Source organism: Alkalihalobacillus sp. NPDC127517 (genome assembly GCF_050276055.1).
GTDB lineage: Bacteria > Bacillota > Bacilli > Bacillales > Bacillaceae_D > Alkalicoccobacillus.
The window spans coordinates 173,015-216,359 of sequence record NZ_JBNNQX010000009.1; the positions used below are offsets into that span (position 1 = coordinate 173,015).

51 protein-coding genes, 1 pseudogene and 1 riboswitch (1 of these 53 only partly in view) are annotated in these 43,345 nt (G+C 39.9%); of the genes and pseudogenes, 28 read left to right on the plus strand and 24 right to left on the minus strand.

All coding sequences use genetic code 11. The annotated features are described in order from the left end of the window. A protein-coding gene (gene ligD / locus ACQKKO_RS14050) for a DNA ligase D (protein WP_498648205.1) crosses the window boundary here: on the minus strand, nt 1–680 show its 5' end (the start). It extends 1,114 nt beyond the left edge of the window; 680 of the gene's 1,794 nt are visible here — the first part of the coding sequence; it begins with the start codon at nt 678–680; its stop codon lies off the left edge, out of view. Nucleotides 681–783: 103 nt separating this feature from the next. Here ligD and ku point away from each other — a divergent pair, with 103 nt between their 5' ends. The 3 genes from ku to ACQKKO_RS14065 all read left to right on the plus strand — a co-directional run bounded on the left by ku (nt 784) and on the right by ACQKKO_RS14065 (nt 2,713). Then, on the plus strand, nt 784–1,611 hold the full coding sequence (ku, locus tag ACQKKO_RS14055) for a non-homologous end joining protein Ku (RefSeq protein WP_498648207.1): 828 nt from the start codon (nt 784–786) through the stop codon (nt 1,609–1,611). Nucleotides 1,612–1,686: 75 nt separating this feature from the next. Beyond that, on the plus strand, nt 1,687–2,385 hold the full coding sequence (mtnN, locus tag ACQKKO_RS14060; RefSeq protein ID WP_498648210.1) for a 5'-methylthioadenosine/S-adenosylhomocysteine nucleosidase: 699 nt from the start codon (nt 1,687–1,689) through the stop codon (nt 2,383–2,385). Between the two features lie 91 nt (nt 2,386–2,476). Beyond that, nucleotides 2,477–2,713, plus strand: a complete 237-nt coding sequence (locus tag ACQKKO_RS14065) for a YrhC family protein (RefSeq protein ID WP_498648211.1) — start codon at nt 2,477–2,479, stop codon at nt 2,711–2,713. 35 nt (nt 2,714–2,748) lie between these two features. On the opposite strand, the gene ACQKKO_RS14070 is transcribed toward ACQKKO_RS14065, so the two are convergent. After that, a complete protein-coding gene (locus ACQKKO_RS14070; RefSeq protein WP_498648212.1) occupies nt 2,749–3,378 on the minus strand; it encodes an NUDIX hydrolase in 630 nt (209 codons plus the stop codon). Between the two features lie 185 nt (nt 3,379–3,563). Next, on the minus strand, nt 3,564–4,556 hold the full coding sequence (gene lplA / locus ACQKKO_RS14075) for a lipoate--protein ligase (RefSeq protein WP_498648213.1): 993 nt from the start codon (nt 4,554–4,556) through the stop codon (nt 3,564–3,566). A gap of 163 nt (nt 4,557–4,719) precedes the next feature. Here lplA and ACQKKO_RS14080 point away from each other — a divergent pair, with 163 nt between their 5' ends. After that, entirely contained in the window at nt 4,720–5,700 is a 981-nt protein-coding gene (locus ACQKKO_RS14080) for a phosphotransferase enzyme family protein (RefSeq protein ID WP_498648215.1), read from the plus strand. A gap of 50 nt (nt 5,701–5,750) precedes the next feature. Here the strand turns inward: ACQKKO_RS14080 and ACQKKO_RS14085 are convergent, their stop codons facing one another. Beyond that, nucleotides 5,751–7,160 carry a YfcC family protein gene (locus tag ACQKKO_RS14085; protein WP_498648217.1) on the minus strand — a complete coding sequence of 470 codons (1,410 nt, stop codon included), beginning with the start codon at nt 7,158–7,160 and terminating at the stop codon, nt 5,751–5,753. Between the two features lie 117 nt (nt 7,161–7,277). On the opposite strand from ACQKKO_RS14085, the gene ACQKKO_RS14090 reads away from it, so the two are divergent. Then, nucleotides 7,278–8,450 carry a M20 family metallopeptidase gene (locus tag ACQKKO_RS14090; protein WP_498648219.1) on the plus strand — a complete coding sequence of 391 codons (1,173 nt, stop codon included), beginning with the start codon at nt 7,278–7,280 and terminating at the stop codon, nt 8,448–8,450. A gap of 42 nt (nt 8,451–8,492) precedes the next feature. Here ACQKKO_RS14090 and ACQKKO_RS14095 read toward each other — a convergent pair whose 3' ends face one another. Further along, a complete protein-coding gene (locus ACQKKO_RS14095) occupies nt 8,493–9,155 on the minus strand; it encodes an amino acid ABC transporter permease (RefSeq protein ID WP_498648221.1) in 663 nt (220 codons plus the stop codon). 17 nt (nt 9,156–9,172) lie between these two features. Next, entirely contained in the window at nt 9,173–10,024 is an 852-nt protein-coding gene (locus ACQKKO_RS14100; protein WP_498648223.1) for a transporter substrate-binding domain-containing protein, read from the minus strand. A 251-nt stretch (nt 10,025–10,275) separates the two neighbouring features. Here ACQKKO_RS14100 and ACQKKO_RS14105 point away from each other — a divergent pair, with 251 nt between their 5' ends. The 6 genes from ACQKKO_RS14105 (at nt 10,276) to sigK (ending at nt 16,566) form a co-directional block, all read left to right on the plus strand. Continuing rightward, on the plus strand, nt 10,276–11,673 hold the full coding sequence (locus ACQKKO_RS14105) for an L-cystine transporter (RefSeq protein ID WP_498648302.1): 1,398 nt from the start codon (nt 10,276–10,278) through the stop codon (nt 11,671–11,673). Nucleotides 11,674–11,798: 125 nt separating this feature from the next. Continuing rightward, nucleotides 11,799–12,320, plus strand: coding sequence for a ribonuclease H-like YkuK family protein (locus ACQKKO_RS14110; RefSeq protein ID WP_498648227.1), 522 nt, complete (start codon nt 11,799–11,801; stop codon nt 12,318–12,320). 94 nt (nt 12,321–12,414) lie between these two features. Beyond that, nucleotides 12,415–13,614: a Bcr/CflA family multidrug efflux MFS transporter gene (locus ACQKKO_RS14115; protein WP_498648229.1), complete on the plus strand. Its 1,200-nt coding sequence runs from the start codon at nt 12,415–12,417 to the stop codon at nt 13,612–13,614. Between the two features lie 65 nt (nt 13,615–13,679). Next, complete coding sequence (locus tag ACQKKO_RS14120; RefSeq protein WP_498648231.1) at nt 13,680–14,378, plus strand: histidine phosphatase family protein; 699 nt, start codon at nt 13,680–13,682, stop codon at nt 14,376–14,378. A gap of 135 nt (nt 14,379–14,513) precedes the next feature. Beyond that, nucleotides 14,514–15,701 (plus strand): aminotransferase class I/II-fold pyridoxal phosphate-dependent enzyme, encoded by a 1,188-nt coding sequence (locus tag ACQKKO_RS14125; RefSeq protein ID WP_498648233.1) that lies wholly within the window; start codon nt 14,514–14,516, stop codon nt 15,699–15,701. 160 nt (nt 15,702–15,861) lie between these two features. Next, nucleotides 15,862–16,566 carry an RNA polymerase sporulation sigma factor SigK gene (gene sigK, locus ACQKKO_RS14130; RefSeq protein ID WP_498648234.1) on the plus strand — a complete coding sequence of 235 codons (705 nt, stop codon included), beginning with the start codon at nt 15,862–15,864 and terminating at the stop codon, nt 16,564–16,566. Between the two features lie 81 nt (nt 16,567–16,647). On the opposite strand, the gene ACQKKO_RS14135 is transcribed toward sigK, so the two are convergent. Then, complete coding sequence (locus ACQKKO_RS14135; RefSeq protein WP_498648235.1) at nt 16,648–16,845, minus strand: hypothetical protein; 198 nt, start codon at nt 16,843–16,845, stop codon at nt 16,648–16,650. Nucleotides 16,846–16,860: 15 nt separating this feature from the next. On the opposite strand from ACQKKO_RS14135, the pseudogene ACQKKO_RS14140 reads away from it, so the two are divergent. Beyond that, nucleotides 16,861–17,076: pseudogene (locus ACQKKO_RS14140) on the plus strand (RNA polymerase subunit sigma-70); the annotation flags it as partial. Between the two features lie 150 nt (nt 17,077–17,226). Here the strand turns inward: ACQKKO_RS14140 and ACQKKO_RS14145 are convergent. Further along, nucleotides 17,227–17,568 (minus strand): PH domain-containing protein, encoded by a 342-nt coding sequence (locus ACQKKO_RS14145; protein ID WP_498648237.1) that lies wholly within the window; start codon nt 17,566–17,568, stop codon nt 17,227–17,229. A gap of 381 nt (nt 17,569–17,949) precedes the next feature. On the opposite strand from ACQKKO_RS14145, the gene ACQKKO_RS14150 reads away from it, so the two are divergent. Continuing rightward, on the plus strand, nt 17,950–18,210 hold the full coding sequence (locus ACQKKO_RS14150) for a hypothetical protein (RefSeq protein ID WP_498648239.1): 261 nt from the start codon (nt 17,950–17,952) through the stop codon (nt 18,208–18,210). A gap of 113 nt (nt 18,211–18,323) precedes the next feature. Here ACQKKO_RS14150 and ACQKKO_RS14155 read toward each other — a convergent pair whose 3' ends face one another. Continuing rightward, nucleotides 18,324–19,334 (minus strand): NADP-dependent oxidoreductase, encoded by a 1,011-nt coding sequence (locus tag ACQKKO_RS14155; protein WP_498648241.1) that lies wholly within the window; start codon nt 19,332–19,334, stop codon nt 18,324–18,326. 101 nt (nt 19,335–19,435) lie between these two features. Here ACQKKO_RS14155 and ACQKKO_RS14160 point away from each other — a divergent pair, with 101 nt between their 5' ends. Beyond that, on the plus strand, nt 19,436–20,230 hold the full coding sequence (locus tag ACQKKO_RS14160) for an SGNH/GDSL hydrolase family protein (RefSeq protein WP_498648243.1): 795 nt from the start codon (nt 19,436–19,438) through the stop codon (nt 20,228–20,230). A gap of 55 nt (nt 20,231–20,285) precedes the next feature. On the opposite strand, the gene ACQKKO_RS14165 is transcribed toward ACQKKO_RS14160, so the two are convergent. From ACQKKO_RS14165 to pssA, 6 genes are all read right to left on the minus strand, one after another. Next, nucleotides 20,286–21,809: an FAD-dependent monooxygenase gene (locus ACQKKO_RS14165; RefSeq protein ID WP_498648245.1), complete on the minus strand. Its 1,524-nt coding sequence runs from the start codon at nt 21,807–21,809 to the stop codon at nt 20,286–20,288. Between the two features lie 106 nt (nt 21,810–21,915). After that, nucleotides 21,916–22,026 carry a YjcZ family sporulation protein gene (locus tag ACQKKO_RS14170; protein ID WP_210340737.1) on the minus strand — a complete coding sequence of 37 codons (111 nt, stop codon included), beginning with the start codon at nt 22,024–22,026 and terminating at the stop codon, nt 21,916–21,918. An 88-nt stretch (nt 22,027–22,114) separates the two neighbouring features. Next, nucleotides 22,115–22,780, minus strand: coding sequence for a thiaminase II (tenA, locus tag ACQKKO_RS14175; protein ID WP_498648247.1), 666 nt, complete (start codon nt 22,778–22,780; stop codon nt 22,115–22,117). Between the two features lie 23 nt (nt 22,781–22,803). Further along, nucleotides 22,804–23,610 carry a bifunctional hydroxymethylpyrimidine kinase/phosphomethylpyrimidine kinase gene (gene thiD / locus ACQKKO_RS14180; protein ID WP_498648249.1) on the minus strand — a complete coding sequence of 269 codons (807 nt, stop codon included), beginning with the start codon at nt 23,608–23,610 and terminating at the stop codon, nt 22,804–22,806. Nucleotides 23,611–23,758: 148 nt separating this feature from the next. Beyond that, nucleotides 23,759–23,857, minus strand: a riboswitch (TPP riboswitch). Between the two features lie 14 nt (nt 23,858–23,871). Continuing rightward, nucleotides 23,872–24,144: a non-specific DNA-binding protein Hbs gene (locus ACQKKO_RS14185; RefSeq protein WP_203086399.1), complete on the minus strand. Its 273-nt coding sequence runs from the start codon at nt 24,142–24,144 to the stop codon at nt 23,872–23,874. Nucleotides 24,145–24,397: 253 nt separating this feature from the next. Further along, nucleotides 24,398–24,937: a CDP-diacylglycerol--serine O-phosphatidyltransferase gene (gene pssA / locus ACQKKO_RS14190; protein WP_498648252.1), complete on the minus strand. Its 540-nt coding sequence runs from the start codon at nt 24,935–24,937 to the stop codon at nt 24,398–24,400. A 133-nt stretch (nt 24,938–25,070) separates the two neighbouring features. Here pssA and ACQKKO_RS14195 point away from each other — a divergent pair, with 133 nt between their 5' ends. Next, a complete protein-coding gene (locus tag ACQKKO_RS14195) occupies nt 25,071–25,853 on the plus strand; it encodes a phosphatidylserine decarboxylase (protein ID WP_498648255.1) in 783 nt (260 codons plus the stop codon). 61 nt (nt 25,854–25,914) lie between these two features. Here the strand turns inward: ACQKKO_RS14195 and mnhG are convergent, their stop codons facing one another. The 7 genes from mnhG to ACQKKO_RS14230 are packed head-to-tail and all read right to left on the minus strand — an operon-like array spanning nt 25,915 to nt 31,661. Then, nucleotides 25,915–26,271 (minus strand): monovalent cation/H(+) antiporter subunit G, encoded by a 357-nt coding sequence (gene mnhG, locus ACQKKO_RS14200; protein ID WP_498648257.1) that lies wholly within the window; start codon nt 26,269–26,271, stop codon nt 25,915–25,917. Beyond that, entirely contained in the window at nt 26,258–26,533 is a 276-nt protein-coding gene (locus ACQKKO_RS14205) for a Na(+)/H(+) antiporter subunit F1 (protein ID WP_498648259.1), read from the minus strand. Before ACQKKO_RS14205 ends, mnhG begins: the two co-directional genes overlap by 14 nt. Continuing rightward, nucleotides 26,533–27,009, minus strand: coding sequence for a Na+/H+ antiporter subunit E (locus ACQKKO_RS14210; protein WP_498648261.1), 477 nt, complete (start codon nt 27,007–27,009; stop codon nt 26,533–26,535). Before ACQKKO_RS14210 ends, ACQKKO_RS14205 begins: the two co-directional genes overlap by 1 nt. A 3-nt stretch (nt 27,010–27,012) precedes the next feature. Continuing rightward, nucleotides 27,013–28,494 carry a Na+/H+ antiporter subunit D gene (locus ACQKKO_RS14215; protein ID WP_498648264.1) on the minus strand — a complete coding sequence of 494 codons (1,482 nt, stop codon included), beginning with the start codon at nt 28,492–28,494 and terminating at the stop codon, nt 27,013–27,015. After that, nucleotides 28,487–28,825: a Na(+)/H(+) antiporter subunit C gene (locus ACQKKO_RS14220; RefSeq protein ID WP_498648266.1), complete on the minus strand. Its 339-nt coding sequence runs from the start codon at nt 28,823–28,825 to the stop codon at nt 28,487–28,489. The genes ACQKKO_RS14215 and ACQKKO_RS14220 overlap by 8 nt, the downstream gene beginning before the upstream one ends. Next, nucleotides 28,825–29,256: a Na(+)/H(+) antiporter subunit B gene (locus tag ACQKKO_RS14225; protein WP_498648267.1), complete on the minus strand. Its 432-nt coding sequence runs from the start codon at nt 29,254–29,256 to the stop codon at nt 28,825–28,827. The genes ACQKKO_RS14220 and ACQKKO_RS14225 overlap by 1 nt, the downstream gene beginning before the upstream one ends. Then, nucleotides 29,253–31,661 carry a Na+/H+ antiporter subunit A gene (locus ACQKKO_RS14230; RefSeq protein WP_498648268.1) on the minus strand — a complete coding sequence of 803 codons (2,409 nt, stop codon included), beginning with the start codon at nt 31,659–31,661 and terminating at the stop codon, nt 29,253–29,255. The genes ACQKKO_RS14225 and ACQKKO_RS14230 overlap by 4 nt, the downstream gene beginning before the upstream one ends. 231 nt (nt 31,662–31,892) lie before the next feature. Here ACQKKO_RS14230 and ACQKKO_RS14235 point away from each other — a divergent pair, with 231 nt between their 5' ends. Further along, complete coding sequence (locus tag ACQKKO_RS14235; RefSeq protein ID WP_498648270.1) at nt 31,893–32,108, plus strand: hypothetical protein; 216 nt, start codon at nt 31,893–31,895, stop codon at nt 32,106–32,108. A 28-nt stretch (nt 32,109–32,136) separates the two neighbouring features. Here ACQKKO_RS14235 and ACQKKO_RS14240 read toward each other — a convergent pair whose 3' ends face one another. Further along, complete coding sequence (locus ACQKKO_RS14240) at nt 32,137–32,277, minus strand: sporulation histidine kinase inhibitor Sda (protein ID WP_203086410.1); 141 nt, start codon at nt 32,275–32,277, stop codon at nt 32,137–32,139. Between the two features lie 414 nt (nt 32,278–32,691). Here ACQKKO_RS14240 and ACQKKO_RS14245 point away from each other — a divergent pair, with 414 nt between their 5' ends. From ACQKKO_RS14245 to ACQKKO_RS14285, 9 genes are read left to right on the plus strand one after another with little or no spacing between them, the layout of a single operon-like run. Continuing rightward, nucleotides 32,692–33,213 (plus strand): YqeG family HAD IIIA-type phosphatase, encoded by a 522-nt coding sequence (locus ACQKKO_RS14245; RefSeq protein ID WP_498648272.1) that lies wholly within the window; start codon nt 32,692–32,694, stop codon nt 33,211–33,213. Next, entirely contained in the window at nt 33,195–34,316 is a 1,122-nt protein-coding gene (gene yqeH / locus ACQKKO_RS14250) for a ribosome biogenesis GTPase YqeH (protein WP_498648273.1), read from the plus strand. Before ACQKKO_RS14245 ends, yqeH begins: the two co-directional genes overlap by 19 nt. Nucleotides 34,317–34,327: 11 nt before the next feature. Further along, nucleotides 34,328–35,167 (plus strand): shikimate dehydrogenase, encoded by an 840-nt coding sequence (aroE, locus tag ACQKKO_RS14255; RefSeq protein ID WP_498648276.1) that lies wholly within the window; start codon nt 34,328–34,330, stop codon nt 35,165–35,167. Between the two features lie 18 nt (nt 35,168–35,185). Next, nucleotides 35,186–35,479, plus strand: a complete 294-nt coding sequence (yhbY, locus tag ACQKKO_RS14260) for a ribosome assembly RNA-binding protein YhbY (RefSeq protein ID WP_498648278.1) — start codon at nt 35,186–35,188, stop codon at nt 35,477–35,479. A gap of 17 nt (nt 35,480–35,496) precedes the next feature. Next, nucleotides 35,497–36,099: a nicotinate-nucleotide adenylyltransferase gene (nadD, locus tag ACQKKO_RS14265; protein ID WP_498648280.1), complete on the plus strand. Its 603-nt coding sequence runs from the start codon at nt 35,497–35,499 to the stop codon at nt 36,097–36,099. Next, on the plus strand, nt 36,068–36,646 hold the full coding sequence (gene yqeK / locus ACQKKO_RS14270) for a bis(5'-nucleosyl)-tetraphosphatase (symmetrical) YqeK (protein WP_498648282.1): 579 nt from the start codon (nt 36,068–36,070) through the stop codon (nt 36,644–36,646). Before nadD ends, yqeK begins: the two co-directional genes overlap by 32 nt. Beyond that, nucleotides 36,646–36,999, plus strand: a complete 354-nt coding sequence (gene rsfS, locus ACQKKO_RS14275) for a ribosome silencing factor (RefSeq protein WP_498648284.1) — start codon at nt 36,646–36,648, stop codon at nt 36,997–36,999. Before yqeK ends, rsfS begins: the two co-directional genes overlap by 1 nt. Beyond that, complete coding sequence (locus ACQKKO_RS14280; protein ID WP_498648285.1) at nt 36,999–37,859, plus strand: CvfB family protein; 861 nt, start codon at nt 36,999–37,001, stop codon at nt 37,857–37,859. The genes rsfS and ACQKKO_RS14280 overlap by 1 nt, the downstream gene beginning before the upstream one ends. Then, the gene (locus ACQKKO_RS14285) at nt 37,856–38,599 is read left to right on the plus strand and encodes a class I SAM-dependent DNA methyltransferase (protein ID WP_498648286.1); all 744 of its coding nucleotides are present in this window, start codon (nt 37,856–37,858) and stop codon (nt 38,597–38,599) included. Before ACQKKO_RS14280 ends, ACQKKO_RS14285 begins: the two co-directional genes overlap by 4 nt. Before the next feature lie 43 nt (nt 38,600–38,642). Here the strand turns inward: ACQKKO_RS14285 and comER are convergent, their stop codons facing one another. Next, a complete protein-coding gene (gene comER / locus ACQKKO_RS14290; protein ID WP_498648288.1) occupies nt 38,643–39,485 on the minus strand; it encodes a late competence protein ComER in 843 nt (280 codons plus the stop codon). Between the two features lie 101 nt (nt 39,486–39,586). Here comER and ACQKKO_RS14295 point away from each other — a divergent pair, with 101 nt between their 5' ends. The 3 genes from ACQKKO_RS14295 (at nt 39,587) to ACQKKO_RS14305 (ending at nt 43,232) form a co-directional block, all read left to right on the plus strand. After that, entirely contained in the window at nt 39,587–40,231 is a 645-nt protein-coding gene (locus tag ACQKKO_RS14295) for a helix-hairpin-helix domain-containing protein (protein ID WP_498648289.1), read from the plus strand. Between the two features lie 83 nt (nt 40,232–40,314). Continuing rightward, nucleotides 40,315–40,881 (plus strand): ComE operon protein 2, encoded by a 567-nt coding sequence (locus tag ACQKKO_RS14300; protein WP_498648290.1) that lies wholly within the window; start codon nt 40,315–40,317, stop codon nt 40,879–40,881. 62 nt (nt 40,882–40,943) lie between these two features. Further along, nucleotides 40,944–43,232, plus strand: coding sequence for a DNA internalization-related competence protein ComEC/Rec2 (locus ACQKKO_RS14305; RefSeq protein ID WP_498648305.1), 2,289 nt, complete (start codon nt 40,944–40,946; stop codon nt 43,230–43,232). Nucleotides 43,233–43,345 lie beyond the last annotated feature (113 nt).

Sequence of the window (43,345 nt, forward strand, 5' to 3'; positions counted from 1 at the left end):
TTTAGCGATTCATCCTCGTACACCTGACCAGTAAAGTACTGGTTGGTTGTTTGATAATGGGTAAGGATGACCGTTCCTTTCTTAGGCAGCTTCCATTTTAACCACTCAGATGAACGCTTTCCCTCTGTCCAAAGACTTGATTTCTTCTTGGCAAGAATTCCTTCTCCGGCCTCAAAAGAGAGCTGCCTGAGCAATGAATCTATGTGTGTGAAGCTCTGTATAGCAATTAGGCGTTTACTTGATAGCTGCGAGAAGAAGGTGTCTAAGTCCTTCTTGCGGTCGCATAAGGGAAGGTGAGTGAGTGACTTTTGATTTTGCTCTATGAGATCAAACACTATTAATGAACAAGGAAATGCCTGAGCATGGGTTTCTATTGTTTTCTTAGCGCGAAGCTTTGACCTAGTATGAACCTTCGAGAAATCACTACAGAATGGTGAATGTAAGGAAACGAGCTCACAATCTAGGATAAAGGAGGGAGAAGGAAACGTTAGGTTGTTTATCTCTTCAACGATTTCTGGGAATTGCGAAGTCATATCCCGACCGTTGCGACTTTGCAAGCGAACAAGTGATGTTGTTACGATAAGCAAACACCGAATTCCATCATATTTAGGTTCATAAAGCCATTGATCTCCATGTGGTAGCTCTGTTGTGCGCGTTGCAAGTATTGGTTTAATGGTCACAAGATATTCCTCCGCTTCTCCTAGTTATTTTAAGTGTTCAAATTGAATCTATACATAAAAAGAGTGCGACAATCAAACAGTAACAAAAAAAGGAGGTTATGTTATGCATACGGTTTGGAAAGGGACCATTAGCTTTGGACTTGTCAGTATTCCAGTCAAGCTCCATACCGCTACAGAAAATAAGGATATTAAGCTAAGACAGCTTCATAAAAAGTGTCATACACCAATCTCGTATCAGAAGACCTGTTCAAATTGCGAGGAGGAAGTGAAACCAGAGGATATTGTGAAAGCATATGAATACAGCAAGAACAAGTTTGTGGTTTTAGATGAAGAAGACCTAGAAACGTTAAAAAAAGAAAATGAAGAGAAGGCTGTTGAAATTCTTGATTTTGTAAAGCTGGAGGAAATTGATCCGATTTATTTTGAAAAGAGCTACTTTCTAGCTCCTGGCGAAGGAGGTTCAAAAGCTTACTCTCTTCTTCATAAAGCACTCGAGCAGTCTGGAAAGATTGGAGTAGCAAAAATCATCATTCGTTCAAAAGAACAATTAGCCATTGTACGTGTTTACAGGCAGTGTTTATTAATGGAGACCATTCATTTTCCAGATGAAGTAAGAAGTGTTGATGAGGTACCAGCCATTTCAGGAAAGGTTGAGGTTGATGAGAAGCAATTAAAAACAGCACTGCTTTTAATTGATCAATTAACAACATCTTTTGATCCAGTTGCTTATCATGATGAGTACAGAGAAAATCTTATGAAGCTCATTGAACAAAAGCAAGCTGGAGAAGACACCGTAACACCTGCCGCTCAAAAGCAAACAGCAACAAATGTGACAGATCTTACAGAAGCCTTGCAGCTATCATTAGAACGAACAAAGCCAAAGCGTAAAGCAGCCGTTAAACGTAAATCAACAGCACGTAAAAAAGCTTAACCTATTTTTAGACCATGGAAAATGGTGTATACTGAACGTATTACTCATGTTTTATGAAGGAAAGGACGTTCGGTTGTGGTTATTGGAATTATTGGAGCAATGGAAGAAGAAGTCGTATTACTAAGAAGTAAGCTTGAGAACAGAGAGGATCGTGTGATCGCAGGATGTGAATTCAACGCGGGAACGATAGATGGGGTTAAGGTTGTCTTATTAAAATCGGGCATTGGTAAGGTGAACGCAGCGATTGGGACAACTCTTTTAATCCAACTTTATTCACCTGATCGAATCATTAATACAGGTTCGGCAGGTGGATTTTATCCGTCTCTTTCTGTTGGAGATATCGTCATTTCAACAGAACTGCGTTATCATGACGTGGATGCAACAGTGTTTGGCTATGAATATGGCCAGGTTCCTCAAATGCCTGCTTTTTATCAACCAGACAGTCATTTAATGCAAGTAGCAGCGGAAGCAGCTCAGAAAGTAGGCATTCATTCAGAAAAAGGATTAATTGTATCAGGAGATTCCTTTATGAGTGATGCGTCACGTGTTGAAGAAATTAAGCAGCTCTTTAATGAACCGTACTGTGCTGAAATGGAAGCAGGAGCCATCGCGCAAGTATGTCAGCAATTTGACGTACCTTTTGTTATTATTCGTGCGCTATCTGATATTGCTGGGAGCGATGCGAAGATGTCGTACGATCAATTTCTTGAAACAGCATCCGTAAACTCTGCTAAACAAGTGCTCTTAATGGTCGAAGCGTTAGCAAACGAATAGGATAAACCTTCCTGTACTCCCTTCTATTACATCATCTCTAGCAGAAAAAGAATGATAGAATGATTGATAGATAAGAGGGAGGCGGATTAAAGTGGAGACAAAAAGAGAAAAGATTCTACTTGGCAAACAAGAGGATTACAATCGGTTTGGATATGTTCTTTGGTCACTGGCCGCTTTTTTATACGTGGGACTAGTCATTCCAGAGGAGTTTGCACAAACAACAAGACCGCCAGAACTAATGATACCAGCCATTTGCTTGTCGTTAGTGGGGGCTATTATTTGTAATCGATTGGCTGTTCGTGCGAAGAAGAAACTTTATGATGAATAAATAGAAGAAAGCACAGCTTAATCAAGCTGTGCTTTTTATAATTGATCTTGATTTTCTTTTAATACAGCAAGAAATGAAACAAGTAATCTAGCTGTAAGGCCCCAGATGACATGACCATCGTATTCAAACACATACTCTGTCATTGTCTGCTTTTGCCCTTTATATGCAGATTGATTGGCGATCTTATGAAGAGGGAAATCATCTGAGAATTCAAAGTGAAACAAGGTCTTATGTTCGCTAGGTGGATGCTCAAGTAGATAGGATAGTGGTACACGAAACGTATCAGATACTTCTGCTTGATTTGGGTTCAGTATACTTGGATCCTGAATATAGCAAACATATGGATAGATCTTCCCACGCCTAGGGCTCATAACGGGTTCAAGCGCAGAAGACGTAAGAATGTCGAAATCATTGTGAGCTAACCCGAGCTCTTCACATAACTCGCGACAAGCTGCAGCAAGCGGGTTCACGTCATCTGGATCAATACGACCTCCTGGAAAACAAATTTCACCTGGTTGACTCCGTAATGTCATGGCTCGAACCTCAAACAAAACTGATAAGCTTTGATCCTTCTCGCGAACAAGGGGAATGACAATCGCAGCATCACGACTTTTATCAAGTTTGTGGTTAGATAAAATGGTTTGAATCAATCGAATATCATTCATGTGAATCCTTTCTTAAACGTAAATGGGGCAGAGAATAGAAAATGTGTAAGGATATATGACAAAATTACTGTTTCTCCGTTCTGATTGCATTAAAGTAAGACGTAGGAAAGGTCAATGACCTAGCTTCCAAAATGTTCTCTCTACTCTCCCCCATTGGGCGGTTCGCTAAGCGGGCCGCCACTTTTTTAGTAAAGTAAGTCAAGAAACTCTTCTTTTGTGACTTTGCCGAAGAAGGATGAAACATCAACTTCCTCAAGAGCTTTTGAAAGGTCTTCTGAATCATATTTTGTGCCTACGAGTATTTCTTCAAGCTCACTAACATCTCTTACACCGAAGAAATCCCCATAAATCTTACAAGCCTCTATATGGCCACGACGTACATTTAAACGAATGTCTACATTTCCACCTGTAAAGCGTTTTGTGCGTTGCATATCGAAAGCAGGAGATTTTCCGTAGTTCCAATCCCAGCTCTGATATCGTTCTTTTGAGAGCTTGTGAATCGCTTCCCAGTCTTCATCTCTGAATGTGTATGTTGGAATCTCACCATCCGTATTAAAGATGTATTGAAGAAGAAGTTGTTTGAATTCATCCATTGAAATAGGCTGCTCTAGAAATTCACTTACATTGGCGACGCGACTTCGAATCGATTTAATCCCTTTTGAGCGAATTTTTTCGTCTTTTACATTTAACGCAGAAACGACATTCTCTATTTCTGAGTCGAGCATTAAGGTTCCATGACTGAACATCCGACCTTTTGTTGTGAATTGTGCATTTCCTGAGATTTTACGCTCGCCAACGTGAATATCATTACGTCCGCTAAGCTCTGCTTGTACGCCAAGTTTTGCAAGCGCCTGTACGACAGGTTCAGTGAATTTTTTAAAATTGTGAAAGGAATGCCCATCGTCTTCAGCGATAAAGCTAAAATTTAAATTTCCTTCGTCATGATACACTGCACCACCGCCAGAAAGGCGTCTAACAACATAGAGATTTTTTTCTTTTACATAATCTAAATTGATTTCTTCATATGTATTTTGATTTTTACCGATAATGATGGATGGACGATTTACATAAAAAAGTAAATACGTATCTTTTGGATCAAGCGTTTTTAATGCATATTCCTCTATAGCTAGATTTAATTCTGGATCTGTAATTCCCGAGTTATCAATAAATTTTAACATGTTGGATCGCTCCCTTAATTCATACATTCTTACTTTATAGTATAGCTATAATTCCTTCCAGGGTCGAGTATACAGCTTCTTTATCATGCATTTTGCATTTTTTTAACAAAAAACTGTAACCTTACCTAAAGACGTCCGTAATAGTAATAGGGGGGAGAGGCGCTTGAAGGAAAATCTTGTGAGAGAGGCGGCTGTTAAGTACCAAGCACAGCTCATAAAAAAAGCTGGTGGATTTTCGGATCAAGTGTATGTCATTCGACACCTAGAGAGAGAATACATACTTAAAGCATATCATTCTAAAGACATTTCACTTAGACAGCTTCAGTCTCAGCTAATTTGGATGAGGGCACTAAAAGATGGTGGGCTTGCAGTACCAGAAGTACTTAAAACAATCGCAGGTAAGACCGTATATCAACAAATAACAGACAATGAAGAGACCTATTATTATGTAGTCTTTTCTAAAGTGAACGGAAGAATTATTCCGTATAAGGAGTGGAGTGCGGACTTTTACCGCATTTGGGGAAGAACACTCGGTAGTATGCACAAGGTAGCTTCGTCATTTGACGAGCCGGATGAAGAGTTTGATCTCCCGCACTGGAGTACAACATCTAGTTATTTAGCCATTCATGAAAGCTTTGATGATCGAATGCTTCAACGGTTTCATGAAATGGTTGATTACTCATCTAGCTTGCCTACAACGAATCAAACCTTTGGGATAATCCATCATGACTTTCATCATGAAAATCTATTGATAAACGAAAATCATGGATGTCCAATCGATTTTGGGGATGTGCAGTACAATTACTTTTTTTATGATTTAGCTATTTCCATTTATCACGCATTACAATTTGTTCGAGAATCAGAACGCCATGATTTTCTTAGGTTTTTTTTAGTAGAATTGTTTAAAGGATATGAGCAAACCTTTCAACCTGTCCGTGTTCTTGGAGATTGGATCGACCAGTTACCATTCTTTTTAGAATATCGTCGCATGTATTCCTATTATTATTTGCAGCTCTATTTGTCGAATGATAAAAAGAAAATTCTTCGTCATAAGCTCCAAGAAATGCATGGGAGAATTCTTGATCGGACACCGGTAGTTAGCCTTCCTAGATCGTTAAGAGAAGAGATTAACGAAATGTTTTGAGCATAGAAAAGCGGTCCTTTCGTTTATCGAAAAGACCGCTTTTTTTAAAATTAGGAAATACCAAACCATACAGCGGCAAGTAAGCCAACGATGGCAATAATGATCCAAAGAACAACCAATTTCCAAATGTATTTAATCCAACGAGTATACGGAATACCAGCTAGGGCGAGGCAAGCCATTAATACGCCATTTGTCGGATTAATCGTGCTCATTACACCGTCTCCGTATTGGTAAGCCAAAACAGCGACCTGACGCTGGATATCAAGTAAATCAGAAAGAGGAGTCATAATCGGCATAGTTGTTGCTGCTTGGCCACTTCCTGATGGAATAAAGAAGTTAATAAATAACTGGACAAAGAACATGCCGACGACGGCGAATGTTCCTGGAATCTGACTAATCAGTTCTGAAAGCTGATAGACGATCGTATCTAATACTTGTCCTTGTTCCATCACTACGAGAATAGCGCGTGCAAATCCTACAATCAAAGCACCATATACTACTTCCTTCATTCCATTTGTAAATGCTTCGAATGTCCCATTGATGCGTAATCCACCAATGATACCAGCTACAAGTCCAATGGCTAGGAATGTACCTGTCATTTCGGTTAAATACCAATCCCATTGGAAGATCCCAACAACATTTAACGTGAAACCAGCTACGACTGCTAGCAAAACAAGGGCATGCTTGCGTGTAAACGCCATTTGTTCTGTCTGGTTAGAAGCGATCGTATCTTGTTTAGGTAGGTCAGCCAGATAGCTATATGAAGGGTCTTTTTTCACTTTCATTGCGTATCTCATAACTAGGATAATGGCTGTTAAAAGAAAGATTGCATAGATAATGAGTCGAAATCCGATGCCACTAAATAAAGGTACCTCGGCGATTGTTTGAGCAACCCCCACTGTAAACGGATTTAGCATACCGCCGACAAATCCACAGACAGCCCCAAGGCTTAGCATCGACATCCCTGTAATTGAATCATAACCTAATGCCCTTGCTACAGCTATTCCAATTGGAACGAAAATAATCACTTCTTCAGACAATCCAATGGTTGCACCGGGGATAGAGAAAGCGATCATAATAATTGGGATTAAAAGAACTCCGTTGTTTTTAAGTCGATTGACTAATGCATAAACAGCAGCATCAATGGCCCCTGTTTTTGTGATGACTCCAAAGGTACCGCCGATTAAGAAAATATAAAAGATAATTTGAGCAGAATCTTCCATTCCAAGGGGAATCGCTTGAAGAATCTCAAATGGTGTAATTGGACTTGATTCAACAGATTGATAGCTTCCTTCAACCAAAATCGTACGTCCGTTATCCTCCACTCTTTCAAAAGAACCGGCTGTTAAGAAATAGGTTGATAGAGCAGCTAATACGATCATAAAAGATAAGATTGCATAAGTATGTGGTAATTCCCATTTGCGCTTCTTGTTAGTTAGTTGTTTCTCTTGTTGTTCCAATTTTAACACCTTACCAATCTAGAATAATTATACATTTAAATGTATGTGGTCTTTTTATAGAATAAAGGATACAATAGAAAAGTCAAGTTAGTCTTTTGGAAACATGGAGGGATTTTTGTGAAAGAGAAGTTAAAAGATATCATTGAGAGTAAGAGAGATAGCTATTATCAGATCAGCCAATATATTGGAAATAACCCTGAACTAGGTCACGAGGAATTCAAAGCCTCTAAAGCATTAACGGATGAACTATCAAAAGAAGGATTCTCCGTTAGTCTTGGAACATGTGGACTTAAAACAGCATTTGAAGCAGTATATGATAGTGGAAAACCAGGTCCAAAAATTGGGTATATGGCAGAGTATGACGCACTCCCTGAATTGGGACATGCTTGCGGTCATAATTTGATTGGGACAATGGCCGTTGCTGCGGGGATTGCACTAAGTAAAGTAATTGATGAGACCGGTGGTGCTGTATATGTATACGGAACACCAGCTGAGGAAACAACTGGCGGGAAAGTCAACATGTCTGATGAAGGAGTTTTATCACACTTAGATGTGGCAATGATGGTTCACCCATCTGCAGAGCATATGGCAAGTGGCTCGTCTCTGGCCATGGATGCGATTCAGTTTGAATTCTTTGGTCGTGCATCTCATGCTGCTAATTCACCTCATAGAGGAATCAATGCACTTGATGCTGTCATTCAAACCTTTAACAGTATCAATGCACTGCGTGAACATCTTACTTCGGATGTTCGAATTCACGGGATTATTACTGATGGCGGACAAGCAGCCAATATCGTGCCTGATTACGCAAAAGCACAGTTCTATGTACGTTCTGCAAAGCGAGCAGACCTTACACCGATACTCGAAAAAGTGAAAAACTGTGCAAAAGGGGCAGCCCTTGCTACTGGCGCACGATTAGAACATTCATTCTATGAATTTTCCTATGATGATATGAACACAAATGATGCCCTATCATCTCTTTATACAGCAAATGCGCTTGAGCTTGGTGTGGGTGAGGACCAGATCAAGGTAGAAAAAGATGGCGGTTCCTTAGATATGGGGAATGTCAGTCAAGTGGTTCCATCAATCCATCCTTATGTAAAGATTACGGACAATGGAGCTGACTACCACACGCATGAATTTAGAGAAGCTTCATTAAGTGACCAAGGATTTGAAGGATTACTACTAGGAGCCAAGTCAATGGCATTAACAGGCTATGACTTATTAACAAGACAAGAGCTTCTGCAACAAGTTAAAGATGAATTTAACGAGTGGAAAAAGAATAACTAATAGAGTAAAAAGGTCCAGTGAATGCATTCACTGGACCTTTTTTTAACCATTTAACTTATATCGAGAAAATCGTTTCTCCATATAGCTTTGTGGGATAGCAACAATGGTGCAGAGGCCCCAATAAATGAACGCCAGTAACACATACATGGTGAAGTAATCGAATTCTCTTCCCCCAACGATTTTTGCCATTTGCATAAGCTCAGGCACCGTAATCATCGCGGCCAAAGAAGTGGCTTTAATTAAGTCAAGAAACACATTAAAAAGGGGAGGCGTTGCAACGAGCGTCGCCTGCGGAATGATGATTCGTTTTAATGTGTGCCAGTAGGTGAAGCCTAGTGTGCGACTAGCCTCCCACTGCCCGCGATCAATAGAAGCAATGGCAGCACGGTTAATTTCAGCGGTATACCCTGCAACATTCAATGTAAAGGCAATAAGGGCAGCACTCACTGCACTAAGTTGGATACCTATTGTAGGAAGCCCTTGATAGAGTAAGAAAAGCATAACAAGAATAGGGACACCTCGGATAAAGGAGATATATAGTCTGGCAGGATAACGCAGAAAGATGAACGTTGAATTTCTCGCCAGCCCAATAAACAATCCGAGAACGAGTCCAATTCCCATACTCACAAATGCAATGAGCATCGTATAACCAAGCCCACGTAATACATATGGGACCGAACGAATAGCCAAATCTAAATCAAACATGATGTAATTCCCATATTCTATTCCTCAATATCAATGTCAGGCTCTACCGACACGTCTGCTCCACCAAAAAATTGCTGGGAGATCTCTGAAATGGAGCCGTCTTCAATCATGTCACGAATGACAGCGCTAACTTGCTCTTGAAGCTCATCTTCTCCTTTTTTCATAATAATTCCTTGGCTACTTGGGAAATAAGCAAGAGTTGGGTGCACAACCACATCAATCTCAGGGAGCGCCTCTACAGCTAAGCTTTGTAAGTAGTAGTCGTTTAAAATAACGTCTAATCGTCCATTCTCTACATCTCTAAGGTAGGTATCATTTGTAACATTATCATATATTACTTCTTCTGCTCCGTGCTCGATCCCGATTTGTGTATAGATGGTTGTTGCCGCGCCACCAGCTTTTTTACCATCTAAATCTTCGAGTGTTTCAATGCCAGATAGATCCTCGCTACGTACAATTGCCGAGCCATAAGAATGCTTATACGGATCAGAGAAATTGAATTTCTCTTTACGCTCGTCTGTAATATCAATATCATTTGCGGCAAGATCTACTCGACCATTGTCAACGGCAGTCAGTAGGTTATCAATACCCATCTCACTAAATTCAACCTCAAGATCTAATCGATGTGCAATCTCACGTAGTACTTCAACCTCATAACCTGTTAACTCATCGCTATCCTCCGCATGATAGGAAGTAGGATAAAGTGTGCCTGAAGTGCCAACAACAATTGTTCCTTTTTCTTGGATGTCGCTCCAAAGAGAATTTCCTTCTTCGTCATTAGAACAAGCTCCAAGTAGTCCCAGTAGAGCTACACCGGTAAGTGCAGTCACACTTTTTAAAACGTATGGTTTTCTAAATGATTCTAACATTCAATGTTCCTCCGTAAGCGTATAGTATAAGTTTAGTGTCCATAGTGATTATGGCATGAAAGATAGGGGATATCAATTGAAGGAACTACATAAATAAGGATAAGTCCTGTTTCTAACGTTTTTTATTTGACTAAAAGTAGACATTACTCATAAACTAAGCAAGCGTGCATAGATTGTATTATCCCTACTTGACAGATATGAATAACGGGATTAGAATAACAAAGCTATCATTATTTAAGGAGTGAACAAAACTGGATACTTTATATGTTGTCATTATTTTAGCTGTTCTTCTTGGATTTGTCGGGTTGCTTTTCTATATGCAGAAAAAGCATATTTCTTTTTCCAAGCGTGTATTTACAGGTCTCGGACTTGGAATTGTGTTTGGTCTCGCCCTTCAATTCTTATTTGAACCAGATTCATTTGTCATTGAAACGTCTGCAGATTGGATGAGTATTATTGGAAGTGGGTATGTACGATTCTTACAAATGATCGTGATGCCACTTGTCTTTATTTCAATCCTTTCAGCTTTTACTCGCCTAACGTTTACGAGTAATTTAGGTAAAATTAGTGCACTTATCTTAGGAACGTTAATTGCTACAACGGCGATTGCAGCCACAATCGGAATCGCATCTGCATCTCTTTTTGATTTAAATGCAGATCAAATCACGCAAGGTGAAGCAGAAACAAGCCGTGGATCGTCGCTTGAGGAAACGTCTGCTGGAATTCAAGCAGATACGTTGCCACAACAAATTATTGAGCTTATCCCGTCTAATCCATTCTTGGACTTTACAGGTCAGCGTGCAACATCAACGATTGCAATTGTGATCTTTGCTGCTTTTCTTGGCTTAGCTTACCTTGGTATTAAGCGTAAGCAACCTGAACAAGCAGAGCATTTTGCTAAGATTACGGAAACGGTTTATGCTATTGTGATGCGTGTTGTTACGTTAATTCTTCGCCTTACTCCATACGGAGTCCTTGCGATTATGACACGTACGGTGGCAACAAGTGATTTGAATGCCATAGTCAGTCTAGGTGAATTTGTAGCAGCTTCCTATGTTGCGTTAATTGCGATGTTCTTAGTTCACCTATTGATTGTAACTGTAATTGGCTTAAGTCCAGTTACATATGTGAGAAAAGCGTTCCCTGTGCTGGCCTTCGCATTCACATCAAGAACGAGTGCAGGTGCCTTACCAATGAACATTCAAACACAAAAGCAATTAGGTGTACCTGAAGGAATTGCAAACTTTGCTGGTTCGTTTGGTCTTTCAATTGGACAAAACGGTTGTGCAGGAATTTATCCTGCTATGCTAGCTGTTATGATCGCACCAACTGTTGGTATTAATCCACTTGCACCAGACTTCTTGATTTTCTTAATCTTTGTAGTTGCGATTAGTTCTTTTGGTGTAGCTGGAGTCGGGGGCGGGGCAACGTTTGCAGCCATTCTTGTTCTTTCTGCACTTGACTTACCAATCGCTTTAGCTGGTGTATTAATCTCTGTTGAACCATTAATTGATATGGGACGTACAGCACTTAACGTAAGCGGAAGTATGGTTTCTGGTTTGTTCACAAGTAAAGTAACAAAACAAATCGATCAGTCTGTTTATAATGATCCAAACAGACGCTTAGATACGCAAGAATTAGAAGCTTAAACGTCTTGAAGGCGAGCATCTCATCATGTTGATGGGTGCTCGTCTTTTTTTGTACTTGTGCGTCATGAATGGTTTTCGCTGCATATACTAGGAAGACAAGGAACAGATAAGGGAGCGAATGATGCATGCAACCAAGAACATTTTACAATCTCCATCATAAGGAGATGTTGTTTGAGGACGTATTTTGCAACATAAAATCATTTATGGAGTCACAACCGATTGCGCATTATAAGCTGATGCTTGGAACGGATTCTCAGGTTCATCCTAGACAAACTCGGTTTATCACTGGGATCGTCATTCAACGCTTAGGGCGTGGTGTATGGGCATGTGCAACAAAAACGATCGTTGAGCGGAAAATGACGCAGCTTCATGAACGAATCTCCTACGAAACCTCACTAACAGAAGAAGTGGCTTCACTCATTTCAGATCACCATAAGGATGAGTTGATTCAGCTAATCCTTCCTCATATCTACGATGGTGCGACATTCTCCATTGAAGGACATATTGACATAGGTGCAGGCAAAAAAAATCGTACAAGGGAATTTGTGCGTGAAATGACTGGACGTATTGAGTCGTCTGGACTTGAACCAAAGATTAAACCAGATTCATTTGTTGCCAGCAGCTATGCAAATCGGTATACAAAGTAAAAGTCTCTCCGACTAGACAGAATGCTCATCCTCACGTAGACTAACGTTGGTCTTAAAAATGAATGAACGTTGTTTAGAAAGAGGAGTACGATGTATGACACATAACCCAACTGGGAAAGAACGATTGGCTCTTGCCCTTTTACTTAGTATGCTTGCGGTACTTGGCCCCCTTAATATTGATATGTATTTGCCAAGCTTTCCTGATATCGCAATAGATCTCAAAGCGCGAGAATCGCTTGTGCAGCTTAGCTTAACAGCTTGTTTGTTCGGACTTGCTGTTGGACAGGTTGTTGTTGGTCCCATAAGTGACTCGCAGGGAAGACGTAAACCGCTTGTGATTTCTGTTATTCTTTTTGCGCTCGCTTCATTATTATGTGCACTTGCCCCAAACATTACGTGGCTCATTATTGGTCGTTTCCTGCAAGGCTTCACTGCGGCTGGAGGGGTAGTTATCTCACGAGCAGTGGTAAGAGATGTCTTCAGTGGGACAGAGCTTACTAAATTCTTCGCCTTATTAATGGTAATTAATGCGGTAGCTCCACTTGTAGCACCAATAATTGGTGGAGCCATTCTTTGGTTTCCATTCTCAAACTGGAGTACAATTTTTTATTTTCTTTCATTTGTTGGTGTGTTAATTGTTGGGATGGTAATTTGGAAGCTGAAAGAAAGTCATCCACCAGAGCGAAGGACACCAAGCTCTTTATCATTCACCTTAAAAACGTTTGGAGAACTATTTAGAGACAGATCCTTCATTGGTTATGCGCTAACACTTGGATTTGCCCATGGCGGAAGCTTCGCCTATGTCTCAGGTACACCTTTTGTCTATCAAGGCATATACGGCGTCTCACCTCAGACGTTCAGTATATTGTTCGGTATTAACGGTCTGGCTATTATTAGCGGAACGTGGATTGTCGGACGGTTTGCTGGGAAAATTGCGGAGCGCGTACTTTTACGGTCCGGTGTGATCCTGGCTACAAGCGCAACAACCTTCTTGCTTATTATGACAATCATTGAAGCTCCACTAGTATGGATTGTCATTCCAATCTTTATTTATATGACAAGTATGGGGACGATTTTAACAACTTCCTATACATTAGGCATAAAAAAACAGGCGCATCGTGCTGGAAGTGCAAGTGCCTTGTTAGGGTTGTTTCCATTATTAATCGGTGCCATGGTCGCGCCGCTTGTTGGACTTGCAGAGGCATCGGCGGTTCCGATGGGTTTAATTCTGTTTAGTACATGTCTTCTTGCGCTTGGCTGCTTTTTCTTTATTACGACAAAGCAAGAAGCTTAACATTGCAGCAACTTAGCTAGAGGTGTATCATTTTTAATGTAGAGAAACCATATTAGGAGGCGCTTATGGCACACACAGACAAAGACATTAAACTGCACCTTATTCGTCACGGTCAAACCATCTTTAACTTCCAGGATAAAGTACAGGGGTGGTCAGATACGCCGCTAACCGAAACAGGGCGCACTGTTGCAGCGCGTTTAGGACGGGGGCTAAAGGATCGAAGCATCGATGCGATCTATTCTAGTGACAGTGGTCGAGCAATCGAAACAGCTACTCTTATTCGTGAGAATAGCGAGAAAAGCAATATTGAATTAAAAACGGTCAAAGGGTTAAGGGAAATGTACTTTGGAAACTATGAAGGGGGACCCAACCCAGTACTTTGGAACGAGGTTCGCGAAAAGCTTACAAATGGACAAGCTGCTGATAAGGAAGAAATGTACAATACAGCAGGCATTGATGAGATCTGTCAAGCAGTCTCACAGCTTGATCCGGAAGCAGAAGATTGGGAATCCTACACAAAAAGACTTCTTGATTCCTTACAAGCGATTGTAGATGACGCAGCAAAAAACCAGCATGAGAACATTTACATTGTCTCTCACGGACTAAGTATTCGCGTGATCTTACACATATTAAACTATAAACAAGGGTTCCTAAAAATTGAGAACACAAGTATTTCAGAGCTTATTTATAAAGCCGGTGCTTTCCATACGTTTGGTTCCATTAATAATACGGATTTACTTGTGGAAACCCTTGTAGCTGAATAGTCATTGCAGAGCCTCTACTTAGTTAAAAGGATGAGGCTCTTTTTTTTACACAAATGTTTAATTTCTGTATATAAAAGGATTTACGTGAATGGAATCGAACTTATACATATATCTTACTAGAAAGGATGATATTGTATGAGTTTAAATTTGATCCCTGGGTTTCAACAGTTTCAACAGATGGATACGCGGTTGGATAATCTACCATTTTTTCGAGTGAATGAAGGAGTAGCGACAAACAAGATAAAAGTGAATGGAAAAAGTAAAATTAATTATTCTACGTATAATTATCTTGGCTTAAATGGATCAACTGAAGTTAATGAGGCTGCCATTCAAGCGATTTATCAATATGGGACGTCTGTTTCAAGCAGTCGATTGCTAAGCGGTGAAATCCCTCTACATCGCTCACTTGAGCGTGACATTGCTGACTTTTTAGGGGTTGAGGATAGTATTGTGCAAGTAGGCGGGCACAGTACAAATGTGAACACGATTGCACAGCTAGTTGACGCATCAGATTTAGTCATTTGTGATGCGCTTGTTCATAACAGTATTATGCAAGGGGTACAGCTATCAGGTGCGAAAATGCTTCGATTTAAGCACAACGATATGAACCACCTGGACAAACTTCTGAAGAGATTCAGACACAAGTATCGAAACGTCTTACTTATTGTTGAAGGTGTATATAGCATGGATGGAGATCTCTGTAAGCTACCGGAACTCATTCAACTAAAGAGCCAATACGAGTGTATATTAATGGTGGATGAAGCCCACTCAATAGGGACAATTGGACATGGTGGTAGAGGCATAACAAGCTATTATGGAGTAGACCCAACACATGTTGACGTGCTTATGGGATCAATGAGTAAGTCATTAAATAGTTGTGGTGGATATATCGCAGGAAACAAATCCCTCGTTACCTTTTTACGCTATAACCTTCCCGGCTTTGTGTTCAGTGTTGGTATGACGCCGGCTAATGCGGCAGCTGCCTCTCAATCCCTCCGTGTCATTCAATCCAAACCAGAATTGGTTGATCACCTTTTAAATAACGCGGCCTATTTATTAGGACGATTAAAACAATTAGGCGTGGATACCGGATTAAGTGAAGACTCCCCAATTATTCCGATTATCTTAGGAGAATCTGAACGAGCTTTATGGTTTGCTGAACGATTATTTGAAAAGGGGATTAATGCGATGCCGATTATTCATCCAGCAGTAAAAGAAAAGGAAGCGAGAATTCGATTTTTCCTATCAGCTGCACATACAAGAGAAGAGCTAGATGAAACCGTTTATGCGATTGAACAAATCTTATATGAAGAAAAAGTATAAGATCAACGAAAGATAGGCGAATGAATTCTTTTTTCTATGCTAAACTAATGAACGATTGGTTTGGATAGAAATCCTTGAGTAAAGGCTATTTTTAACGGTACAGACACGACCAAGCCCACTCCCGCATAAGTATAAGAAACAGATTTTTTGGGGGTGACGTATGGGGATACTTGCAGCAATCTCCTTTTTCGTTAAAGAAGTGGTCGTGTTTGTATCATATGTAAAGAACAATGCTTTTCCTCAGCCATTAAAAAAAGACGAGGAACGAAAATACTTAGCGTTAATGGCTGAAGGCGATCCGGAGGCCCGAAACTTACTTATTGAGCACAATCTAAGACTCGTCGCTCACATCGTTAAGAAATTTGAAAATACGCGTGAAGACACCGAGGATCTCATTTCAATTGGAACAATTGGGTTAATTAAGGCGATTGAAAGCTATTCAGAAGGAAAAGGTACAAAGCTTGCAACGTATGCGGCACGCTGTATAGAGAATGAAATACTCATGCATCTCCGTGCGCTTAAGAAAGTCCGTAAAGATGTCTCTCTGCACGATCCAATTGGGACAGATAAAGAGGGGAATGAAATTACTCTTATCGATGTACTCCAGGAGGATGCGGATGATATTGTTGATGTGATTCAAACGAAAATGGAGAAAAAGCAGATCTACGAGTTCATTCATGTGTTAGATGACCGTGAAAAAGAAGTCATTGTCGGCCGGTTTGGATTAAGCCTTGAAGAAGAGCGGACCCAGCGAGAAATTGCTAAGGAATTAGGCATTTCCAGGAGTTATGTATCGCGAATTGAAAAGCGCGCCTTGATGAAACTGTTTCATGAGTTTTATAAGCAGAGTAAAGGGAAAGGCTGAGGGGGTGGGACATACCTATCCTTGATTTCAAAGAAGTACTTAATTACAATTCTTTTTTGGAAGTGCGTACCGTAGTTAAATTTATAGCTTTTTATATTGAAAGGTTAACAGAATACCCATAAGTACACTAATTAAAATTAATATTGGCATCGCACCTGCGCTAACATTATATTCAATCAATTCTTTTCCTTTTATCAGAAGGAATATGACGCCACCAATTGCACAGATATAACAAATGAAAGCCGAAAATAAAACTGCTTTCTTATAATACTCTATCATGATCACGCTCCATTTAAATCGATTAAAAGCTATTTAGAAAGCAAAGGCACAAATCTTGCAACGTATGCAGCGAGATGTATAGAGAACGAAATACTCATGCATCTACGGGCTCTCAAAAAAGTCCCGTAAAGATGGCCCCTGCACGGTCCAATTGGTACAGATAAAGAGGATAATGAAATGACTCTGATCGATGTGCTCCAGGAGGATGGAGATAATATTGTCGATGTGATTATAAGAGAACCCAACCATAGTAAAGAGATGGTTGGGTTTTTGTTATCATTGCAATTGAGTATCCACACTAACATCAAAAGAGATTGAAGTGAAATCAGTGAGTTTCTAGTGGCGTAATCTAATGAGCCTCTCTCCTTACCAATTATGTAATTACGAAGCTGTTAAGGGTGAGAAAAGCTTCGTTCCTTCCTCGGGTAAGTAATGATATTTCTCCTCATTGTAATTAAAAGAAACTTCATGATTAAACATTTTTGGTTTTACTCTTATGTTTTGAATTTTATCACGTTCAAATGTTTGGTGTTCTTTACCTTTTACAACAATTAAGCGATTTTCAGTAATAGCAAATATCCTATTTCCATGAATGGACTGAACGCCGATTGTAAGGATACGTTCGTCTGATTCTAAGAGACTTCTAAGTGTTTTTAAGTGTGTACTATATACAAGTAAATAAGTCTTCCCGATAGGAGCCACTTGATCTTGAAATGTGGTCATACTGGTCACATCCTTCTAGATAGTTCATTCCAGTATACAATAAATTTTGATTTTTTTGTTAAATGAAAAAGAATCGCCGTTAAAGATTAATAGCGGCTTAAAGGGAAAAGAACGAAGCTGACAGTTTATTCAGCGGGGATGTATTAAACATGAGATATTTATGACAGGTGTTTAGTGGTCCTTAGCCCACACGTCATTTTAAATTCGATACATGCACAACTGATTAGTCTTTTTGTACTATCGTATTTAAACTCAATATCAATACCATTACATTTAAATCATGTCTAAATACCTATTTTCGGATGGTTATTCCTTGATCATCTAATTATTTTTATATAAAATACATAATATAGAAATAACATAGTGATAAGGGTGTATGTCATGAAGTACAACGTTGAAGCTTATTCATTTATCTTAATCATCCATCAAGGCATTATCAAAAAACATTCTGTGCCGCCTCATTTACAGCACTCATTGAAAACGATCGTGTCACACTGTAGGGAATCTGTAGATGCTACCTTATATCGAAAGATGGTGCATACTGCGGATATTCATCGTGATGTGTGTCAGTTTCGAAAGGTTACAAAACAAAATGTTGTGTTCTTAAATAAATTCGCTCAAGAATTTAGCGTAAAGAAATAAAATGGGTTTAATGGATAAATGGATAGGCTATAAAGAAGTAACCGACTTTTTTCATGACAAAAAGCCATAAGAATCGGGAAACCGAATGTTCTTATGGCTTTTTGTTATTTTAATTAGGAAGGATCTGCTACTTTAACAAGCTGCTTGCCAATGTTTTGACCACTGAATAATCCGTTAAACGCTTCAGGAATTCGGTCGAATCCTTCAAGAATGGATTCTTTGAAGATAATATCCTTGTTTTTAACGTATTCGCTCATTTCACGGTAAGCTGTTTCGTATTGATCAGCGTAATCACCATAAAGAAATCCTTGCATTCTTGCTCTTGTTTTAACTAGATAGGTTTGAACACGTGGGCCATTATCCTGTTCACCTTTTTTCAAGTTATAGCTTGCAATGGCACCACAAACAGGGATACGCGCAAGTGGGTTTAATAGCGGCCACACGTGATCTGATACTTCGCCACCAACGTTTTCGAAGTACACGTCAATGCCGTCTGGACACGCTTCTTTTAGTTGCTCCGCGTATTGATCATCTTTATAGTTTACAGCGGCATCGAATCCAAATTCGTTTACAAGAAGCTCTTCTTTTTCCTTGGAGCCGACGATTCCTACAACGCGGCAGCCTTTTAGTCGGGCCAACTGACCTGCAATGGAGCCTACTGCACCGGCTGCTCCGGAGATCACTACGGTTTCGCCTTTTTTAGGTTGTCCGATATCGTTTAATCCGAAGTAGGCTGTTAATCCCGGCATACCTAATGCACCCAATGCTGCAGAGATTGGAGCGCCATGCATCTCGAGCACTCGCACTTGATCAGCGGGAACAACCGCATATTCTTGGAAAGGAAGAAATCCAGTCACAATGGTTCCTTCTTTAATCGATGAGTTTTTAGATTCGACTACCTGTGCAATTCCTCCACCTGCGATCGGCTTGTCTATTTCAAAGGGAGCAATGTATGATTTAGCATCGGACATTCTTCCTCGCATGTAAGGATCTACGGAAAGATATAATGTTTTTACAAGAAGTTCATTTTCACTAGGAGTTCCTTTATCAATTTCTTCAACAGAGAATGTGTTAGAGTCAGGTAATCCGTTTGGTCTTTCTTTAAAAAGTAGTTGTTTAGGCATAATAAATCCCTCCTGATTTGTGATTCAGTTCACTTTAACACAGGAAGGGTATAGAAAGAAAAGCGTATGCTTATGATTGATTAATTTAGGAGTTGGATAGGATGAAGAAATCGTATATTGTTATGTCAATTTTACTGATCGTAGTGGTTGGAGCCACTTGGTTTATGATGAATCTAGATGCAGATGAGGCTGGAGTTAGGGAGGAAAGTAGCCCAGTAACGTCCAGTGACAATTTATTTATTCAAGCACAACCAGATCACTCTTTTCAGGAGGAATTAATCGCCAGTAGTGGTGAGGACTCACCTGTTGAAGTGGCGGTGATAGGTAGTAGTGTAGCGGAAGGGCAGGGAGCCAGTGAGTACAATCAAACGTGGCCATCTCTGCTTGAATCATCATTAAACGAATCAGAGCAAATTGTAAATGTGACAAACTTTGCAGTAAGCGGATTTAAGGTGAGTGATTTAATTGACGAGGGCGATGTGGATGAACTTATTCAGTCCGCTCCAGATGTGATCTTGTTTGAGACTAGTGTCATTAATAGCTATTATCACGATGAACCAATTATTGATACAAAAGAGTCAATCCAAACGGCAGCTCAAAAAATAGAAGAAGAACTTCCTAATGCATATTTGGTATTTATGGCTCCAAATCCGATAAATGAGTCGATGTATTCCATTGTTACATCTGAATTAGATTTTGAGGAATATGTATATGAGACAGAACAGTTTATCATTGAATCTGGATGGGATTATTTTGATAGTTATACGGGGTGGAATAGACAATTGGAGGAAGAAGAAATTGACCTTGATTCCTTATTAGATGATGGGACTCATCCAAATGATGAGGGCTATCAGATGTGGTTTGAATTAATAAATGAGTCTATGATCCAAGCGTAGTCATAATTAAAGCGAATGCTCGGTTTTCCGAAGGGCATTCGCTTTTTAGGTGCATTCAATTAACGGTTGATACATTAAATGCCGTTAAGTACGTTAACAGCTTCTCAACATCTTGGTTTCTGTTAATAAACGCCAAGTGCCCATCTGGTCGAACGAGATAGAGTGCATGTTCACTAAATTTTGCCCTCTTGTAGTCTGGGTGAAAGTCCCAGCTAAATAATGGGAGGGAGTAATCCTTGCAAAAGTTTTCAAGCTCTTCTGTTGGTTTTCCGTATACATGAATTTGCCAGTCTGCTGTTTGAAGCGGCTCGTAGTTATCGATGCTATTTGAATTCAACCAAGGCAGCCGGTCTCCGCCATTTAATGAACCCACTCGTCCTTCGCTTAATACGCTTTTACGATAGCGAACATGAATTTGAGAAAGAAAACGGAACGCTAGCTTGCGACTGAATGTAAACCGACTTGCTATAGGAACGATATGCGGGAGAACAAAGTTTCTAAGGATTGTACCACGCACGTTACGACTTACCATCGCCTTAAACGCCTGATCAGTGGTTGCGACAAGCTGACGAGCGAATCTTCTTCTTTCCAGCCCGTAAGTATGTAAGATCGCAGGGTCTGCATTCTTTTTTAACACAGAAGCTAATTTCCATGAAAGGTTTACCGCATCTCCAATACCTGTGTTCATCCCTTGTGCTCCAGTAGGGCTATGAATGTGTGCAGCATCTCCCAACAAAAAGACACTTCCTTTTCGAAAGGTTGCCGCTACGCGTTTATGAACTTTAAAAGAAGAGAACCAGTTAACGTTTTTGACATGAATGTTCATTAAGGATTGTAGGGAGGGCTCAATATCCCAAAAGCTTAAATTAGGCTTTTCCGCTAAAAGTCTTGGAACAATTCCTACGAGACGCTGGGTGCCTTTACTTTTTACAGGTAAAACCATACAAAACCCTTTTTTAGATAAGGCTAAATTAATATCAGTATAAGATGTCGCTTCTCCTTTAGCTTCTACATCGGCAATGTAAAATAAATCTTTGTATGTAGTGCCTTCAAATGAAATATCGAGTGTTTGTCGGATCATACTTCTGGCACCATCACATCCACAGAGGTAAGAAACATGGATGGTTTCCTCGTGGTGATCACATGCAACAACTGCTTCAACACCATCTGAAGTCTCTTTAAAGGAAAGCAACTCTGTTTGCCAATTAACCGTGATCCCAAGCCTTTTTAGCTGGTGTATGAGTAATTCTTCATGTTCATCCTGCGGGAGGCTTAATACAAATGGAAAAGGACTTAACCCTTTGCCAATGTTACCTAGATTCACGTAGCCAACTTCCTTTGTTTCTTTGTGTATATGCGCAGCGGGCATCTTAATACCGAGGTTTACTGCGTCATCTGCGACCTGTAATTGATCATAGTGTTCAAGTGTTCTGGCGTGAATACCGATGGCTCTGGATTTATGATCTGGTCCGGGACGTTTGTCGATTATTCGAAAAGGTATGTTGTAATGCGTTAGTCTATGTGCCAAAGCTAATCCGGTAGGGCCGGCTCCGACTATTAACACGTGAGGTTGCTCCATTCAAATCACTCCAATCACGGACGGTTTATCTACTAACGATTCCCTTGAACGACGCGTTTCAAACGAAAAAAGAGCCACTACTTAAGTGGCTCCGACTTACTACAAATTAGTATACGTAGCTAGCTCCAATGATTACTAAAAGAATGAATAAAACAATGATAAACGCGAAGCCGCCACCAGCGTAACCGCCGCCTTTTCCACATTCAAATTCTCCCATGTTGCCACCACCTTTCCAAGACATAACATAGACTATGCAGTAACAAGAGAAAGGGGTACTTATTTTATGTTAGAATCTGTTTGCCGATTTACTCCCAATGCGACTGCTGATAAGACATGTCCCAAAACAGATATTCGAACCGGCTTGAAGTAAGAAAGATGTCTTCAAGCTGCTTTCGTTCAGCTTCTCCTAAAGAGAGCGCAAGTTCATCAAGCTTAGAACATAACCAGTCAGCAATTTCCTTAAATTCATCGTCTTGATACATGTGGATCCACTCTCCGTAATCAGGGTGTTCAAGTGCTCCAGGTAAACGAGCGAGCCGTTTTCCTATCTCCGAATAACTCCATGCGCACGGAAGAATGGCTGTGATGAGATGAGCTAAGGAGCCTTTTTGTGCTTCACTGATCATATAGCTACTATACGCAATCGTAGTAGGAGCGGGAATCGATAGCTCCAATTCTTCATTTGTAATGCCTAAGCGCTGTGCGTACGAGCGATGGAGGGACATCTCTTCATGGAGAGTCGATTGCAAATAGGAGGCAAAGGTAGCCATTGTATCCAAATCTGGTGCCTTCACAACACCAAGTGCGAATACTCGAGCATATTCAATAAGATATAAATAATCTTGTTTCATGTAATACTTAAAGGCCTCAATGTCTAATGTTCCTGATCCGATTTCCTGAACAAATGCATGTTCATGATTCGCTTTCCAGATTGAATCTGCTTTTTGACGTAAATCCTTCGTAAAAGACATCTACTCACTCCTCACCATCGTTTTTATTCTCCAGGTAACCCTTTTAAACGAAATGCCCAATGATTTGTTGGACCATTTCCAGAACCGAGCTGGAGGGTATAAGAAATTGCATCCGTAATGAATGCTTTTCCTATTGAGACGGCTTCCTCAATAGACTTCCCTTTTGCAAGCTCTGCAGTGATTGCTGCTGAGAAGGTACAGCCTGTTCCATGCAGATGTTTTGTATCGGTTCTGTCTGCATGCAGATGGGTCATGGTTTGATTTGAGAACAGCACATCCGTTGAATGATCTGTTCGATACCCGCCTTTAATGACCGCTGCCTTAGCGCCAAGCTCGTTCACAATGAGTTTAGCCGCTTTTTCCATATCAGCGACTGTTTCAATCTTCATCTCAATTAAATCGCTCGCTTCTGGAATGTTTGGCGTAACAATGGTTGCAAGGGGTACTAAGGTTTCACGTAAGGATTTGCGTGAATGTTCATCCATTAAAGGATCTCCACTCTTAGCAATCATCACTGGATCACAAATGTAAGGCACTTTAACGCCTTGTAGGTAGTCAACCAATGCCTCCATCATCTCAGGAGTGGCAATCATCCCCGTTTTCACCGCAGAAGGGGGAATATCCGTTAAAACCGATTCAAGCTGTGTTTGAATCAGGTCGAGAGGCATGTGTTGGATCATTTGAACACCAGTTGTATTTTGAGCAAGAACGGACGTAATGACACTCATACCAAATACTTCTCGCTCTTGAAATGTTTTTAAATCAGCTTGTACCCCAGCGCCACCAGTAGGGTCTGTTCCTGCGATGGTTAATGCTGTATGGATAGACATCTTCATTCCTCATTTCTTTATTTTGACTTACTTCGGAACGATGATTAAAAAGGTTAACTAATGTGATACATCTCCAAAAAAAACACCGCTTCTCATAAGAAGCGGTGCACATAAACGATCAGATAAACCATACGATCTACTATGTATGGACAATTACGTGCCACTTTCCTACGCTAGTGTTAACTAGATCAGGTAATTAGGGTTAAGGCATCGCCTCTCTCAGCATCGTGCACCCCTAGTGGTTAGTCTGTCATTCAGTTATTAGTTTACAGCGTCTTTAAGCTGTTTACCTGGTTTGAACGCAGGATTTTTTGTTGCTGGAATTTCAATTTCTTCACCAGTTTGTGGGTTACGGCCTTTACGAGCAGAACGCTCACGTACTTCGAAGCTACCAAAACCAACAAGTTGTACTTTTCCACCTTCTACTAGAGAAGAAGTAATGCTGTCAAATACAGCGTCTACTGCTTTAGAAGCGTCTTTCTTAGATAGATCCGCTTGTTCGGATACTGCGTTAATTAAATCAGTTTTGTTCATTGAGATAACTCCCTTTCATTCCTTTAAGATAGAAAAGATCATTACGTAAGTAGCGACATAACAATCTTTATTTACGACAAGTATTTAATAACCTGCCCTTCAAATTTACTCATGAATCCTTGTTAAGTCAAGAGATTTGGGTTAAATAAACGCTCAATAGAGACTTTTTTATCATTTTTTAGCAAAATATACGACATCATAGAAAACGTGATTGCTATGCGTCCTCTCCTAAAAAACAATCAAGGGTTCTGAGTTAAAATTTGCGGACACGGAATGGGCTCACCATAAGAAGGGAAAGAGCAATAATTGCATACATAAATACATAATAAGGGATATAATTGACGAATAGAGTTAAAAATGTGAGAATACAACCAGCAGCCGTAATAGGTAAACCAACAAAATACTGATTGGATTCTGTAATGTTGAAACGTGCCAGACGCAGGGCGCCACACATAATATAAATGATTGCGAAAATGGCTCCTGGCATACCGAACTCAACTAAAGCCGCCTGGTACATGAGCATAGCAGGGGCTACACCAAAGGAAATAATATCACTTAATGAATCAAGCTGCTTACCTAATTCAGAGGTAGCATTAAATTTTCGTGCGGCCGCTCCATCTAAACGATCAAAAACAGCTGCAATAGCAATGAGAAGTAATCCTACTCTTAATTGGTCATGAAATACATAGATAATGGCTAAAGCTCCAAAGCCTAGATTGATTAGTGTTAAGGCGTTTGCAATTTGGCCTTTAACCTTCTTTAAAGAAGAATCAAGCCTTTGTAATAAGAACACCTTCGTTCACTCTCCTTTTATAATACAGTTAATCAAACAAAACTGCTAAAAACTGTATGAATCTATAATTATATCATGAGAATAACGTGAGAAACAGAGTAAAAAAGAAAATAAGAATGATTGGAGACATGTAATGAAAGGTTTTCGCTGGTTTTTTTGCGCGTGTGTGGAGCTTACAAATGGACCCTTTATGTCCAAGCGATTAAAGCGTTTTTCCACTTCGAAAGTAAGCAAGCCCTTTATCCCATTATTTATAAGAACATTTAATATAAACAAAGAAGAAATTCTTTTACCCATTCATCGGTTTGAAAACTTACATTCATTTTTTATTCGTGAACTTAAACCAAATACTAGGTCAATTGACCAAGAGTCTAACAGTGTTGTGAGTCCTGTTGATGGTGTATTGGCTGAGCAGGGGCATCTTGATGCGGGTAAGACTTTTACTGTAAAAGGACAAACGTATTCTCTTACTACCATGCTTGGATCAGAGAGTGCGGCTGAGGCATACGAGAATGGCCAATATGCAGTGTTTTATCTAAGCCCCAGTCATTATCACCGATTTCATGCGCCGCTTTCTGGTTCCGTGTTAAAGAGGTGGTCACTTGGTTCACGTTCATACCCTGTGAATCAATTAGGGATGACGTATGGGAAAAAGCCCCTTTCAGGTAACTTTCGTGTGATTTCAGAGGTGAAAACAGAAGATGGGCATAAAATGGCGATGGTTAAGGTTGGAGCCATGAACATCAATTCGATTGAAATAACACACTCATCCGATGATTTGAAAAAGGGTGAAGAGATCGGTTACTTTTCGTTTGGTTCTACGGTTGTTTTAATTTGGAGTGCTCAGTCGCTTACATTAACCAAAGAGAGTGTTCCAACAGAAGTAAAGATGGGAGAAAAGGTAGGAGAGCGATAAATAAAAATGGCGAACATTCCAATCCTGGAATGTTCGCCATTTTTCATAAATTGGGGCTTTTTTATTTTGATGAGTCTTCCTCTTCATACGAACGTTTTAAATCGTCTCGAATGTCTTTATCGTGGAACGGCACACCAATGCGATGCGCTGAACGTGCGATCATAAGGGAAGCCATTGGAGAAGTCATGAAAACAAACAGAATGGTTAACAAGATTTTCCCGACAAATTGTTCTTGTATGAACATAAAGTACAAGAAAGCTCCAACTAAAAGAGTCGCTGTTCCAAGCGTTGTACTTTTACCAGCCGCGTGAAGTCTTGCATAGACATCAGGCAGTCGGTTGATTCCAAATGCAGCAAGTAAACAAAGAAGGGCGCCTGCTAGTAAAAAGATGGAGATGATCCACTCAATCGCGCTCAAATAAACCACCTCTTTCTAAGAACTTCGATAAGGCTACAGACCCTACAAACGCTAAAATTCCAATGACAAGAAGAACCTCAGAATAAGCAATTGTTTTTTGTTGGATCATAAGGGTTCCTATTGTTCCAACTAGGATCAACCCGAAAGTATCAAGAGCCACAATTCGATCAGATGTTGTTGGTCCTAAAATTGCTCTTACAAAACAAAGAAGTAAAGAAACTGAAAGGATCCCCAAAACAATCATTAAAACAGTTGAAAACATTAACGGGTCACCTCCATAATGGCTTTCTCAAACGTTTCCTGAATGCCCTTAATTAATTCATCACGATTTGGAGCGTCCAAAGCATGAATATAGATTGTTTGACTATCATCAGAGAAGTCCATAGATAATGTTCCAGGAGTTAATGTAATTAAAACAGCTAGAAGCGTAATTTCTCCCTTCGTTTCAAGCTTGGTCGGAACTGCAACGATACTTGAAGTTATATTAAGCTTTGGAGAGAGTACAATCTTAATTACATCAATATTTGCAATTAAAAGTTCCTTTAAGAAAAGAATGAATAATTTAATCGCTGCAAACACTCGTCGTAAGTAAAACTCGTATCCTATTAAGCGACGAGCTAAGAAAAGAACTAAGATACCTATTACGTATCCTATTGTGAAATCGACAAAGGTGAAGCTGTTTTGAAATAACATCCAACCTACTGCTGCAATGATATTTAATAAAATCTGTATAGCCATGTCTCACTCTCCTAAAACGGCTTCAATATACATACTTGGTGTAAGTAATTGGTCAGCTACTTCTAATGAAAAGGTAAACATCGGCTCAGCTGCAAACCCAAGTACAACGGTTAATAATACTAAAGGCACAATAGGAAGGAGTAACTTTCCTACTTTAATATTTTCTTGCTCATGCATATGCTTTTGTTCACCCCAAAATACATAGATAAAGATTTTTAACATCGAGAAAAGGGTTAACAAACCAACTATCAAAGCGACTGTACCAATAATATAATGTCCACCCGTTAAACTATCTAAAATGAGTGGAAACTTACTGAAAAAGCCACTAAGAGGAGGAATTCCAGCAAGAGAAACCGCTGATATAAAGAACATCCATCCGAGTAGAGGGTGCGTTCCAAGTACGCCTCCCATTTTTTTTAAATCAGTTGTCCCGGTGATCCGTTGAGTGACACCTGCAAATAGAAAGAGTGAAGCTTTTACAATGATATGGTGAGCAATATAATAAACAGCTCCGGCAATGGCCACTTTTGTAAATAACCCTAGCCCCATAACCATATAGCCAACCTGACTAATGATATGGTATGAGAGGATTCGCTTGAAATCAAACTGAGATACCGCTCCGAGAACTCCAAAGAACATTGTTAATCCGGCCATAATTAAAATCAGCGTATGAGTAAAAGCAATGTCTTGGTTAAATACGAGCGTAAACATCCGAATAATCGCATAGATACCTACTTTTGTTAATAAGGCGCCAAACAAGGCCGCAATGGCCGCTGGAGGCCCAAAATAAGATCTAGGTAACCAGAAATACAGTGGGAATAATGCGCCCTTCATGGAGAAAACGATTAATAAGATAATCGCAGATACCTGAAGCGCTCCTGTTTGACCGAGCTCTGCATTTCTCTCAGCAAGGTGAGCCATATTCACTGTACCTGTTATCCCGTAAATATAGGCAAGAGCCACAAGGAACAAAATTGAGCCAAACACATTGATTACAACATATTTAAATGACTCGCGTAGCTGATACTTCGTCCCTCCAAATACAATTAAAATGTAAGAGGCGATGAGCATGACTTCAAAAAATACAAAAAGGTTGAACAAATCTCCTGTAAGAAATGCACCGTTTACCCCAGTCAGCAGGAAAAGATAAAATGGATAATAGTAAAATTTTTCTCTTTCCTTTGAGAGTGTAAAAAATCCAAAGAACAAGCAAACGGTACCTATGAGTGAAGACAGAATAACCATAAAGCTAGAAAACAAGTCAGCAACAAAAACAATTCCAAATGGAGCTGGCCAGTTACCGAACTCTAGTGTCGTTATACCGTTTTGATAAACAAAGATCAAAAGGTATACAGATAGAGCCAATAAAACGAATACTGTTATTGAACTTAATACACGTTGAACTCTTGGTTGACGTTGGAAAAGGATAAGTAGTGATCCCACAATCATAGGGATCAGCACCGGTAAGATTAATAAATTATTCATCGGCAGACCCTCTTAATTCTTCTAAATCATCTGTGTTATGAACCTTGTATGTTCGATATGCTAGAACGATCACAAAAGCGGTAATACCAAAACTAATAACAATTGCTGTTAGAATCATCGCTTGTGGCAATGGATCAGTGAATGCTGAATCTCCAAGGTTGAGGAGAGGAGCGGCCCCTCTCGTTAAGCCAGGCATTGTTAATAAAAGTAAATGGGCACCGTGTGATAACAATACTAGTGCCATAACCACTCTTAAAAGACTTTTAGAGAGCAAGAGGTACGTTCCAGCCATGAAGAGAACTCCGGCGATGATTGACATTAAGATTTCCATTATTGATCATCCTCCGCAATCGCTAACGTGATCGTGACCGCAATCCCAATGACGATTAGATAGATACCTAAGTCAAAAGGAAGGGCTGATGTTAGCTCAGTTTCTCCTAAAAAGGGTAATTCAAAGTAGTCAAAATAGTGAGTGAGAAAAGGATCACCATTAAATACCATACTCCATGTACCGGTTCCAAGGGCAATGAGCAGTCCGATTGCAATGAATGATGTGAATGCAAAAGGTAATGCTTTTTTAATCTTTTCTCGATCGAAATTTAGAAAGAGTAACAAAAAAGTACAGCCAGTCATTAATCCTCCAATGAAGCCTCCTCCAGGTTGATTATGACCAGCAAAAAACAAGTAGACAGAGAAAATGAAGACGAAGAATACAGTAATTCGCGTCAGATATTGCAATAAGATATCATTTGACTTGTTCACACATCTTCGCCTCCTTTAAATCGTAATTTAATCATAGCGATAACACCAAGTGCTGCAATAGCAAGGACTAAACCTTCAAGAATGGTATCTAGTCCACGGAAGTCAACAAGGATGACGTTAACCATGTTGTATCCGCCACCTAATGTCTTACTGTTTTCAATGAAATATTCTGAAACGGAGGTTAGTCCACTATTTGATCCCATGATGAATGAGCTGATACCGATAAGTGTAACCATTACTCCTACACTTATTGAGATGACTACATTTTTAACTTTAATTGGTGTTTTAGCTGTTTCCTTTGGTAGCTCAGGCAAGTGGTAAAAAGCAAGCATGAATAAGAGGACAGACACCGTTTCAACAAGTAGTTGAGTTAGTGCTAAGTCCGGTGCTCTAAAGACCACAAATAGAAGCGCCATTAAAAATCCAACGAATCCAACAATGATAACAAGTGTAATTCGTTTTTTCACAAAAATAGTACTAATCGTTGCCGAGATGAACAGAACGGTTAAAATCCACATAAAGATTGGAACTGACGCCGCTTCCTCCATTGAAAACACGAATGCGTTTGATCGGAAGGCAGTGTAAGCAAGTAATCCAACAATAAACACACACATGTACGTAAAGTAATGTCTAAGCAGACCGGTCATTTGTACTCTTGTTACATTTTGAGATCCGGATACAAGTCCGTCTAAACCGCGATCGTAAAACATGTTAAGTGGATCACGTTCTCGATTGTAAATCGTTAGCTTTTCCCACTTTTTGATAAATGAGAATAAGGTAATGGCCCCGACTGCGACGCCGATTGTCATAAATAATTCTGTATTCCAACCATGAAACATGGAAAGCTTAACAGCAAACTCTGAATTTTCAGCGAGCTGAGGAAGAATAGCTGTTACAGCTGGTTGAATTAGAGGTTTTGCAATAAGGCCAGGGAACAATCCAATTACAATCACAAGGCTCACTAAAATAATAGGACTAATTAGCATTCCAATCGGTGCTTCATGAGCTTTTTTCTCGTGTTCCTCCGGCTTAAATGAACCAAAAAAGGTGCGAACAAACATAATTAGACAGTATAAGAAAGTAAAAATGCTAGCGATCCATGCGAAAATTGGAATCAGCATACCTAAACTTCCAATCTCAGAAATTTCCGTAACTCTCAATGTGCCTGTAAAGAACATTTCTTTTGAGATAAAGCCGTTAAATGGTGGTATACCTGCCATTGAAGCTAGTCCAATTAAGGAAATGGTAAAAGTAATAGGCATAATACTCATTAATCCGCCTAGCTTGCGAATATCTCTTGTTCCCGTTTCATGATCGATAATTCCGGCAGCCATAAACAATCCACCCTTAAATGTAGCATGATTTACTAAGTGGAAGATACCGGCAACCGTTGCTACTGCAAAGTACGCTGTTGAATTGTCCGAATCATAAAAATAGGAAGCAGACCCTATGCCTAAAAGAGCCATAATCATTCCTAACTGACTAATGGTCGAAAAGGCTAAAATTCCTTTTAAATCTTTTTGACGTACCGCGGAAACAGAGCCCCAACATAAGGTGATGATCCCTGCTATTGTTAGGATCCAGAACCATTCCCAAGAACCACCAAATAGAGGGGTTAACCTTGCTACAAGATAAATTCCTGCTTTTACCATTGTAGCTGAATGGAGGTAGGCACTTACTGGAGTAGGAGCTTCCATTGCATCGGGTAGCCAAATGTGAAACGGAAATTGAGCAGACTTAGTAAATGCTCCAAGTAAGATCAAAATCATAGCTGGAATAAAGATCGAGCTTGCAGCAATGAGATCAGCCTGTTCGATTAATTCTCTTATACTAAACGTTTCTGCAACACCGTATAAAAGTGAAAAGCCGGCAAGCATCGAAAATCCACCAAATACAGTGATTAGCATTGATTTTTGAGCACCATAAATGGACTTATCCCGATTATACCAATAGCTGATTAGTAGTGCTGAAGCAAGACTTGTCAGCTCCCAGAATATGTAGAGAACAATTAAGTTATCTGATAAGACAACGCCAAACATCGCACCCATAAACATTAATAGATAGACGTAAAATTGGTGAAGTTGTTCTTTGGTTTTATCTAAATAAAAGATGGAATAAAGAACAACTAAAACACCAATACCTGATATTAGTAAGGCAAATAAAAGGCTTAACCCATCAACGTAGGCTGTGAAATTAATACCGAGCGACGGTACCCATTCAACTGTTTTTGATACAACATTGCCATCTGATGTAGTAGATAGAAAACGTATAAAGTACAAAAACAATACTAACGGAATGAATAGGACAAACCAGCCAGTATGGGCTTTTTTTACATAACGAAACAAAAACGGGATAAAGACTGCACCTAGAAAAGGTGTGAGTATAGCCCAATGCAAAATTGACAAGATGAAACCTCCTCACGATTGACATAAGACGAAAACGTCTGATTCTCTATAAAGACTCTAGCAAAGATTATCTTAAAAGAAAAGGGAGATCCCCCGACGCATCAACCTTTTTAAAAAAACTACTAAATATGAAGAAAGTCGTTCTAGAATAAAAAAATTCATTAAATTATGTATACTTCTTAAAGGATTTTCCTACAATTTAGGTATGACAAAAATAAGGTGCGCACTTCAATGAAAACTAGAACAAAAGCCTACATCTGTGGTGGGATATTTTTAATCATGGTCGTTGCTGGAGGGATATCTGATTCTATTGTGAACCAGAAACGCTCAGAATATATACGAGGTCAAAATATCCAAGGCGATTATGGTGACCTTAACGATGAGTTTGCTCCAAGAGAATACATTAAGATTCGTCCTAAGCAAACAAAAGAGGAGTTGCCTGAATAAGGCACTCCTCTTTTAGTACTGTATATTCTTAAGATGTACGCTTGATTTTTGAATCAAGAGACCGCTTCACAATTTCAAGTTTAATGAGTTCTACAAATTCATTACTCAATTCAAGTTCAATGGCTTTATAATACGTTTCAATGAGAAGATCATCCGATAAATGCTTCATCTTGTCCTGCTGCCAATTTGCAACAGGGTCACCTCCCTTTAAAGATGGTTTGTCCAAAATGGGTAAACGTTGAACCTCTCGATGAATCATGTTCTTGTTTTTTTAATCCTACCACGTTCTACATAGGAGAACAATCGTTCGTTTGTCCACAAACAAACGTGGATAACCTGTGTTCATAGTGTGTATAAAAGTTAATAGTGCTTATTTAATGAGGTTTTATATCGTGTATAAAGTTATCCACAAATTTAGCGATTGACAGATATTGTCGAAAGAATTATTTGAATTATACGTAGATCATATGAAGAAGTAGTGTTTTTAGCGGAAATCATTGATTTAAGGAGTGTTAGAAGGTATAGTTTTACATTGATAGAAAAGTCGATGAGAGCACATTTGAAAAAATAATGAGGTGTAGGGATGTTCAAAAACCTTTTACCTAATCAGTATGTTCAGAGCATTTATGAAATTAACTTAGATGAACTGCAGAAAAAAGGTATCCGCGCAATTATTACGGACTTAGATAATACATTGGTAGAATGGGATCGACCAGAGGCTACTCCGGAAGTAAGAGAATGGGTAAAAAGGATTAAGGAACATGATATGGTTGTCACGATTGTATCAAATAATACGGAGAAGCGCGTGAAGGCATTTGCAGACCCTGAAGAAATGGTCTTCATTCATAGTGCTAGAAAGCCGATGAGGCGTTCTTTTGTCCGAGCTTGTCAGCAAATGGGGGTAACTCCTGAGCAGACCGTAGTAGTGGGTGATCAGATTTTTACGGATGTATTAGGAGGGAATCGTGCAGGGCTTCAAACGATTTTAGTTGTTCCGGTAGCAAAGTCGGATGGACTTGCTACATTATTAAATCGACGCGCTGAGCGCTTTGTTTTAAGATGGATGAGAAAGAAAGGATTGATCCAGTGGGAGAATCAGGATTAAACACAGAGCCGATTTATTGCACAGGCTGTGGAGTAGAAATTCAAACAGAAAAAAAAGGTGAGCTTGGTTATGCTCCACCTTCTGCATTAAAACGTGAAGTAGTTATTTGTCAGAGATGTTATCGTTTAACTCATTATAATGAAGTGCAAGATGTTTCTCTGACAGATGATGATTTTTATAAGATTTTAAATACCATTTCTGAAAAGAACGCTCTAATCGTAAAGGTTGTTGATGTGTTTGACTTTACAGGTAGCTGGCTGCCTGGTCTGCATCGATTTGCTGGTGGAAATGATGTCTTTCTAGTTGGAAATAAGGTTGATTTGCTCCCGAAACTTATTAATCGTAACAAAGTCATTAATTGGATGAAATACTCTGCGAAGCAGCTAGGATTAACTCCAAAGGATGTCTCCTTAATGAGTACGAAAACCGGTGAGGGAGTTCTTGAGGTTGCAGCTCAGATTGATGAGCTACGTAGAGGGAAAGATGTGTATATCGTCGGGTGTACAAACGTAGGAAAATCATCTTTTATTAATCAATTGATTAAGCAATTTGCCGGAGATACGGATCAATTAATTACGACTTCGCATTTCCCAGGTACAACCTTGGATGTAATTGATATTCCTCTTGATGATGGACAAACCATGTTTGACACGCCTGGTATCATTAATCATCATCAAATGGCTCATTATGTTTCGGAGGCAGGTCTTAAGACCATTACACCTAAAAAAGAATCAAAGCCAAGAGTGTATCAATTAAACAGTGAACAAACATTGTTCTTTGGTGGATTAGCAAGGATGGATTTCGTAGCAGGCGAACGATCTTCATTTGTTTGTTATTTATCAAATGAATTGATGATTCATCGGACAAAGCTTGATAAAGCAGATGAGCTATACAAACAGCATACTGGGACACTCCTTGTGCCACCAGATCAAAAAGAACCTTTAGAGCTAACTAAGCATTCCTTTACGATAACTGACCAGTTAAGTGATATTGTCTTCTCAGGGTTAGGTTGGGTTACGGTAAGGGGAGAAAATATAAAAATTGAAGCATATGCTCCTAAAGGTGTCGGAGTATCTATTCGACCATCCATTACATCAGGATAAGGGGTGGAATGATGAAAAAAGTATTTGGGTTGCTTGGTCACCCAATTGGCCATTCAATGTCACCGATCATGCATGAGGCAGCATACAAAGACATGAGTCTAGAGGCTACTTACGTTGGGTTTGATGTTACGCCTGATCAATTAGAGAATGCGGTAAAAGGGATCCGTTCGCTTGGAATTAGCGGTTGTAATGTAACGATCCCTCACAAAGTCGAAGTGATGAAATATCTTGATGAAATTGATGAAGAGGCGCGTCAAATTGGAGCGGTTAATACAATTGTAAATGTAGATGGCTACCTTAAAGGGTTTAATACAGACGGTCGCGGATATATCCAATCGTTACTTACTGTTGCCGAAGGTCTCCGTGACCAAACGATTCTAGTTATTGGTGCTGGTGGAGCAGCCAGAGCAGTTGTCGCGGCCTTAGCAGCTCATCATCCTAGTGAGATTGTTATTGCTAACCGTACGGAAGAAAAAGCACAAAGGCTAGCGGAAATGTTCGCGGGTACCAAAGTATCTGTACAGGTTTCATCTATACATGAAGCTGAAGAGCGGCTGGGAAAGTTTTCAATCATTATTAATACAACCTCAGTTGGAATGAGCCCACATGTGACAGAACAGCCGATTTCACTTCAGAACCTTGCAAGAGGATCAGTTGTTAGTGACTTAATCTATAATCCAATAGAGACTACACTTCTTAAAGAAGCGAAACAAAAAAAGGCTCATACGTTAAATGGAGTAGGGATGTTTGTACAACAAGGTGCCTTATCCATTAAACACTGGACAGGCCACTTCCCTAATTTGGAGCCAATGCAAGACGTTGTGTTAAGTCAGTTAAATAAAAGTAAATGATTTTGAAGGAGAAGTATAATGCTAACAGGTAAACAAAAACGATTTTTACGTTCAAAAGCACACCACTTAAACGCTATTTTTCAAGTGGGTAAGGGTGGAACGAACGACAACATGATCGACCAAATAAAAGAAGCGCTTGAAGCCCGAGAATTGATTAAGGTGAGCGTCTTACAGAATTGTGAATATGATAAAGATGAAGTGGCAGCTGCCATTACTAAAGGCACAAAAGCACAACTCGTTCAAGTGATTGGAAATACAATTGTTCTTTACAAACAATCAAAAGAAAATGCTACTTTGGTGTTACCAAGATAGCGAAAAGAGTGAATCAAATGTCAGGTAAGAAGATAGGTCTTTTTGGAGGAACCTTTGATCCTCCTCATTTCGGGCACATGCTTATCGCTCAGGAAGCATTGCATGAGTGCGAACTGGACGAGATTTGGTTTATTCCAGTGTCGACACCTCCGCATAAAAAAAGAGATGTGACGCCAGGATCGGATCGTTTAGAGATGCTTATAAGAGCGATAGAGGAAGAGCCTAATTTCTACGTCTCTGATGCTGAATTAAAGCGATCTGGTCGGTCCTATACGGTTGATACAGTCAAACATTTTGCCGAAACCTATCCATCTCACGAATTTTATTTTATTATCGGTGGAGATATGATCGAATCACTTGGCGACTGGAAGGACATTGAAACCATCCTGGACCTTGTGACGTTTATTGGAGTGGACCGAGGTGGACATACCGAACCTTCACCACGCTATAAAGATCGAATCCAGCATTTAGATTTGATTCAAGTTGACTTTTCCTCTACCAAGATAAGAGAAAGAGTTCAAGAATCAAAACCGATTCGCTATATGGTACCTGATAAAGTTGATTCCTATATTCAAGAGGGAGGACTTTATGGATCAAAAACAAGCGTTAGAGCTCGTTAAACCACATTTGACAGAAGGTCGATATATTCATACGCTTGGTGTAATGGAGACAGCTGTAACACTTGCTGAGCGATTTGGTGAAGATCCAAAGAAAGCAGAAACAGCAGCCGTTTTTCATGACTATGCCAAATATCGGGATAAGAATGAAATGAGAGAACTCGTCAAGGAAAAGCTGGAATGTACAGATATTCTTGACTATAGCGATGAACTGCTTCATGCTCCATGTGGTGCTTATTTTGTAGAAAATGAAATCGGGATAACGGATCAAGCTATTTTAATCGCGATCTCGTCTCATACAACGGGTCGACCGAACATGAGTCTGCTTGAAAAGATTATCTTTTTAGCGGATTATATTGAGCCGAACAGAAAGATGCCAGGAGTGGAAGAAGTCAGAGAACACTCAGAAACAAGTCTAGATCTTGCGATACTAAAAATGCTTGAGAATACAATTACATTTTTAGTCAGTAAAAGACAGACACTATATCCATTAACACTTGAAACATATAATGAATTTGTTAGACATCTTGAGGGGAGTTTTGATAAGTAGTGAATAATGATCAATTGTTATCTTTAGCGATAAACACAGTGGATGATAAACGAGCGGAGCAAATTGTTGCAATGGATATGAGAGGGATCTCGCCTATTGCGGATTATGTAGTGGTTTGTCACGGTAATTCAGAAAAACAGGTTCAGGCCATTGCGTTTGAATTGAAAAAAGTAGTTCAAGAACAAGGAATCGAAATTCAACGTTTAGAAGGTTATGATCAGGCACGTTGGGTGTTACTCGACTTAGGGGATGTAGTGGTTCACGTGTTCCACAAAGAAGATCGATTGTATTATAACCTTGAAAAATTATGGGGAGATGCGCCAACCGTTGAGATTGAGAAGGTACTTGGATAATGGAATTAAAACCAGGTTTAACAGCTACTTTAACGGTCGCCCGTAAAGCTGATTTTGGTTATTTTTTAACTGATGGTGAAACAGATGTGCTGCTTCATAAGCGTGAAGCAGGTGGAGAACATGAGATTGGCTCATCTCTTGAGGTGTTCCTTTATCATGATCATCAAAATCGTCTGTCAGCAACTATGGAAAAACCTCACGTTAAGAATGATGAGTTTGCTTGGCTTGAATGTATTCAAGTGAAAAAAGGCCATGGCGTCTTTCTTTACAATGGAATTACTCGTGATTTGTTTGTTTCAATGGATGAGCTTCCTGAAGATGATGATTATTGGCCAGCACGCGGAGACAAAATGCCGGTACGCTTGAGTTGGGATAAGAAAGGTCGCTTAATGGGTGCTCTTGTCAGAGGGCTCCCTTTAGAGAATGTCTCTGTAAAAGCAGATCCAATTGTCTTAAATCAAGATGTTTCAGGTCATGTATATCATTACGTTGACGAAGGTGCTCTAATCTTCACAGATAAAGGGTATTTAGCATTTATGCACGATGATGAGATGACTGGAAAACTTCGTATCGGAGAACGTGTGCGTGCCCGTGTTGTGTATGTTAGGGAAGATGGCAGAGTAAATGTGACAATGAAAGCATTAAGAAGTGAACGTCAAAAAGACGATGCTACTACCTTACTGGACTATCTAAAAACTCACGATGGCTCAATGCCCTTTGGGGACAAGTCTTCTCCTGAATCCATTCAAGGTGCGTTTCAAATGAGTAAGGCTTCTTTCAAACGAGCTCTAGGGAAATTATTGAAAGATGGTCAAATTGAGCAACGGCATGGTTGGACCTACCTGAAGGATCAGTCATGAATTATACTGGCTTTGCCTCTCTTTACGATTATTTGATGGCAGATGCACCGTATGCCGGGTGGCTAGAATTCGTTAAAGAGAGCGTTCAGGGTCAACCTTTACATGGGCTGAAGTTTATAGATGTTGGATGTGGCACTGGAGAACTGTTACTTTTAATGCTTAAACAAGGAATGAACGGAACTGGGTTGGACCTTTCTCCGGAAATGCTAACGGTGGCTCGTGCAAAAGCGGAGGAAGAGGGATTTTCGCCACTTCTGATTGAAGCGGATATGACGAGCTTGCCGAAGCTAGATGAGTATGATCTCGTAACAGTCTTTTGTGATTCATTAAACTATTTACGTAGCGCGGATGATGTTCAATTGGCCATTGCAGGGTTTGCTCAACAGCTTAAAAAGAACGGTCTACTTTTATTTGATGTGCATTCTGAGTATAAGATTAATGAAGAGTTTGTTGGACAAACCTTCGCAGATGCTGACGAGGATGTTTCGTACATTTGGAACTCTTTTAGTGGCGTAGAGCCGAACAGTGTGGAGCACGAATTAAGCTTCTTCGCTAAAACCGAATTTGGTCATTACGAGCGAACGGATGAGTTACATGTTCAAAAGACATTTTCCATTGATCAGTACTGTACGTGGCTTCAACATGCTGGGTTCAAAGTAGTGTCGGTCACAGCTGACTTTACACAAAATGAGCCAACGGACAAAAGCGAACGAATTTTTTTCAAAGCGATAAAATTGTAGCAGGAAATGGCTTACATTTGGTGAATAGTGAAGAGGAAGACTTTTATTTAGAAAGTCTTCCTTTTTTGTAGAGTGAATCTTCAATATGTTTTTTTTCAATGTAATATTTACGATGTGTTCGTTGAAACAAATGATCAAACATCAATCCAGTTTCGTTTCGCAGTACATCAATACCTTCTCCAGTAATTCCTCCGGGAACACAAATCCTTTCTTGAAGACTTGTTAACGTAAACCGTTTCTCCTCAAATAACTTCCCAAGACCAATTAACATGTTTGTAGCGAGTTCCGTTGCTTCATCCTCTGTAATGTTTGTTTGTCTAACTGCTGCATCAATGAACCCTTGTGTTAAAAAGCTAAAGAAGGCAGGTCCGCAGCTTGCAATGTCGGAGGAAACCCGGGTGATGTCTTCGCTAATTTCAAGAGGCTCAGAAATATGTCTAAGTAAATGAGTTAATTTCTCTTTGTCAAGTGGCGTACATCTGCTCCCAAAGCTTAGTAAAGACGGTCCGGAAAGGGTCTGGTTTATTAAGCTTGGTATCGCTCTTGCTACTTTAGAAGGGACGTTTGACTCAATAGCTTCCACTGTGATGGGACTTGTTATCGATACAAGTAAATGTGACGGTTGTAAATGATCGGTTATTTCCTCAAGTAAGGAGGGTATTTGTGGCGGCTTCACACATATAAAAATGATCTTAGAATGATCCACTAAATCTTTTGCGGATGAAGCTATCTGTACTTGTGAGTATGCCTCCTTTAAAAGTAGAGCCTTTTGCTCGCTCCGGTTAAAAATAGTTATCTCCTGCTCCTGTATGGCATTTGATTCTAAAAATGCGTCCACAAGCATCGTCCCCATACTTCCTGTTCCGATAATTCCGATCTCAGTCATCGTTTTCCCCCTTAACAAAGACTCCGTACCATGTCATTAACACAAAATATATGCATTGCAAAATAGAATATGCGGTTAATAAAGTGAGAAGGTGAAATGGATTGCTACAATTCATAAAGACTTACTGGATTCATGTTGTTGCAGGTTTTGCATCAATATTAACGCTTACGCTTGTTATCGTTCTGCTATTTGTGAGCTCTGTACCTCAAAGTGAACATCCAGATCCACTTGAAGAGTGGTTGCAAGGAGATGAACGAACCGACGATGCTGAGGAAGTGGAGAACCTACCTGAACCAAATATCATGGTGGATGTAAAGGGTGCAGTTATGAAACCTGGAATATATGAGCTTTCGCCTCAAAGTAGGGTGGTAGATGCCATCAATGCTGCAGGTGGATTATCGGAGGAGGGTGATGCAAATCAATTAAACTTTGCACTGATCCTGCAAGACGAAATGCAAATTTACGCGCCTAAAGAAGGGGAGGAACTGTCTGGCACGCCCTCGCAAAACGTAGTGAGTGCCTCCGCTCAACAAGATCGTCATTCAGGTGGACCGTTAGTTAATATTAATACTGCTTTAGAAGCGGAGCTTGAAACGTTAAACGGCGTTGGTCCGTCAAAATCAGCAAGCATTATCGCTTATCGAGAGGAGAATGGTCCTTTTACGGTGATAGAGGACTTAATGAATGTGAGTGGAATCGGTGAAAAATCGTTTGAAAAGCTTAAATCAGAAATTACTGTACAATAATCAGATGTTGACGGACTTATGTAACCTTCCTTACACTAGTTAAGCACAGATTCACGGTTTTACTAAAAAGGAGAGTCACAAAAATGGAACGTATTTCATGGGATCAATATTTTATGGCGCAAAGTCATTTATTAAGTTTACGTAGTACTTGCCCAAGGCTGATGGTAGGGGCAACGATTGTTCGTGAGAAAAGAATTATTGCAGGGGGCTATAACGGCTCTGTAAGCGGTGAGGCGCATTGCTTAGATGATGGATGTATGGTCGTTGATAATCACTGTATTAGAACCGTCCATGCTGAAATCAATGCCTTGCTTCAATGTTCAAAGTTTGGTGTTCCAACAGAAGGAGCAGAAATCTATGTAACCCACTTTCCGTGTGTTCATTGTTCGAAATCTATTATTCAGGCTGGAATTCGTCGTGTGTACTACGCCCAGGAATATAAAAATGATCCTTATGCCGAGCAAATTTTTAAGGCAGCAGGGGTTGAATTTATTGCGGTTGAGTTAGATGAGGCTATAATGGATCGCCGCTATCAAGAAAAGTTAAATTTAACTGTATCCTTACTAAAAGAACTTGAAAAAGCAGATATTCCAACCGAGCTTTTACAAGACTTCCTCTCTAAGAGTCGTGAGATCTATTCTAAAGTGTAATCTAGGCAGGAGGGAATAGTATAAGACTTTTGTTCATTGGGCTGATATCAGCCGTTCTGGGGTTGTTAAGTGCGATTCGAGAGGTCGACCTTCCATTATGTATAAGTATTGCTCTTTTACTCATATACTGTTTACTGCAAAAAGAACAAAGAGTGAAGGCGTTGCTCCTTGCTCTATTGATATTCTTGCTTTTCTTTTTGCGCGGGGAGATTGCTGAAAAAACAAATGTGTCCTCATTTGAAGAGGGGCATCTAACAGCTCAAGGAATCATCAAGGGCATTCCAAGAGTGAATGGTGATTCAATTTCTTTTCAAGTTAAAGTGGAGAACGGCGAGCGGTTTCAGGTTTCGGGTATCCTGGCTCATGAACATGAACAAAGAATTTGGAATCAGCTCCGACCTGGTGACCGTTGCACTTTAAATGGGAAAATTGAGAGTCCAAATAAAGCCTCTAACTTTTTTCAGTTTAATTATGAAAGGTACCTCTATCAACAATCGATTCATTGGCTCTACCAAATAAATCCTTCGCAATCTACATGCGAAAGTGACCGTGGGACTTGGTTAGATCAGTTTAATAATTGGCGAATGGGTCGCATTCACTCTATTCAAGAAACGTATCATGAAAGTACATCAGGCTTAATTGTAGCGCTCACTTACGGGGATCGGTATTTCATTGATCAAGATGTATTGTCGGCTTATGAAAAGCTTGGAGTCATTCATTTGTTGGCTGTTTCCGGAATGCATGTGGGTATGCTTACGGCTTTTCTGTTTTATTTGTTTATTCGATTGGGCTTAACGAAGGAAAGAGCGATGGAGCTATTAATGTTCGTATTGCCTTTTTATGCAATCTTTGCAGGAGCCGCTCCGCCGGTGATTCGAGCGTCTTCTATGAGTTTTGTTGTGCTTTTATGTTTACGATTAAAAACAAAGGTTCATCCATTGTTTGGTATTGCTATCGTTAGTTTTCTATTCCTTATGATTAATCCGTATGCCTTACTGCAGCTAGGTTTTCAATTATCTTTTCTTATTTCCTTTTCTCTTCTCATTTCTGCCCCGTCAATCCGTACAATGTATCCATCCTATATTAAACAAATGATGTCTGTAACATTAATCGCGCAGCTCATTACCTTACCATTAATTCTTTATCACTTTTATGAATGGAATGTGATCAGTCTCCCACTTAACTTAATCTATATTCCATTTATCACAATGGTTGCTCTTCCCTCGTCATTCCTTGCAAGTGTGTTCGACTTATTCCTCCCGAGTGTTTTAAATCTCCCTTACTATTTGCTTGAAGCCATTGTTCCTCCCGTTCATCACACACTCATGTACATAAATCGCTTGTCACTTGGATCCTACAACCCGGGCAAACCAACTGGATGGCAGATCTCCATGATGTACCTTGTCATTCTATATGTCCTTTACATCTGGGAAATCCAGCGTAAGCAGTGGATGGTGCGCTCACTTATATCGATACTAATTGTTCTGTTAACTATGAAGCTGACACCCTATCTTAAACCTGTGGCCACAGTTACGATGCTCGATGTAGGACAAGGAGATAGTTATGTAATCGAACTACCAAGAAGAAAAGGAATTATTGTCATTGATACTGGTGGTGTGATTCGTTTTTCGAATGAACCGTGGCAAAAACGAAAAAATCAGTTTGATACAGGAAAAGATGTAGTTGTTCCTTATTTAAAAGCAAAAGGGATTTCATCAATTGATCAATTGATATTAACCCACGGAGATCATGATCATATCGGGGGAGCGGAAAGGATTCTGGGGCAAATGACTGTTAAAGAGCTTTTGTATGGAAGTGGACCGGTGACTAAGGACGGCGAGAAAGAAATGCTGCGTTCATTTTTTGATGAAGGGACTAAGATTTCACTTGTAGAGGCGGGAAACACGTGGAGTTATGGTGACAATACATTTGTAGTACTCTCTCCATTCCCAGATGAAAGGGAAGAAGATATCAATGAACGATCAATTGTGATTGCAGCATCGATAGAAGGTGTGACTTGGTTGTTTACAGGAGACTTAGGAGAGAAGGGTGAGCTACGCCTTTTGGAACATTATCCAAACTTACAAGTGGATATTCTGAAGGCGGGTCATCATGGGAGTCTAACATCATCGTCTGAGCCTTTACTTGATCACATAAAACCAAGTATTGTCCTTATCTCTGTAGGGCGAAATAACCGTCATGGCCATCCCCACCCTGAGATTATATCTAGGTTTGAAGCGCGGAGAATGAGAATTTATCGTACCGATCTTGATGGGGCAGTGCAAATTATATGGAAACGGGGAGATATCGATGTAAAAACGGTGTTTGATTCAAACAAAACAGGACCTTAATATAAAGTCCTGTTTTCCGTGTGTGCGCCCAGCATGGGTGATAACTTGGTGGTGAAAGTCCACTACAGGCTTGGCAGTAGGAACTGTTAGCTGACGGCAAGGGTGTCCATCGC

What these genes read in the sequence shown, in the direction of transcription:
- ku (WP_498648207.1), top strand. Translation starts at nt 784, where the DNA reads ATGCATACGGTTTGGAAAGGGACCATTAGCTTTGGACTTGTCAGTATT.
- ACQKKO_RS14070 (WP_498648212.1), bottom strand. Translation starts at nt 3,378, where the DNA reads ATGAATGATATTCGATTGATTCAAACCATTTTATCTAACCACAAACTT.
- lplA (WP_498648213.1), bottom strand. Translation starts at nt 4,556, where the DNA reads ATGTTAAAATTTATTGATAACTCGGGAATTACAGATCCAGAATTAAAT.
- ACQKKO_RS14095 (WP_498648221.1), bottom strand. Translation starts at nt 9,155, where the DNA reads ATGTTTGATTTAGATTTGGCTATTCGTTCGGTCCCATATGTATTACGT.
- ACQKKO_RS14100 (WP_498648223.1), bottom strand. Translation starts at nt 10,024, where the DNA reads ATGTTAGAATCATTTAGAAAACCATACGTTTTAAAAAGTGTGACTGCA.
- ACQKKO_RS14110 (WP_498648227.1), top strand. Translation starts at nt 11,799, where the DNA reads ATGCAACCAAGAACATTTTACAATCTCCATCATAAGGAGATGTTGTTT.
- ACQKKO_RS14115 (WP_498648229.1), top strand. Translation starts at nt 12,415, where the DNA reads ATGACACATAACCCAACTGGGAAAGAACGATTGGCTCTTGCCCTTTTA.
- ACQKKO_RS14120 (WP_498648231.1), top strand. Translation starts at nt 13,680, where the DNA reads ATGGCACACACAGACAAAGACATTAAACTGCACCTTATTCGTCACGGT.
- ACQKKO_RS14125 (WP_498648233.1), top strand. Translation starts at nt 14,514, where the DNA reads ATGAGTTTAAATTTGATCCCTGGGTTTCAACAGTTTCAACAGATGGAT.
- sigK (WP_498648234.1), top strand. Translation starts at nt 15,862, where the DNA reads ATGGGGATACTTGCAGCAATCTCCTTTTTCGTTAAAGAAGTGGTCGTG.
- ACQKKO_RS14135 (WP_498648235.1), bottom strand. Translation starts at nt 16,845, where the DNA reads ATGATAGAGTATTATAAGAAAGCAGTTTTATTTTCGGCTTTCATTTGT.
- ACQKKO_RS14145 (WP_498648237.1), bottom strand. Translation starts at nt 17,568, where the DNA reads ATGACCACATTTCAAGATCAAGTGGCTCCTATCGGGAAGACTTATTTA.
- ACQKKO_RS14150 (WP_498648239.1), top strand. Translation starts at nt 17,950, where the DNA reads ATGAAGTACAACGTTGAAGCTTATTCATTTATCTTAATCATCCATCAA.
- ACQKKO_RS14155 (WP_498648241.1), bottom strand. Translation starts at nt 19,334, where the DNA reads ATGCCTAAACAACTACTTTTTAAAGAAAGACCAAACGGATTACCTGAC.
- ACQKKO_RS14160 (WP_498648243.1), top strand. Translation starts at nt 19,436, where the DNA reads ATGAAGAAATCGTATATTGTTATGTCAATTTTACTGATCGTAGTGGTT.
- ACQKKO_RS14165 (WP_498648245.1), bottom strand. Translation starts at nt 21,809, where the DNA reads ATGGAGCAACCTCACGTGTTAATAGTCGGAGCCGGCCCTACCGGATTA.
- ACQKKO_RS14170 (WP_210340737.1), bottom strand. Translation starts at nt 22,026, where the DNA reads ATGGGAGAATTTGAATGTGGAAAAGGCGGCGGTTACGCTGGTGGCGGC.
- tenA (WP_498648247.1), bottom strand. Translation starts at nt 22,780, where the DNA reads ATGTCTTTTACGAAGGATTTACGTCAAAAAGCAGATTCAATCTGGAAA.
- thiD (WP_498648249.1), bottom strand. Translation starts at nt 23,610, where the DNA reads ATGTCTATCCATACAGCATTAACCATCGCAGGAACAGACCCTACTGGT.
- ACQKKO_RS14185 (WP_203086399.1), bottom strand. Translation starts at nt 24,144, where the DNA reads ATGAACAAAACTGATTTAATTAACGCAGTATCCGAACAAGCGGATCTA.
- ACQKKO_RS14195 (WP_498648255.1), top strand. Translation starts at nt 25,071, where the DNA reads ATGAAAGGTTTTCGCTGGTTTTTTTGCGCGTGTGTGGAGCTTACAAAT.
- ACQKKO_RS14205 (WP_498648259.1), bottom strand. Translation starts at nt 26,533, where the DNA reads ATGTTTTCAACTGTTTTAATGATTGTTTTGGGGATCCTTTCAGTTTCT.
- ACQKKO_RS14210 (WP_498648261.1), bottom strand. Translation starts at nt 27,009, where the DNA reads ATGGCTATACAGATTTTATTAAATATCATTGCAGCAGTAGGTTGGATG.
- ACQKKO_RS14215 (WP_498648264.1), bottom strand. Translation starts at nt 28,494, where the DNA reads ATGAATAATTTATTAATCTTACCGGTGCTGATCCCTATGATTGTGGGA.
- ACQKKO_RS14220 (WP_498648266.1), bottom strand. Translation starts at nt 28,825, where the DNA reads ATGGAAATCTTAATGTCAATCATCGCCGGAGTTCTCTTCATGGCTGGA.
- ACQKKO_RS14235 (WP_498648270.1), top strand. Translation starts at nt 31,893, where the DNA reads ATGAAAACTAGAACAAAAGCCTACATCTGTGGTGGGATATTTTTAATC.
- ACQKKO_RS14240 (WP_203086410.1), bottom strand. Translation starts at nt 32,277, where the DNA reads ATGAAGCATTTATCGGATGATCTTCTCATTGAAACGTATTATAAAGCC.
- ACQKKO_RS14245 (WP_498648272.1), top strand. Translation starts at nt 32,692, where the DNA reads ATGTTCAAAAACCTTTTACCTAATCAGTATGTTCAGAGCATTTATGAA.
- aroE (WP_498648276.1), top strand. Translation starts at nt 34,328, where the DNA reads ATGAAAAAAGTATTTGGGTTGCTTGGTCACCCAATTGGCCATTCAATG.
- yhbY (WP_498648278.1), top strand. Translation starts at nt 35,186, where the DNA reads ATGCTAACAGGTAAACAAAAACGATTTTTACGTTCAAAAGCACACCAC.
- nadD (WP_498648280.1), top strand. Translation starts at nt 35,497, where the DNA reads ATGTCAGGTAAGAAGATAGGTCTTTTTGGAGGAACCTTTGATCCTCCT.
- yqeK (WP_498648282.1), top strand. Translation starts at nt 36,068, where the DNA reads ATGGATCAAAAACAAGCGTTAGAGCTCGTTAAACCACATTTGACAGAA.
- ACQKKO_RS14280 (WP_498648285.1), top strand. Translation starts at nt 36,999, where the DNA reads ATGGAATTAAAACCAGGTTTAACAGCTACTTTAACGGTCGCCCGTAAA.
- ACQKKO_RS14285 (WP_498648286.1), top strand. Translation starts at nt 37,856, where the DNA reads ATGAATTATACTGGCTTTGCCTCTCTTTACGATTATTTGATGGCAGAT.
- comER (WP_498648288.1), bottom strand. Translation starts at nt 39,485, where the DNA reads ATGACTGAGATCGGAATTATCGGAACAGGAAGTATGGGGACGATGCTT.
- ACQKKO_RS14300 (WP_498648290.1), top strand. Translation starts at nt 40,315, where the DNA reads ATGGAACGTATTTCATGGGATCAATATTTTATGGCGCAAAGTCATTTA.